General features: G+C 60.7%; 47 protein-coding genes and 7 tRNA genes (2 of these 54 running past the window's edge). 13 read left to right on the top strand and 41 right to left on the bottom strand.

The genetic code is table 11. The features are described from left to right. The 3 genes from AAAX32_RS01305 to AAAX32_RS01295 all read right to left on the bottom strand — a co-directional run. Window positions 1-890 carry the 5' portion of an MFS transporter gene (locus tag AAAX32_RS01305; RefSeq protein WP_349099705.1) on the bottom strand. The gene continues 307 nt to the left of window position 1, outside the view, so the window shows 890 of its 1197 coding nt (coding positions 1-890); its start codon is at window positions 888-890; its stop codon lies beyond the left edge, outside the window. A gap of 121 nt (window positions 891-1011) precedes the next feature. Beyond that, entirely contained in the window at window positions 1012-3372 is a 2361-nt protein-coding gene (feoB, locus tag AAAX32_RS01300; protein ID WP_349099704.1) for a ferrous iron transport protein B, read from the bottom strand. Window positions 3373-3627: 255 nt separating this feature from the next. Next, window positions 3628-4530, bottom strand: a complete 903-nt coding sequence (locus AAAX32_RS01295; RefSeq protein ID WP_349091882.1) for an alpha/beta hydrolase — start codon at window positions 4528-4530, stop codon at window positions 3628-3630. 244 nt (window positions 4531-4774) lie between these two features. On the opposite strand from AAAX32_RS01295, the gene AAAX32_RS01290 reads away from it, so the two are divergent. From AAAX32_RS01290 to AAAX32_RS01245, 10 genes are all read left to right on the top strand, one after another. Further along, window positions 4775-5338: a PTS glucose transporter subunit IIA gene (locus tag AAAX32_RS01290; RefSeq protein ID WP_022093882.1), complete on the top strand. Its 564-nt coding sequence runs from the start codon at window positions 4775-4777 to the stop codon at window positions 5336-5338. Window positions 5339-5519: 181 nt separating this feature from the next. After that, complete coding sequence (gene asnS / locus AAAX32_RS01285) at window positions 5520-6923, top strand: asparagine--tRNA ligase (RefSeq protein ID WP_022093883.1); 1404 nt, start codon at window positions 5520-5522, stop codon at window positions 6921-6923. Window positions 6924-7182: 259 nt separating this feature from the next. Next, window positions 7183-7968, top strand: a complete 786-nt coding sequence (locus AAAX32_RS01280; RefSeq protein ID WP_349099702.1) for a hypothetical protein — start codon at window positions 7183-7185, stop codon at window positions 7966-7968. A 160-nt stretch (window positions 7969-8128) separates the two neighbouring features. Then, window positions 8129-9109 (top strand): ABC transporter substrate-binding protein, encoded by a 981-nt coding sequence (locus AAAX32_RS01275; protein WP_118094667.1) that lies wholly within the window; start codon window positions 8129-8131, stop codon window positions 9107-9109. Between the two features lie 204 nt (window positions 9110-9313). Further along, a complete protein-coding gene (locus AAAX32_RS01270; RefSeq protein WP_099432089.1) occupies window positions 9314-10237 on the top strand; it encodes an ABC transporter permease in 924 nt (307 codons plus the stop codon). Next, window positions 10230-11024, top strand: a complete 795-nt coding sequence (locus tag AAAX32_RS01265; protein WP_055250279.1) for an ATP-binding cassette domain-containing protein — start codon at window positions 10230-10232, stop codon at window positions 11022-11024. The genes AAAX32_RS01270 and AAAX32_RS01265 overlap by 8 nt, the downstream gene beginning before the upstream one ends. Before the next feature lie 157 nt (window positions 11025-11181). Then, on the top strand, window positions 11182-13209 hold the full coding sequence (locus AAAX32_RS01260; RefSeq protein ID WP_349099700.1) for a 5'-nucleotidase C-terminal domain-containing protein: 2028 nt from the start codon (window positions 11182-11184) through the stop codon (window positions 13207-13209). A gap of 128 nt (window positions 13210-13337) precedes the next feature. After that, window positions 13338-14105, top strand: a complete 768-nt coding sequence (locus AAAX32_RS01255) for a mechanosensitive ion channel domain-containing protein (RefSeq protein WP_349099698.1) — start codon at window positions 13338-13340, stop codon at window positions 14103-14105. 93 nt (window positions 14106-14198) lie between these two features. Further along, complete coding sequence (locus AAAX32_RS01250; protein ID WP_349099696.1) at window positions 14199-16115, top strand: BMP family ABC transporter substrate-binding protein; 1917 nt, start codon at window positions 14199-14201, stop codon at window positions 16113-16115. After that, window positions 16112-16822, top strand: coding sequence for a metallophosphoesterase (locus AAAX32_RS01245; RefSeq protein ID WP_349099694.1), 711 nt, complete (start codon window positions 16112-16114; stop codon window positions 16820-16822). The genes AAAX32_RS01250 and AAAX32_RS01245 overlap by 4 nt, the downstream gene beginning before the upstream one ends. Window positions 16823-16947: 125 nt before the next feature. Here the strand turns inward: AAAX32_RS01245 and rplA are convergent, their stop codons facing one another. The 11 genes from rplA to AAAX32_RS01190 all read right to left on the bottom strand — a co-directional run bounded on the left by rplA (window position 16948) and on the right by AAAX32_RS01190 (window position 22139). Next, window positions 16948-17655: a 50S ribosomal protein L1 gene (rplA, locus tag AAAX32_RS01240; protein WP_022093892.1), complete on the bottom strand. Its 708-nt coding sequence runs from the start codon at window positions 17653-17655 to the stop codon at window positions 16948-16950. A gap of 117 nt (window positions 17656-17772) precedes the next feature. Further along, window positions 17773-18201 (bottom strand): 50S ribosomal protein L11, encoded by a 429-nt coding sequence (gene rplK / locus AAAX32_RS01235; protein ID WP_022093893.1) that lies wholly within the window; start codon window positions 18199-18201, stop codon window positions 17773-17775. A gap of 120 nt (window positions 18202-18321) precedes the next feature. Beyond that, window positions 18322-18858: a transcription termination/antitermination protein NusG gene (gene nusG, locus AAAX32_RS01230; protein ID WP_099432095.1), complete on the bottom strand. Its 537-nt coding sequence runs from the start codon at window positions 18856-18858 to the stop codon at window positions 18322-18324. Between the two features lie 3 nt (window positions 18859-18861). Beyond that, the gene (gene secE, locus AAAX32_RS01225; protein ID WP_035137537.1) at window positions 18862-19200 is read right to left on the bottom strand and encodes a preprotein translocase subunit SecE; all 339 of its coding nucleotides are present in this window, start codon (window positions 19198-19200) and stop codon (window positions 18862-18864) included. A gap of 76 nt (window positions 19201-19276) precedes the next feature. Beyond that, a tRNA-Trp gene (locus tag AAAX32_RS01220) sits at window positions 19277-19352 on the bottom strand. A 13-nt stretch (window positions 19353-19365) separates the two neighbouring features. Next, on the bottom strand, window positions 19366-19515 hold the full coding sequence (gene rpmG, locus AAAX32_RS01215; protein WP_022093895.1) for a 50S ribosomal protein L33: 150 nt from the start codon (window positions 19513-19515) through the stop codon (window positions 19366-19368). Between the two features lie 279 nt (window positions 19516-19794). Next, window positions 19795-20985, bottom strand: a complete 1191-nt coding sequence (gene tuf, locus AAAX32_RS01210; RefSeq protein WP_035137538.1) for an elongation factor Tu — start codon at window positions 20983-20985, stop codon at window positions 19795-19797. Between the two features lie 96 nt (window positions 20986-21081). Continuing rightward, a tRNA-Met gene (locus tag AAAX32_RS01205) sits at window positions 21082-21158 on the bottom strand. A 3-nt stretch (window positions 21159-21161) separates the two neighbouring features. Continuing rightward, window positions 21162-21237: transfer RNA gene (locus AAAX32_RS01200), tRNA-Thr, on the bottom strand. Between the two features lie 10 nt (window positions 21238-21247). Continuing rightward, window positions 21248-21329: transfer RNA gene (locus AAAX32_RS01195), tRNA-Tyr, on the bottom strand. 735 nt (window positions 21330-22064) lie between these two features. Then, window positions 22065-22139: transfer RNA gene (locus AAAX32_RS01190), tRNA-Thr, on the bottom strand. Window positions 22140-22301: 162 nt separating this feature from the next. On the opposite strand from AAAX32_RS01190, the gene AAAX32_RS01185 reads away from it, so the two are divergent. Then, window positions 22302-23642 carry a DNA-binding protein gene (locus AAAX32_RS01185; protein ID WP_117848041.1) on the top strand — a complete coding sequence of 447 codons (1341 nt, stop codon included), beginning with the start codon at window positions 22302-22304 and terminating at the stop codon, window positions 23640-23642. A 27-nt stretch (window positions 23643-23669) separates the two neighbouring features. On the opposite strand, the gene AAAX32_RS01180 is transcribed toward AAAX32_RS01185, so the two are convergent. The 6 genes from AAAX32_RS01180 to disA all read right to left on the bottom strand — a co-directional run bounded on the left by AAAX32_RS01180 (window position 23670) and on the right by disA (window position 29158). Continuing rightward, on the bottom strand, window positions 23670-24347 hold the full coding sequence (locus tag AAAX32_RS01180) for an NYN domain-containing protein (RefSeq protein ID WP_006234978.1): 678 nt from the start codon (window positions 24345-24347) through the stop codon (window positions 23670-23672). A gap of 3 nt (window positions 24348-24350) precedes the next feature. Next, window positions 24351-25265, bottom strand: coding sequence for a 23S rRNA (guanosine(2251)-2'-O)-methyltransferase RlmB (gene rlmB, locus AAAX32_RS01175; protein WP_226802647.1), 915 nt, complete (start codon window positions 25263-25265; stop codon window positions 24351-24353). A gap of 143 nt (window positions 25266-25408) precedes the next feature. Next, entirely contained in the window at window positions 25409-26875 is a 1467-nt protein-coding gene (cysS, locus tag AAAX32_RS01170; protein ID WP_349099691.1) for a cysteine--tRNA ligase, read from the bottom strand. A gap of 3 nt (window positions 26876-26878) precedes the next feature. After that, window positions 26879-27373 carry a 2-C-methyl-D-erythritol 2,4-cyclodiphosphate synthase gene (ispF, locus tag AAAX32_RS01165; RefSeq protein WP_006234975.1) on the bottom strand — a complete coding sequence of 165 codons (495 nt, stop codon included), beginning with the start codon at window positions 27371-27373 and terminating at the stop codon, window positions 26879-26881. Then, window positions 27363-28091, bottom strand: coding sequence for a 2-C-methyl-D-erythritol 4-phosphate cytidylyltransferase (ispD, locus tag AAAX32_RS01160; protein ID WP_035137545.1), 729 nt, complete (start codon window positions 28089-28091; stop codon window positions 27363-27365). The genes ispF and ispD overlap by 11 nt, the downstream gene beginning before the upstream one ends. Further along, window positions 28091-29158: a DNA integrity scanning diadenylate cyclase DisA gene (gene disA, locus AAAX32_RS01155; RefSeq protein ID WP_022093923.1), complete on the bottom strand. Its 1068-nt coding sequence runs from the start codon at window positions 29156-29158 to the stop codon at window positions 28091-28093. The genes ispD and disA overlap by 1 nt, the downstream gene beginning before the upstream one ends. A gap of 346 nt (window positions 29159-29504) precedes the next feature. Between disA and AAAX32_RS01150 the strand changes: the two genes are divergently transcribed. Beyond that, window positions 29505-30083 (top strand): manganese efflux pump MntP family protein, encoded by a 579-nt coding sequence (locus tag AAAX32_RS01150; protein ID WP_117745788.1) that lies wholly within the window; start codon window positions 29505-29507, stop codon window positions 30081-30083. A gap of 80 nt (window positions 30084-30163) precedes the next feature. Here the strand turns inward: AAAX32_RS01150 and AAAX32_RS01145 are convergent, their stop codons facing one another. The 19 genes from AAAX32_RS01145 to asnB all read right to left on the bottom strand — a co-directional run bounded on the left by AAAX32_RS01145 (window position 30164) and on the right by asnB (window position 54946). Next, on the bottom strand, window positions 30164-31621 hold the full coding sequence (locus AAAX32_RS01145) for an aminoacyl-histidine dipeptidase (protein WP_226802645.1): 1458 nt from the start codon (window positions 31619-31621) through the stop codon (window positions 30164-30166). A gap of 214 nt (window positions 31622-31835) precedes the next feature. Then, complete coding sequence (locus AAAX32_RS01140) at window positions 31836-34478, bottom strand: ATP-dependent Clp protease ATP-binding subunit (protein WP_349099689.1); 2643 nt, start codon at window positions 34476-34478, stop codon at window positions 31836-31838. A gap of 197 nt (window positions 34479-34675) precedes the next feature. Next, window positions 34676-35365, bottom strand: a complete 690-nt coding sequence (locus tag AAAX32_RS01135) for a TetR/AcrR family transcriptional regulator (protein WP_117848032.1) — start codon at window positions 35363-35365, stop codon at window positions 34676-34678. After that, window positions 35349-39788 (bottom strand): acyl-CoA dehydratase activase, encoded by a 4440-nt coding sequence (locus AAAX32_RS01130; protein ID WP_117876645.1) that lies wholly within the window; start codon window positions 39786-39788, stop codon window positions 35349-35351. Before AAAX32_RS01130 ends, AAAX32_RS01135 begins: the two co-directional genes overlap by 17 nt. Window positions 39789-40069: 281 nt before the next feature. Continuing rightward, the gene (locus AAAX32_RS01125; protein ID WP_349099686.1) at window positions 40070-40618 is read right to left on the bottom strand and encodes a DUF2798 domain-containing protein; all 549 of its coding nucleotides are present in this window, start codon (window positions 40616-40618) and stop codon (window positions 40070-40072) included. A 311-nt stretch (window positions 40619-40929) separates the two neighbouring features. Beyond that, entirely contained in the window at window positions 40930-42498 is a 1569-nt protein-coding gene (locus AAAX32_RS01120) for a threonine/serine exporter family protein (RefSeq protein WP_225093848.1), read from the bottom strand. Window positions 42499-42908: 410 nt separating this feature from the next. Next, on the bottom strand, window positions 42909-44873 hold the full coding sequence (gene lysS, locus AAAX32_RS01115; RefSeq protein WP_225093849.1) for a lysine--tRNA ligase: 1965 nt from the start codon (window positions 44871-44873) through the stop codon (window positions 42909-42911). Window positions 44874-44952: 79 nt separating this feature from the next. Then, window positions 44953-45423 (bottom strand): transcription elongation factor GreA, encoded by a 471-nt coding sequence (gene greA, locus AAAX32_RS01110; protein WP_006234960.1) that lies wholly within the window; start codon window positions 45421-45423, stop codon window positions 44953-44955. A 106-nt stretch (window positions 45424-45529) separates the two neighbouring features. Then, on the bottom strand, window positions 45530-45805 hold the full coding sequence (gene tatA / locus AAAX32_RS01105) for a twin-arginine translocase TatA/TatE family subunit (protein WP_022094895.1): 276 nt from the start codon (window positions 45803-45805) through the stop codon (window positions 45530-45532). Window positions 45806-45917: 112 nt separating this feature from the next. Next, window positions 45918-45994: transfer RNA gene (locus AAAX32_RS01100), tRNA-Pro, on the bottom strand. 49 nt (window positions 45995-46043) lie between these two features. Next, window positions 46044-46940 carry a 4-(cytidine 5'-diphospho)-2-C-methyl-D-erythritol kinase gene (ispE, locus tag AAAX32_RS01095; RefSeq protein WP_249934338.1) on the bottom strand — a complete coding sequence of 299 codons (897 nt, stop codon included), beginning with the start codon at window positions 46938-46940 and terminating at the stop codon, window positions 46044-46046. A 2-nt stretch (window positions 46941-46942) separates the two neighbouring features. Next, window positions 46943-47239: a Veg family protein gene (locus AAAX32_RS01090; RefSeq protein ID WP_006234957.1), complete on the bottom strand. Its 297-nt coding sequence runs from the start codon at window positions 47237-47239 to the stop codon at window positions 46943-46945. 183 nt (window positions 47240-47422) lie between these two features. Next, entirely contained in the window at window positions 47423-47869 is a 447-nt protein-coding gene (gene dtd / locus AAAX32_RS01085; protein ID WP_138339581.1) for a D-aminoacyl-tRNA deacylase, read from the bottom strand. A 3-nt stretch (window positions 47870-47872) separates the two neighbouring features. Continuing rightward, window positions 47873-48514 carry an RdgB/HAM1 family non-canonical purine NTP pyrophosphatase gene (gene rdgB, locus AAAX32_RS01080; protein WP_138339580.1) on the bottom strand — a complete coding sequence of 214 codons (642 nt, stop codon included), beginning with the start codon at window positions 48512-48514 and terminating at the stop codon, window positions 47873-47875. Window positions 48515-48655: 141 nt separating this feature from the next. Continuing rightward, on the bottom strand, window positions 48656-49381 hold the full coding sequence (gene rph, locus AAAX32_RS01075; protein WP_138339579.1) for a ribonuclease PH: 726 nt from the start codon (window positions 49379-49381) through the stop codon (window positions 48656-48658). A gap of 54 nt (window positions 49382-49435) precedes the next feature. After that, the gene (gene murI / locus AAAX32_RS01070) at window positions 49436-50320 is read right to left on the bottom strand and encodes a glutamate racemase (protein WP_117745775.1); all 885 of its coding nucleotides are present in this window, start codon (window positions 50318-50320) and stop codon (window positions 49436-49438) included. 51 nt (window positions 50321-50371) lie between these two features. Further along, window positions 50372-51283: an HAD-IIB family hydrolase gene (locus AAAX32_RS01065; RefSeq protein WP_349099682.1), complete on the bottom strand. Its 912-nt coding sequence runs from the start codon at window positions 51281-51283 to the stop codon at window positions 50372-50374. Between the two features lie 107 nt (window positions 51284-51390). Then, window positions 51391-52953, bottom strand: coding sequence for a UDP-N-acetylmuramoyl-L-alanyl-D-glutamate--2,6-diaminopimelate ligase (locus AAAX32_RS01060; RefSeq protein ID WP_349099680.1), 1563 nt, complete (start codon window positions 52951-52953; stop codon window positions 51391-51393). Window positions 52954-53065: 112 nt separating this feature from the next. Then, complete coding sequence (gene asnB, locus AAAX32_RS01055; protein ID WP_117563808.1) at window positions 53066-54946, bottom strand: asparagine synthase (glutamine-hydrolyzing); 1881 nt, start codon at window positions 54944-54946, stop codon at window positions 53066-53068. A 187-nt stretch (window positions 54947-55133) separates the two neighbouring features. Here asnB and AAAX32_RS01050 point away from each other — a divergent pair. Then, window positions 55134-55209, top strand: a tRNA-Val gene (locus AAAX32_RS01050). A 609-nt stretch (window positions 55210-55818) separates the two neighbouring features. On the opposite strand, the gene AAAX32_RS01045 is transcribed toward AAAX32_RS01050, so the two are convergent. After that, on the bottom strand, window positions 55819-57102 hold the full coding sequence (locus AAAX32_RS01045; RefSeq protein ID WP_343001554.1) for an aminotransferase class III-fold pyridoxal phosphate-dependent enzyme: 1284 nt from the start codon (window positions 57100-57102) through the stop codon (window positions 55819-55821). A 69-nt stretch (window positions 57103-57171) separates the two neighbouring features. After that, window positions 57172-57671, bottom strand: the 3' portion of a protein-coding gene (gene argB, locus AAAX32_RS01040) for an acetylglutamate kinase (RefSeq protein WP_343001555.1). Its footprint extends 481 nt past the window's final position; 500 of the gene's 981 nt are visible here — the last part of the coding sequence; the start codon falls outside the window, past its right edge; the stop codon is at window positions 57172-57174.

Below are 57671 nucleotides of genomic sequence, written 5' to 3'. Positions count from 1 at the left end.
GCGGCCGGACCCATGAGCAGCAGGGCCACCGGCACGCCGGAGAGCGTGATAGCCAAGAACGGGAACCGGTGCCCGTCGAACAGGCGGCCGAACAGCCAGCTTCCGAGCAGACCAGAGCAGCCGAACGCCGTCAGCGTCATGGTAATAGCGCTTGCGTCGACGTGCGCGACCTGTGCCAGGAACGGCTCGATATAGCTGTAACCCGCATAATAGCCGGTTGCCATGAACACCGTGACCGCATAAAGCGCGATGAGGAACGGGTTCTTGAGCAGCTCGGGCAGTTGCTTAAGCGTAAAGCGCTCGCCCGCCGGCATGGCCGGGAACACGGCGGCCTGGTACACCACCGCAGCGGCAGAAAGGGCCCCGACCACGGCAAACGTCATGCGCCAGCCCACGGCCAGGCCAATGGCGCGACCGAGGGGCAGGCCAAAGATCTGCGCGATGGACGAGCCCGTAGCGATCATGCTGATGGCGAGCGCGCCGTGACGAGTGTCGACCAGGCGCGAGGCCATAATCGAGGCGACCGACCAGAACACGGCATGTGCGCAAGCGACCACCAGGCGCGCGCAGACCAGGATGGGATATGTCGGTGCCACAGCGGACAGGAACTGGCCCAGCGAGAACACGGCAAGCACGCCCAGCAGCATCCGCTTGAACTCAAAGCGCGATGCGAACACCATGAGCGGCAGCGACAGCAGCATGACGCCCCAGGCGTAGACCGAAATCATGATGCCTGCCTGGGCCTCGGTGAGCGAGAACGACGCGGCGATGTCGATCAGCAGACCGATGGGCATGAACTCCGACGTGTTGAACACGAACGCGCAGCAGGTGAGCCCGATGAGCGGGAGCCACTGCTTAAGCGTGATGCCGTCTTGCCTTGCCTGACTCATATATAACGTCTCCAATCATTTTGAGCGGAGGCGATTATATAGCAACGGCCCCGCATCCGTCAGTTACAGATGCGGGGCCGCAATCAACTTGATATACAGAGGTTACGCCATCAATAAATAGCTAAGCCAACCCCAGCAATATGCCCGCCGAATGCACGACAAACGCCACGATCCAGGCGACCGTCACCTGAAACGCGAACACGGCAACGGCATAACGTGCGCCCAGCTCGCTCTTGACGGCGCCGATTGCCGCCACACACGGCGGGTACAGCAACGTAAAGACCAGGAACACGTAAGCGGTAAACGGCGAAAACATGGTCGACAGCGCCGCGGGCGACGTTGCGCCCAAAAGCACCGTGAGCGTCGAGATGACGCTCTCCTTGGCAATAAGTCCCGTGACGAGCGCCGTCGAGGCGCGCCAGTCGCCAAAGCCGAGCGGCGCCAGTAGCGGAGCGATAATGCTGCCCAGACCTGCAAGCAGACTCTGCGACTGATCGGCGACCACATTAAAGCGAATGTCGAACGTCTGAAGGAACCAGATGACCACGGTAGCGGCAAAGATAATGGTAAAGGCCTTGGTAATAAAGTCCTTGGCCTTATCCCATGCCAGCATCACCGTCGTCTTGACACTCGGCAGGCGGTAATTGGGAAGCTCCATGATAAACGGCACCGGGTCGCCCTTAAATGCCGTGCGATTGAGCACCAAAGCCGCGATGCAACCGACCGCAATGCCAATCAGATAGAGCGAGACCATGGCGGGAACCGTCGCCTGCGGGAAAAACGCCCCGCACAGCAGACCGTAGACCGGCAACTTGGCCGAACAGCTCATGAACGGCGTGAGCATGACCGTCATCTTGCGGTCGTGCTCGGATGGGAGCGTACGGGTCGACATGATAGCCGGCACGGTGCAGCCAAAACCGACGAGCATAGGCACGAAGCTGCGGCCCGACAGGCCAAAGCGACGCAGCACTTTATCCATGACAAAGGCCACGCGCGCCATGTAGCCGGAGTCTTCCAGAATGGAGAGGAACAAAAAGAGCACGACGATAATCGGCAGGAAGGTCAGCACGCTGCCCACGCCCGTAAGCACGCCGTCGACAGCCAGCGAGCGCACCACGTCGTTGGTGCCGAACGCCTTGAGGCCCGCATCGGCCGAGGCGATGATGGCAGCGATGCCGTCCTCCATAAGTCCCTGCAACGCCGCGCCGATCACGCCGAACGTCAGCCAAAAGACGAGACCCATGATCACCAGGAACGCCGGAATGGCCGTGTAGCGACCCGTCAGGATGCGGTCGATCTTGACGGAACGCACGTGCTCGCGGCTCTCGTGCGGCTTGACGACGCAGCGCCCACACACGTCGCCGATAAAGCCGAAGCGCATGTCAGCCAGTGCAGACAGACGGTCGGTACCGGCCTCACCCTCCATCTGGGTAATGATGTGCTCGATGGCGTCAAGTTCGTTACGGTCCAGATGAAGCGCCTCGGTCACCAGCTCGTCGCCCTCAACCAGCTTGGTCGCCGCAAAACGCACCGGGATATGCGCCGTCGCGGCATGGTCCTCGATAAGGTTGGCGATGCCGTGAATGCAGCGATGCAGCGCGCCGCCGTCTGGACCATCGGGCGCGCAGAAGTCCAGGCGACCGGGGCGCTCGCGGAACCGCGCCACGTGCAAGGCATGATCCACCAACTCGCCAATACCCTCGTTGCGGGCAGCGCTAATGGGAACAACAGGCACGCCCAGCAGGCTCTCGAGCAGGTTGACGTCTACGGCACCACCATTGGCGGTCACCTCGTCCATCATGTTGAGCGCGATGACCATGGGGCGGTCGAGCTCCATGAGCTGCAGCGTCAGGTACAGGTTACGCTCGATGTTGGTGGCGTCAATGATGTCGATGATGGCGTCCGGGCGCTCGTCGAGGATGAACTGACGGCTCACGACCTCTTCGCCTGTGTACGGCGACAGCGAATAAATACCGGGCAGGTCGGTAACGTTCGCCTCGGGGTGGTTGCGGATGGTGCCATCTTTGCGGTCGACCGTCACGCCGGGAAAGTTACCGACGTGCTGGTTGGAGCCCGTAAGCTGGTTGAACAGCGTGGTCTTACCGCAGTTTTGGTTGCCGGCGAGGGCAAAATGCAGCGGCGCGCCCTCGGGCACGGCCGTCTTGGCAGCACGGGGCGAATACGTCCCCTCGCCGAGTGCCGGGTGCTCCGTCGTACCGATTGCGGCGTTAGCGCGCGGACCCATATCGGTATCGTGAATGCCCACAAGCTCAATGCGGGCGGCATCGTCCTTGCGCAACGTCAGCTCGTAGCCACGCAGGCGGATCTCGAGCGGGTCGCCCATGGGGGCGTACTTCATCATGGTGACTTCGGTGCCCGGCGTTAGACCCATGTCCAAAATATGCTGTCGGAGTGCCTGATCGTCCGATGCCACCGATGCGACAACGGCGTCCTTTCCGATCTCGAGTGTATCGAGCTTCACGTCCGTGTTCCTCCCCCGGCGCCCACAGGGCGTTGCATTTTGTTTATCTTGGCTAACCGTTTGCCATGGCTAACCAATTGTAACCATGCATGATAGCGCGAACACACAGCGACGTTCAATCAACAGATCGGTGCAAGGGGGACGGATTACTTTGCGCCAAGCCCTTGAGAGCTAGAGCGATGCCGATGTCTTGGAACCGACAGCGAAAGCCCGCTAGAGCGGCAAGTGGTTACGGCGTTTGGTAAAACGCCGTAACTAAAACCCGTGGCGCTCCAGAAAGCGGAAAGCCAGGCGGATCCAAGGGCGGACTGCCACCTGTTTGTCCTCGTTATCGACCGCGGTGTTGGCGTTACCGAGCGAAAGCCCGTGACCACCTTGGTCAAAGACGTGCATCTCGCAAGCGACGCCCTCCTCGGCCATGCGCTGCGCAAACGGATAGACCTGCGCGATCGGCGCCGTCTTGTCGTCGGACACGCCCCACACAAAGGTCGGTGGCATCTGACGCGAAACATGCGTGGTGGGGCAGATGTCGGCCAGATGCTCGTCAGTTGCCTCACCGCCCGTCACCATCGACAGGTAGTCGTTGAGCAAATCGCGCCCCGTCTTGCCGCCCGTCTTGGGCACGCGCAAGTCAATGCGCGGATCGCGCGTCTGCATGTCGCGCACATAGGCAAAGTCGAGCAATGGATAACCCAGCACCACGGCATCGGGACGAATGTCGTCCGGACGCGCCCCTGCCAGGCCCGCGAAGGGACCAGTCTTCCACTGTGTTGCCAGCGAGGCGCAAATCATGCCACCAGCAGAAAAGCCCACGACGCACACGCGCTTGGGGTCGACATGCCACTCGTCGGCATTCGCGCGCACCGTGGCGACCATCTTGGCAAGATCTGCCTGGGGGTGCGGAAAGCTCACGTCACCCGTAGAACTCGTGACATAGTTGAGCACAAAGGCCTGGTAGCCGCGGTCCAAAAACGCAAACGCCACCGGGTCCTGCTCGTGCGGAGCGATATGCGTAAACCCGCCTCCGCCGCAGATGATCACCGCGGGGCGGCGGCCATTGGGCTTGTCGGGCAGCGGCTCGGCACCCAGATACGTAAAGGTCGCCGGATAATCCTCGGTCGGCTCCTCGCCCCACAGCGCATGGTTCTCGACAATCATATGTGCTCCCTTCGCGCAAATTATGCGCACTCTTTTTTCGCATCTAAGCGTACCCCAGTTGGGTGCAGGACGCAGAAACTCTCCGGCAATAAGTTTCCCTCCAACTGATATATCACATAATCCCAGCTCAGAGGTATCGCTGAGCAGCGTAGAATAGGGGGCGTTGACCAAGCCGCGAAACACATATGAAACGTTTCCGGCAAACCAAACGCGCGATATGCGCCTATTTAAGTTGGAGGCAACTATGGGTCTGCTCGATTCGCTTAAGTCCACCTTCACCTCGACCGGCGAGGCGTCCGTTCCGCCCGCAGCAAGCTTCGCCACCCGCGAAGGCGTCATCTATGCCCCCGTCAACGGCGTGCTCGTCAACCTGGACGAGGTTCCCGACGAAACGATCGCCTCGGGCATGCTTGGCCAGGGCTATGGCATCGAGCCCATTACCGGCACCATCTATGCGCCCGCCAACGGCCGCATCGGCGCCACCACTGTCACCAACCACTCCATCGGCATGATCACCGAGGACGGTCTTCGCGTGTTCATCCATGTTGGCCTGGGCACCGTGGAAATGAACGGCAAGGGTTTTGCCCGCTTTGTCGAGATGGGCGATGTGGTCAAGGCAGGCCAGCCGCTCATCAGCTTCGACCGCGAGGCCATTAAGGCCGCTGGTCACGAGGACATCGTGACCGTCATCGTCTCCGAGCTCGATCGTCTTAAGAGCATCGACCATGTCGGCGAGTCCGGAACGCTTATTGGCGGCAACCCGCTCGTCAAGCTTGGCGACCCGCTGCTGGTAGCCAAGACCAAGTAGCCAGGCCCCGCGCCACACAGCCAAAAGGCACCTCGTCAAGCGCCCGCGACCATTTGGCCGCGGGCGCTTTTCGTTTGAAAAACCATCCCGCCAATGCCTTATCTGTATAGCCCAAATGAGCCGAGCTGCTAGAATATCGAACTGTATGGATAACTATCATTCAACCGTTATGGGAGGATACGTGAACCGCACCAAAATCGCGCAGCTCTATGCCGATGCCGAGTCGCTCGGCGGCCAGACCGTCACCGTCGCCGGCTGGGTCAAGTCCGTCCGCGACATGAAGAACTTTGGCTTTGTTACGCTCAACGACGGCAGCTGCTTCCGCGACCTGCAGGTCGTCATGAACCGCGAGGCGCTCGACAACTACGACGAGATCGCCCATCAAAACGTCTCGGCCGCACTCATTTGCACCGGCACCGTCAAGCTGACCCCCGATGCGCCCCAGCCTTTCGAGCTTTCTGCCACCTCCATCGAGGTCGAGGGCACGAGCGCCCCGGATTACCCGCTGCAGAAGAAGCGCGCAACCGTCGAGTTCCTGCGCACCCAGCAGCACCTGCGCCCGCGCACCAACCTGTTCCGCGCCGTCTTCCGCATCCGCTCTGTCGCGGCTGCCGCCATCCACCGCTTCTTCCAGGAGCAGGGCTTTGTCTACGTCAACACCCCCATCATCACCACGAGTGACTGCGAGGGCGCCGGCGAGATGTTCCGCGTGACCACGCTCGACCCCAAAAATCCGCCCCTCACTGAGTCCGGCGAGGTCGACTGGAGCCAGGACTTCTTTGGCAAGCATGCAAGCCTCACCGTGTCCGGCCAGCTCAATGCCGAGAACTTTGCCATGGCCTTTGGCGACGTGTACACCTTTGGCCCCACCTTCCGCGCCGAAAACTCCAACACCACGCGCCACGCCGCCGAGTTTTGGATGATCGAGCCCGAGATGGCCTTTGCCGACCTGAACGACTACATGGATAACGCCGAGGCCATGCTCAAGTACGTCCTTAAGGACGTCATGGCCACCTGCCCCGACGAGCTCAATATGCTCAACAAGTTTGTGGACAAGGGTCTGCTCGAGCGCCTGGACCATGTCGCCAACTCCGACTTTGCCCGCGTTACCTACACCGAGGCCGTCGAGATCCTAGAGCAGGCAGTCGCTGCTGGCCACCAGTTTGACTACCCCGTCAGTTGGGGCATCGACTTGCAGACCGAGCACGAGCGCTTCCTGACCGAGGAGCACTTTAAGCGCCCGACCTTCGTGACCGACTACCCGGCCGAGATCAAGGCGTTCTACATGCGCATGAACGAGGACGGCAAGACCGTCGCCGCCGCCGACTGCCTGGTTCCCGGTATCGGCGAGATCATCGGTGGCTCCCAGCGCGAGGAGCGCCTGGATCTGCTCGAGGCCCGCATCAAGGACCTGGGCATGAATCCCGAGCAGTACAAGTACTACCTTGACCTGCGCCGCTACGGTTCCTGCAAGCACGCCGGCTACGGTCTGGGCTTCGAGCGCTTGGTCATGTATCTGACCGGCGTGGGCAACATCCGCGACGTCCTGCCGCACCCGCGCACCGTGGGCAACGCCGACTTCTAATCGTCGGACGCTAGCTCGCGTCGCCACACGCCAACGCTCATCGCATAAGCGCTTCTCGACATCGGTCGAGAGGCGCTTTTTTTCAACAGCATCCGTCAAGCTTTTGGCAAGTTTTTGGTCAGTTGAGCAGGGCTGTTGAAAACTCGACCCGCCGTTTGCCGACAACTACCGACCGCCCAGAGCGCCCTGCGCCCCTGAAAAAGCCCCACGTCCTAGGCTCCATACCGTCGCCACCCAAAACGGAAAGGACGTGGGCACGATGACCGAAGCCGCTGTTGAAACCTACGACACCACGACGAGGGGCGCCGCCTCGATGGCAGTCTATCGCGCCGTTCGCATCCTGCAACTATTAAGCGAAAACACCGGCGAGGACAAGGCCATGCTTTCCGATGAGTTGATCCGGCGCCTCGCCCATCCCGACGACCCCGCCCGCATGCCCATCTCGGCGGCGCGGCGCAGCATCTACACCGCCATCTCCGCGCTTCGCCATGCCGGATACGAAATTGAGTACAAACGCGGCGTGGGCTACAAACTTCTTACCCGCCCGCTCACCGATGAAGAGATCATCCGGCTCCACGGTATGGTCATGCGCAACCGCTCCACGCCTATCGCTATCCGCAAGAGCATGGCGCAGCACTTAGTTGCCATGGCGAGCGCCGACGTTCGCGGCTACCTCGATACACCCGAACCCGTTCCAAGCGCAGGCAGCAAGGCCACCAAGGCAACACGCACGCCCATCAAGCGCATCGACACGTGCGAGCTCGTCGAGCAGGCCATCGACCACGGAACCACGGTGAGTTTTGATATTTCGAGCGTCACGACACGTGGCGAAACCGAAGCAGCACGGATGACACTCCGTCCCTTTGCCATCAAGCAACGAGACAGCATCTCGTATTTGCTGGGAACGGTCTACGACGCCCGAGGCGCCGATGACACGTTGCGTACTGTAGAGATTGGCCGAATGAGAAACGTCACTACACGTCTCCTCGACGGCAAGAAGCTCTTCGCCGCCCTGGACGAGGACGACGCCTCCTCCGCCGCATAAGGCCCTCCGCCGCCCATTCGACTACCCGTACCGCCCATCCGATTCTGTATTAAAAAACCCGCCAGGCTGTTGTAAAAATGGACATCAGCGCTACTATAGTTCCACTTGCACTTTGTCCCAGTGCAGTGTTTCCAGCCATTTTTATACTGGGGGTAATGATATGAAGGACATCACCATCAGCCGCAGGAGCCTTCTGGTCTCCGCCGGCCTGCTCGCGCTCGCCCCGCTCGCCGGATGCGGCGGCAACTCTGGTTCCGGCTCTGCTGCCGCCGGTTCCGACTACACCATCGGCGTTCTGCAGCTCACCGAGCACTCCGCACTCGATGCCGCCAACGACGGCTTTGTCAAGGCCATCAAGGAGAGCGGCCTTAAGGTCAAGATCGACCAGAAGAACGCCCAGAACGACCAGTCCACGTGTAAGTCCATCGCCGACAAGTTCGTGGGCGATGGCGTCGACCTGATCTACGCCATCGCCACGCCCGCCGCACAGGCTGCTGCCGGTGCCACGGCGGATATCCCCATCGTGGGCTGCGCCATCACCGACTACGCCGCCTCCGGCCTGGTCCAGGACAACGACAAGCCGGGTACCAACGTCACAGGCGCTTCCGACCTCACCCCGGTCGCCGAGCAACTCGAGATGATGCAGAAGGTCCTGCCCGACGTAAAGAAGGTCGGCCTGCTCTACTGCACCGCCGAGTCCAACTCCGACGTCCAGATCAAGGCCGCCAAGAAGGAGCTCGACAAGTTGGGCCTCGAGTACACCGATTTCACCGTCTCGAGCTCCAACGAGATTCAGTCCGTCGTCGAGTCTGCCGTGGGCAAGGTCGATGCGCTGTACTCCCCCACCGACAACACCATCGCCGCGGGTGCCTCGCAGGTCGGCCAGATCTGCAAGGAGAACAAGCTTCCCTTTGTGACCGGCGAGGAGGGTATGTGCATGGCCGGCGGCCTGTTCACCCTCTCCATCAACTATAAGGACCTGGGCTACGCCGCGGGCGAGATGGCCGTTAAGATCCTGAAGGGCGAGGCCAAGCCCGAGGATATGCCGATCAAGCACCTCTCGAGCAAGGACCTGGTCGTCGTCAAGAACGACGAGATGGCCGAGGCCCTAGGCATCGACCTTTCCGCTCTGGACGAGTAGCGCCATGCGCGGTAACGCGTCTAGGGCCCGCACGCGCGCCACAGCCGCGTTATTCAATATCTGAGTCCTTGGGGCGAACGCTAAAGACCGGCGTTCGCCCTGCTTGTTTCAGGTAAAACAAAACATCTGTCCACCGCTCTTTTATGCATTGGTACCGCTATTATGGAAAATCACGTGTCCACCCTATCCTAGGAGGTATGAAGCATGCTCATTGCATTGCAGGGCGCCGTTTCGCAGGGCGTCCTCTGGGGCATCATGGTGCTTGGCGTGTTTATCACGTTCCGCCTGCTCGACATCCCCGATATGACCTGCGACGGCAGCTTTGCCCTCGGCGGCTGTGTCTGCGCCGTGCTCATCGTCAACAATAACGTCGACCCCTTGCTCGCCGTGCTGGCCGGCATGTGCGCCGGCGCCATCGCGGGCGCCGTCACGGGCATCTTGACCACCGTCTTTGAGATTCCCGCAATCCTCGCCGGAATCCTTACGCAGATCAGTCTGTGGTCCATCAACCTGCGCATCATGGGCAAGTCCAACACGCCCATCCTTGCCAAGGGCACTATCTTCTCATCCGTCAGCAACATGACGGGCCTGCCGCAGTCCACTGTTGCCATTATCCTAGGCATTGTGCTGGCCGTGGCCATCGTCGCCATCCTGTACTGGTTCTTTGGCACCGAGATCGGCTCGGCGCTGCGTGCCACCGGCAACAACGAGTACATGATCCGCGCCCTGGGCGTTAACACCAACACCACCAAAATGATCGCCCTCGTGCTCTCCAACGCCCTCATTGGCCTTTCGGGTGCGCTCATCTGCCAGAGCCAGAAGTATGCCGACATCGGCATGGGCACCGGCGCCATCGTTATCGGTCTTGCCGCCATCGTCATCGGCGAGGTGCTCGGTCGCCTGCTGCCCGGCGGCCTCACGCAGTTTAGCGTCCGTCTTGCCTCCGCCGTCTTTGGCTCCGTGGTGTACTTCCTTATCCGCGCCATCGTGCTGCAGCTGGGCATGGACGCCAACGACATGAAGCTACTCTCCGCCGTGATCGTCGCCGTGGCCCTGTGCGTGCCCGTGGTTTGGGAGCGCTATAAGCTCCGCAGCTCCTACACGAAGGGAGATGAGGCAGATGCTTAAGCTCTCGCACGTCAAGAAGACCTTTAACAAGGGCACCGTCACCGAGAAGCGCGCGCTCACCGGCGTCGACCTCACCCTGAATGACGGCGACTTTGTAACCGTGATTGGCGGCAACGGCGCCGGCAAGTCCACGCTGCTCAACATGATCGCCGGCGTGTATCCGCTCGATTCGGGCGTTATCGAGCTCGACGGCACCGACATCTCGCGTCTGAGCGAGTCGCAGCGCGCCAAGTACCTGGGCCGCGTGTTTCAGGACCCCATGCGCGGTACCGCTGCTGACATGCAGATCGCCGAGAACCTGGCCCTCGCCAAGCGTCGCGGCCAGCGTCGCGGCCTTTCGTGGGGCGTCACCAAGGCCGAGAAGGACGAGTACGTTGAGCTGCTCAAGCGCCTGGACCTTGGTCTGGACACACGCCTCAACGCCAAGGTCGGCCTGCTCTCGGGCGGCCAGCGCCAGGCACTCACCCTGTTGATGGCCACGCTCACCAGGCCGCGCCTGCTGCTGCTCGACGAGCACACGGCGGCCCTCGACCCCAAGACGGCATCGAAGGTGCTCAACCTGACCGAGGAGATCGTCGACGAGAACCACCTGACCACGCTCATGGTCACGCACAACATGAACGACGCCATCCGTCTGGGCAACCGTCTGATCATGATGCACGAAGGCCACGTGATCTACGACGTGGCGGGCGATGAGAAGAAGTCGCTCACCGTAGCCGACCTGCTGCAGAAGTTCGAGGAGGTCTCGGGCGGCGAGCTCGCCAACGACCGCATGCTGCTGAGCTAAACCTACCAAAAAGGGACAGGTTTATTTTGGCAGGTTTTATCTGCGCAAACGTCAAAACCGCCGCAAAGGAACAGACGCCCTTGCGGCGGTTTTCGCATATTATGTCGATAATCCGATATTCAACCAGACTTTCTGGCTAAGGACTAAGGAAACTGCCATGAAAAGACTCCCCCGCCTTGCGTTAGCCGCCGCATTGTTTGCCGGCTCGCTCGCAGGCATCCCAAGCCTCGCTTTCGCGGGGAACCTGCCCGCCGCTATTGACGGCTCCGTGGCCGTCATGCACACCAACGACATCCACGGCAGCTACAAGTACAGCTACAACGAAAGCAAGGGCACCGGCACTGTGGGCTTTGACGGACTGGCGGTTCTCTATAGCGCCCAAAGCAGCGCCCCCGATCTTTTGCTCGATGCGGGCGATACCTTCCACGGGCAGTCCTTTGCCACCATGAGCGAGGGCAAGAGCATCGCCGAGCTCATGGACACCTTCTACGCCGACGGCTACGATGCGACCACACCGGGCAACCACGACTGGAGCTATGGCGCAGACAAGCTCCGCACCATGACCGGCTACAGCACCACCGGCACGCCCTTCGCCATGCTCTGCGCGAACGCGAAGTCTACGAGCGGCGTATGGAGCTCGAGCATCACCAAGACGCTCAACCGCACTTGGAAGGACGACGAGGGCAGTTCCACGTTTGATTACAAGATTAAGGTCGGTGTCGTCGGAGCCATGGATGAGTCGCTGGGCTCCTCGCTGCGCGCGGACCTGATCGAGGGCACGTCGTTCTCGGGTGCGGTGGACGCCATCAATGCCGAGGCCAAGCGACTGCGCGAGGACGAGGGCTGCAACGTTATCGTCTGCATTGCGCACACGCTCAACGCTAAGCCCTTTGCCGCACGGCTCGCCGGCGTCGATGCCCTGGTCGCAGGCCACGAACACATCAACCTTAACGAGAAGGTGACGGGAGCCGACGGCAAGACAATCCACGTTGTCGAGGCGGGCAGCGCCTTTGCCGAAGTGGGACTGCTTTCCGTCCCCTACGAGTACGACACGAATGGCACCGAGACGACCAACGATGACACGGTCACGGTCCCTGCAGACGGCAGCGACGAGAGGCTCTACACCGCCAAGAACGTCAACGACCTTTTGGCAGACCCCGACAAGGGCTCCGACTACCAAAGCCACCTTGAAGACGTCCGCAACAAGATCAAGCCGCTCGACGAGGCCTTTGAAAACGAATCGAACAAGGTGCTCGGCACATCCGCCACCAACTATTTCTACGGCGAGGACGCCGCAGGCACGCATGGTTGGGAAATGGTGCGCACCACCGATTTCCGCCCCAGCAAGGAGGGCGACACCACCAAGGCCCAGACCATCGGCCACGTGATTTGCGGCTCCCATCTTGCCCTGACGGGCGCGGACCTCGCTATCGAAAACGCTGGCGGCATCCGCGGCGGCATCGCGGCGGGCAACGTGACCGCCGGCAACGTCATCGCCATCTCGCCCTACGGCAACACCGTGGAAACCTGGACCATGACCGGCGCGGACTTCCTCGCAGCACTCGAGCACTCGCTGCAAATCAGCGACGAGTGCAATCACAGCTACGAGCTTCAGCAAGCCTACGTGGCAGCCGGCCATACCGAGCAGGAGGCGCAAGACAAGTACAAGTGGCGCGATGACTCTGGCAGCGTTCTCTCCTTTGGCGGCATCAACGTGACGATTGATTGGACGCAGCCCGAAGGCAAGCGCATTGTGAGTGCCACACTCACCAAGGACGGCAGTACGCTCGACCCCGCCAAGACCTATACCGTCGCCACCAACAACTACATCATTACCAACACGACCGACTTTCCCACCTTTGCACACGCCACCAAGTACACCGAGTGGGGCACGTGCGAGGCGGCGCTGAGGACGCTGATCGGGCAGAACGGCTGGGAGAGCAAGATGGCCTCACTCGCGGGCACCATCAGCTTTGGCTCCGCTGCCGTGGACCCCACGCCCTCACCGGCCCCGACGCCTAAGCCCTCGTCTAAGACGGACACGGCGACCACGAAGGTCATCACCAAGAAGACGACCGGTAAGCTTGCCGCAACGGGAGACCGCACGCTAGCAGTAGTTGGCGCGTGCCTTATCGGCGGCATCATCGTCATCATGCTCGGCATTATCTGGAAGCGTCGACGCTAAGCTACACCGCCGGGCCTTACAGCCCCGCCGCGTAAACCTTATATCGAGCACAGAAGCCCGTCCGAATTTGATCGGACGGGCTTCTTGGTGGGTATCATGGTTGGACGATCATTAGGAGGTTTCCCTACATGGAATTGTTTGAGCCGATTCTTCATTTCTTTGAGCAACGGTGGGTCCACAACATCATCTGGGCCGTCATCTTGGCGATAGGCACCGCCGTCGCCGCCAAGGTCGTATCCAAGACCCTGAGCCATCTGCTCAACCGAGACGATAACCCGCTTCCGGCATCGAGTATCTTCATCAACATCGCGCGCGCCGTCATCTGGATGATTGGCGGCAGCTTTATCCTCGACAACTGTTTTGGCATTAACGCAAACGCCCTCGTCGCCGCTCTTGGCGTCGGCGGCATCGCCATCTCTCTGGGTTTCCAGGACACGCTCTCAAACCTTATCGGCGGCATGCAGGTGACGTTTATGGGCATCATCAAGCCCGGCGACAATATCGAGGTCGGCGGCGTGTCGGGCGTGGTCCAGGACATCACCTGGCGTCATACGACCATCGAGGACGCCTGCGGGCAAACCATCATCGTCCCCAACTCAAATATCTCCAAGAACACGCTCGTGCACCTCATGCCCTTTGGGCGTGTGGCTGTGCCCGTTGCCGTAAAGGACACGTCTAAGTGGGCTTCCCTTGACGTGCTGGCAGACGAGCTGACCAGCGCCACCAAGGCCGCCGTGCTTCCCATCTCGGGCTTTGACAAGGAGCCCTACGTACTCTTTAGCGAAATCGGCGACTTTGGCATCAAAGGAAAGATCATCTTTATCGTCAGCGACGACAGCACTACTTTCACGGCAGCCGACGCCTGCATCCGCGCCATCGCCCCCATCATCGCCTAAACCACCGCAAAGGGGACAGGCATCTTTGTAGTGGTTTTCATTCGTGGTACCATGGTTCATATCGTTGTTTAAACGACTAAGGGAGTAGACACCATGGAAGAGGCCTATCGTCAAGCACGCAAGCGCGGCGAGCAGGGACGCCGTCGCGCCATTAGCCAAAGCGAGCATCCATACCTTACGGACCTCGATAGCTTGGTTGCTCAGCTCCCCTTAGGTCAGCGAGTGAGCGTCGGCCTGCGGGATATTCCGCTCGAAATGGTCGTCGGCACGGTCACCAAAGGCCGTCAGTCCGCCTTTTCATGCAACTTTATGCCCCTGTTGCCGTTTAACACCGAGTTCGCCCGCAAGTGGTCCAACCTCTACGACATCCAGGTAACCGAGGGCTATCGCGACCCCGTCATCGTCACCGAGTTCATGCATCGGTTCTATGTCCAGGAAGGCAACAAACGCGTCAGTGTCCTCAAATTCCTAGACGCTCCGACGGTTTCGGCCAAGGTCACCCGTCTCTACCCCGGCACATGGGATTCCGTCGAAAGCCGCCTGTACGGCGAGTTCTGCGCGTTTTGGCGCGTCTGTCCCCTATACGAGATCGAGTTCTCGCGTGAGGGAAGCTACGAAACGCTCGCCAAGATGCTCGGTCAGAACCTTATCGAAAAATGGCCGCAGAAAAAGGTCGACTACCTGCGCCACACCTTCCTGCTCTTTAAGCGCGCCTACCTTCGCGCAGGCGGCGACCACCTGGACATTACGCCTGCCGACGCCATGCTCGTCTACCTCAACGTGTACAACCAGGACCGCCTGCTGGATACGCCGACGGATATCGTCGTAAACCGCCTGTGCAAGATCTGGCGCGAGCTGGTCATCGCCGGGAAAAGCGACGAGGACAAGGTCGATCTTGTCGAAGCACCGAGCATCGACGAGGAGGAGACGCCCGCCAAGTCCACCTCCGGCGTGCTCAACTTCTTTATGGGCAAGACCGTCTATTCGGCGGCCAACCCCCTGCGCATCGCCTTTATCCATGAGTTCCCCTGTGCGGCGTCGAGCTGGGACAGTCTGCACGACCAAGGACGTCAGTATCTCGATGAGCACTTTGACGGTATCGTGCGCACCGAGGCGTTCGAGGACTGTCACGATCCGGACGTGTTCTACGCCGCCGTGGAAACGGCTGTCAAACATGGAGACAACGTCATCTTCTCGACCTCGCACCGCCTGATGGAATACACGCTCAGAGCTGCCGTTGAGTATCCCCAGGTTCGGTTCCTTAACTGCTCTATCGGCCTTCCCCACCAAAGCGTCCGTTCGTACTTTGGCAAGATGTACGAGGCCAAGTTTCTCCTGGGCGCCCTTGCCGCCAGCATGGCGGACAACCATCGCATCGGCTACCACGCGTCGGTCTTCGCATCCGGCGCGCTCAGCGAGATCAATGCCTTTGCCATCGGTGCCTCGCTGCTCGACCCCCGCGCGCAAATTATCCTCACCTGGGGCGATGTGCCCGCCGGCGGTCTTGCCGAGGCCATGTGCCGCGAAGGCGTGAGCGTCATGACCGGCGCTGACATGTCAAAGTCGCTCGAAGACCCTACGGCCTACGGACTCCACCGCCTGGTCGATGGCAAGGTTTCCGGCATCGCCATGCCGGTATGGAACTGGGGCCGTTACTACGAGCTCATCGTTCGCAGCCTTCTGCACGGCACGTGGGACGAGACCAGCGATGACAACCAAGTGCGCGCCGTCAACTACTGGTACGGCATGAGTTCCGGCGTTATCGACATCCGTTACGCTCCGGGCCTACCCTACCAGACGCGCAAACTCGTGCAGTTGCTCCGCAACGGCATTGTCGAGGGATCCATCAACCCCTTTGGCGGCGAGCTCCACAGCCAGAACGGCGTGGTACAGATCGAAGGCTTCCCTCCGCTGCCGAGCACGCAGATTGTCGAGATTAATTGGCTGGCGGATAACGTGGTAGGCACCATTCCGCAGCTCGACGATGAGCCGGGAGTTACCGCCCTATGAAGATCCTTGCCATAGCCGATACCGAGGAACGATGCCTTTGGGAGTGCTTTCGCAAGGAACGCTTTGAGGGAGTCGACCTGATTTTGTCCGCCGGCGATCTGGACCCGGACTATCTTGAGTTTTTAGTTACGGTCATCAACAAGCCGCTCATCTACGTGCGCGGCAATCACGATGATCGCTACGCACGTCATGCACCGGGCGGATGTATCTGCGTGGAAGACAGCGTGTACACGTACCGAGGGATTCGCATTGCGGGCCTTGGCGGATCCATGCGTTATCGCGACGGCGCCAACATGTACACCGAGCGCGAGATGGCCAAGCGCATGCGCAAGCTGTCCCGCAAAGTGAGGATGGTCGGCGGCTGCGACATTCTGCTTACTCATGCACCCGCCGCCGGTATGGGTGATCTGGACGATCTGCCGCATCGAGGGTTTGAGTGCTTTAACACGGCGCTTGAGTCCTGGGGGGCCGACTACATGGTGCATGGGCATGTACACCAAAGCTATGGTCGCGACTTTCAACGCGAGCGGCAGCATGTGTGTGGAACGACGATCATCAACGCCTGCGGCTATACGCAGTTTGAGCTCGACCAGACGCGCTACCCCATCCGTAGCTGGCAGGCAGCCTGGCTCAATTCGCAAACCATGCGCCGCGAGCTCAAGCGCCACGATGCCATCGAGTCCTCAACAGCCAGAACACCCTGGTAACCACCATAAAGGGGACTGTCTACTTCGTGTTGGTTTTAACCCGAGATAGCAAGAAACCCGGTCCTGCGCAGGGCAGAACCGGGTTTCTTTAGCAATGCTTGCTTTGCTCAGGCAGTAACTAGCAGTTACTCAGCCAGGAAGTCACGCTGGACAGCGGGATCGACCTTGACGCCAGGGCCCATGGTGGAAGACACGGAGATGGACTTGACGTACTTGCCCTTAGCAGAAGAGGGCTTGACGCGCAGGATCTCGGTGTACAGGGCAGCGTAGTTCTCAACGAGCTGCTGCTCAGAGAAGGACTTCTTGCCCAAGGGCACGTGGCAGATGCCGTAGCGGTCGGCGCGGTACTCAACGCGGCCAGCCTTGAGCTCGGAGACCATCTTCGCGACGTCCATGGTCACGGTGCCGAGCTTGGGGTTCGGCATAAGGCCACGGGGACCAAGGATCTTACCGATGCGGCCAACCTTGGCCATCATGTTCGGCGTAGCAATAGCGGCGTCGAAGTTGATCTCGCCCTTCTGGATCTGGGCGACGAGCTCGTCGGAACCGATGATGTCGGCGCCGGCAGCCTCGGCCTCGCGGGCCTTCTCACCCTCGGCGAAGACGGCAACACGAACGGTCTTGCCGGTGCCGTGAGGCAGGGAGATGGAACCACGGATGTTCTGGTCAGCCTTACGAGTATCGATGCCCAGACGGAAGTGGGCCTCGACGGTCTCGTCGAACTTGGCGGTGTCGAGCTCCTTGATGAGCTTGGCAGCCTGAAGGGGGGTGTAGAGCGTGGCGCGGTCGATCTTCTCGGCAGCGGCGTTATAGCTCTTACCATGCTTAGCCATGTGCATTACCTCCTGTGGTTAAACGGGCGTGAGCCCTCCCACATCGTATCGTGTGCCCTATTGCACACATTTAACGGGCGCCCCGGTCGGAGCACCCGTCGTTACCATAAGAAATCGCTACTCAGCGATGGTGACGCCCATGGAACGGGCGGTACCGGCGATGATCTTCTTGGCGGCGTCAATGTCGTTGGCATTGAGGTCCGGCATCTTGATCTCGGCGATCTTGGTGAGCTGCTCCTGGGAGAGCTGACCAACCTTGTCGGCCTGGGGCTTAGCGGAACCAGACTTGAGGTTCAGCTCCTTCTTGATGAGGTGAGCCGCCGGCGGGGTCTTGGTGATGAAGGAGAAGGACTTATCCTCGTAGACAGAAATCTCAACGGGGATGATGTCGCCCTTCTTGTCCTGCGTCTCGGCGTTAAAGGCCTGGCAGAACTGCATGATGTTCACGCCAGCAGCGCCCAGGGCGGGGCCGACGGGAGGAGCGGGGTTAGCTGCACCAGCAGGAATCTGGAGCTTAATGACGTTGGCAACCTTCTTCTCAGCCATGGTCATTCCTTTCGAATCACGAGTGTGAAGTACTTGCTATATCGTAAGCACGCACGTGTTAGAAGCACTCCTGAGATGAGCAGTCACAGAAGAAGCACGCTCGCGCGAACGGACGAAAACTTAAGCGATGACAGCGACCTGGTTAAAGTCGAGCTCGACAGGCGTCTCGCGGCCAAAGATCATCAGCGTGACCTTGAGCTTGCCAGCCTCGGTGTTAACCTCGGAGACCTTGCCATCAAAGTCGGTAAGCGGGCCATCGGTGACGCGGACGGACGTACCGACCTCAATATCAACCGAGGTGCGCTTGGGCGAATCGCCCTTACCGGGACGACGAGTCATCTTGTTGTACTCGTCGCGGGAAAGCGGAGCGGGCTTGCCGTTGCCGCCTAGGAAACCGGTGACGCCAGGCGTGTTACGAACACACGTCCAAGCATCGTCATCCATCTCCATGCGGACCAGGACATAACCCGGGAAGATCTTGGAATCCTTGGTCTCACGCTTGCCACCCTCTTTAATCTCGGTGACGCGCTCCATAGGAATCTCGATATCAAAGATACGGTCCTGCATGCCCATAGTCTCGATGCGATGCTCGAGATCGGACTTAACGCGGTTCTCGTATCCAGAGTAAGTGTGAACGACGTACCAACGCTTAGACATGGTTTAGCCCCTCAATCCAGAGAACAGAGCAAGAGCCTCGCCAAAGCCAGCATCGAGCAGAGCGATGACGACGCCGACGACGATCAGAGAAGCGCAAACAACAACCGAGTAGTTCACGAGCTCCTTCTTATCGGGCCACGTGACACGCTTCATCTCGGACTTGACCGAAGCGAAATACTTCTTGGTGCGGGCGAAGAAACCAGGCTTCTCGTTCTTCTTGGACTTCGCAGCCTTCTCGTTCTTCTTGGCAACGGCCTTCTTGGCCTCAACCTTGGAGTTGGCGGCAGCTTTGTTGGCAGGTGCCGGCTGCTGAGCCTTCTTCTTGTTCTTCTTGTTGGCCATTTGGGTTACCTCCGCGCAATGCGCTTATACATGAGTAAACCGTAAGCCCCCAAGTGGGAGCTTACGGAATAATGACTGGCACGCCAGGAAGGACTCGAACCCTCAACACTCGGTTTTGGAGACCGATGCTCTACCAATTGAACTACTGGCGTATGTGACTAGAGACTAGCGAGTCTCTTTGTGCAGCGTGTGGTGACGGCACCAGGGGCAATACTTCTTGATCTCCATACGATCAGGCATGGTCGACTTGTTCTTGGTGGTCGTATAGTTGCGGCGCTTGCACTCAGTGCACGCAAGAGTAACTAGAGTACGCATGTATCCTGAACCTTTCATTTCCGCCCCGTACGGGCACGAGTTGTTACTTTATCAGCTCCACGTAAGTGCTGTCAATGAAAACCTCGAGTCAATTGGTTCTCGGTGGATCCATTCATATTTGGAACACATCAATGAAGCCATCGAGAGCTAATCGACGGTGCATCCAGGACCATTATCGATCCTCTCGACACCAGCAACGGCTCAATATCCATTGCAGAAAAGAACCCGGCACCCATATAAGTGCCGGGTTCTCTAAGTCAGCTATATCAAAGAGCTAATTTACTCAATGATCGTGGAGACGATGCCCGAACCGACGGTGTGGCCACCCTCGCGGATAGCGAAGCGCAGGCCCTCCTCCATGGCGATCGGGTGGATGAGGTCGCCCTCGATGGTGATGTGGTCACCAGGCATAGCCATCTCGGTGCCCTCGGGGAGCTTGACCGTACCGGTAACGTCGGTGGTACGGAAGTAGAACTGAGGACGATAACCATCGAAGAACGGGGTGTGACGGCCGCCCTCCTCCTTGGTCAGAACGTAGATCTCGCCGGTGAACTTGGTGTGCGGGGTAACCGAACCGGGCTTGCAGAGAACCTGGCCGCGCTCGATGTCCTCACGCTTGATGCCGCGGAGCAGCAGACCGACGTTGTCGCCAGCCTCGCAGAAGTCCATGGACTTACGGAACATCTCGATACCGGTAACGACGGTGTTCTGGGTATCCTTGATGCCGACGATCTCGACGGGCTCGTTGAGCTTGAGCTCACCGCGCTCGACACGGCCAGTAGCAACGGTACCACGGCCGGAGATGGTCATAACGTCCTCAACGGCCATCAGGAACGGGAGGTCGTTGTTACGAGCAGGCGTCGGGATGTACTCGTCGACGGCCTTCATGAGCTCGCGAATGGCGTCCATCCACTTGGCGTCGCCCTCGAGAGCGCCCAGAGCGGAGCCACGGATGACGGGGATGTCGTCGCCGGGGAAATCGTACTCGGAGAGGAGCTCACGGGTCTCCATCTCGACGAGGTCGATGAGCTCGTCATCGTCGACCATGTCGCACTTGTTCAGGAAGACGACGATGTAGGGAACGCCGACCTGACGGGCGAGCAGGATGTGCTCGCGGGTCTGAGCCATGGGGCCGTCGGTAGCAGCGATGACCAGGATAGCGCCGTCCATCTGAGCAGCGCCGGAGATCATGTTCTTGACGTAGTCAGCGTGGCCCGGGCAGTCAACGTGAGCGTAGTGACGGGCAGCGGTCTCGTACTCAACGTGGGAGACGGAGATCGTAATGCCGCGCTCGCGCTCCTCGGGAGCCTTGTCGATGTTCTCGAACGCAGTGAAGTCAGCCTTGCAGCCCTCGGTCTCGGAGAGAACCTTGGTGATGGCAGCGGTCAGCGTGGTCTTGCCGTGGTCGACGTGACCAATGGTGCCGATGTTAACATGCGGCTTAGTGCGCTCAAACTTCTCTTTGGCCATAAAGCCCTCCTCTAAACAGGTCGTCCCCGGACGGGACTTTGCCTTTATACCATAGTGGCCTCTCAACATACTATTGAGAAGCCACCGTGTTACCTATGGTAGCGGTGACTGGATTCGAACCAGTGACGCCACGGGTATGAACCGTGTGCTCTAACCAACTGAGCTACACCGCCGGATGGAGCCTGCAACCAGACTTGAACTGGTGACCTCTTCGTTACCAACGAAGTGCTCTACCGACTGAGCTATACAGGCACTTGACGGGTGGGAGCTATAGGATTCGAACCTATGTAGGCAGAGCCAACGGGTTTACAGCCCGTCCCCATTAACCACTCGGGCAAACTCCCAATCGTTCAAGTATCCGCAGGTCCTTTGGTCTTTTGGACCGCCGCCCCCGCGAACGAAAAAGATAATACGATGCAACCTTGGGGGCTGTCAACGAAAACCTCTAGATACACGGTGCCGGGCGTATCTATATAGCTGTGACCTGCGGTTTTGTTGAGTTTGGATATGAAGGACGGTGGTTTTGAATACTGAGGTGACGTTTCCCGAGGTAACACTTTGGTGTAGTGGAGTACACCTTCAGGATCGAACTTCGATAATGGCTTATTTGCACCTATATATAGGTCGAGATCGGGGCTTCCCAGACAGAATCGAGCGTGGATAATCTCCCACTTTTGGCGTGGCTTCGAGTCCAAAGTGGGAGATTATCCACCCTCGTATGTCCGGAAATCCTCACTCGACCAGGATGACTGGGACCGGTCCGGCCTTTGTCTCGATCTGTAACAGTAAGAGGGTTATTCCTCCCCCATCTGTTACAGATCGAGATATTACGCAGAGACACCAGCTTACGTCTCATTCTGTAACAGTAAGAACGGTTTCAGCCTCTTCGTGTTACAGATCGAGATATTATCGGCCAACCCTTGGCATTGTCTCAATCTGTAACTATAAGGAGGGTTTTCAGCCCACCCGTGTTACAGATCGAGACAAACCTGAAGCTTGGTGGGAGTCAAACCCGCTTACATGTCGACATAAATAGAAACGGGCCCTGTCCCAATTGGAGACAGAGCCCGAAACTCTCATGGAGCCAGTGACAGGAATCGAACCTGCAACCCACTGATTACAAATCAGTTGCGCTACCGTTGCGCCACACTGGCACACTTGGCGCTTTCACGCGAAGCCAGTTAAGAATAAAGGAATTGCCGACGAGGCGCAACAGGCCCTTCACCCGACCACATCTCAAAACCATTCGTCAGAACGAATAGTTTTAATTACAATTGCTATATATAAAACTATTCGTTCTGACGAAGGGTTTCGCGATGCTTACTACCAAGGAAGCAGCCGAACTGCTCGGCATCACTCCGCGCAGGGTGCAGGAGCTCATAAAAAACGGAGCACTTGAGGCCCGCAAGGCTTCTGGTGTATGGCTCATCGACAAAGACAGCGTCGACACGCGACTCCGCTCCGTGACCAAAACGGGGGGACGTCCCCGCCGCGGCCACGGTAAGAGCGAGATCGCGTTCACCCTCATGAATCGCACGCACGAAGTCGCTCAGCTGGTCTACAGCACATCTCGAAAAGACTTTACCCACATCGGCGCCGACATCGATTACGCCCACGCCCCTATTGGAGTATTTGGCCCTAATAGCCCCATATCGCTCGACTCCTTCCGCATCTGGTGGCGCGGCCGCGGTATCCCGCTCGCACGCATTGGGCTAGCCTCCCTGCTTGCAGAAGCCGCAGTCGATGTTCCCGATGAACTCGTCCAGCGAAATCTTGGCCTCTCCCTATCCGACCAGTATTGGATTAGACCCCAAGATTCCGGTCTCGCCTGGGAGGATATCAACTTCTTCAATAACGCCTTTGATGACGTCTCGCTGTCCATTGCGCCCTTTGCCCCAGAGGGAAAAGCGGCTGCCGCAAAGCCCGATAACACCTCGGACGGCAATCTTCAAAAGTACTGGACGTGCGAGGGCGGGCGTCGAATTCTGCATAAGGCAGGAGCGCACCTGAACCAGGAACCTTATAACGAGCTGGTGGCGACCGCGCTCCACCGTCGCATCCTAAACGCCTGCGATTACGTGCCTTACTCGCTCGAGGGCACGGGCACTTCCGCCCTGAGCATATGCGATGTCTTCTTAACTGATGAAGAAGAGTATGTCCCTGCGTTCTATGTAAACCAGCACGCAAACGCAGATGAACGGCTAACCGACTACGAGCGATATGTAGCAAATTGCGAGGAGCTCGGGGTGGCAGGCGTTAAGGATGCCCTTGACCGCATGATCGTATGCGACGACATCATCGCCAACTACGATCGTCATTGGCGCAACTTCGGCCTCGTGCGAAACGTCAACTCACTGGCCTGCAGACCAGCCCCCATCTTCGATTCGGGCTCATCGCTCTGGTGCAACATATCTCTAGAGGAGCTTAGGGCAGGAGAGCACAGTTTTGCCAGCGCGCAGTTCCATTCAAGTCCCGCGAAACAAATGTTGCTTGTTGAGGATATGAGCTGGTTTGACGGGGGCAAACTCGAAGGTTTTGTCGACGAGGCAATCGAGATTCTGTCTAAAAACGATGCCCTAGCAGCGAGACTGCCTTATCTAAAAGAGGCGCTAACGTGGCGCCTCGAAAGAATGATCGACATCGCTGAATGGAGTTAGCAAGGCAGCATTGCCCCGCCAACTCCCCTACCGTCCGCGCAGGGCCTTGAGCTTGGCCAGGGCATCGGGACTCAGGCGGCTGCCCAGAGTCATCTTAATCTGCGGAGCTTCCTCTGCCTCGTGAACGTCGTTATCGATCTGTTTGATCTCGTCCACCAGCATACGGCTCGAGATGCGCGTGACGCCCTTGCCCATGACAACGGCCTGGATCGTGCCGTCGCTCGATACCACGGAGCACGCGCGGCCTTCCTCACGTGCCTCGATGCAGAGCTTCTGCACCACGGTATCGGCCGAAACACCCGTCGGCGAAAACTCAATGCGCACACCGCGGGCCGGTAGGTTGGGGCGCTCGCTGGAGATATTGCCCGCGCCGTCAAATACGATCACAGCCTCGTAGCGGCCCTGGGCAAACGCAGCTACGTCATTAATGAGCGCCGTGCGCGCCATATCGTGAACGTCGCTGGAATACGGATCGTCAGAATGGTCGTACACGAGCTTTTCGTAGCGCGGCGTACAGTGGATCACGTTGTAGCCGTCGACCACCAGCAGCTCGGGCTTGTTGGAGTGCACCGTCGAGACCGGATCGGCGATGGCCTGCGCAAACGCATTGCCGCCCACGCCATAGGTCGCGGCCGAAACAATCGGCTTGGCCGAGCCCTCGCCAAAGCGCTTGGCCTTGGACTTGGCGCGGTTCTTTTTGGACATGCGCTACTCCTCCCCCATGAGCTCGCCGGCGTTGCGGCGCAGCCACTCAAAGCACAGCGCCGTGGTCGCCTGGGCAACATTGAGGCTCTCGGTCATGCCGCGCTGGGGAAGCTTGGCCAAAAAGTCGCATTTCTCGAGCACCAGGCGCGAGATGCCGTCGCCCTCGGAGCCCATGACGAGCGCCACGCGGCCCTCGAAGGGAGCATCCCAGCAACTGCCTTCGGCGTGCTCGGAGGCACCGCCCACCCAAAAGCCAGCGTCCTTAAGATCGCCGAGTGCGCGGGCGATGTTGGGCACCTGCGCGATAGGCAGATGCATGACGGCGCCGGCTGAAGTCTTGTAGCTGCCCACGGTCACGCCGGCGGCGCGCTTGTTGGCGATGATGACGCCGGCCGCGCCCACAACCTCGGCGGAACGCACGATGGCACCAAAGTTGCCGTCGTCAGTCACATGGTCGAGCACGACGACGAGCGCCGGTCCGTCACCCGCGCGGTCGAGGATGTCGGCGACATCGGCGTAAGGGAAGTTACCAACCTCGAGCGCGATACCCTGGTGAGCGCCATGGCTCGACAGTGCGTCGAGCTGCGCGCGCGGCACATACTTGATGCGGACGCCCGCAGCGTTGAGGTCGTCGACCAGGCGCGACAAGGCGGCATCGCGCTCCCCGCCCTCGGCAATGAGCGCGCACTTGATGGGAAAACCGGTGCGCAGCGCCTCGGCAGCAGCACGGCGACCCTCGATGAACTCACCCTTGGGAGCCTGGGCAGCGTCGCGGTTGCGATCGCGCTGCGGACGTGCGGCCTGGGTGCGATCGCGCTGGCCCTTGGGAGCGGCAGCGCGGTCATTGTGGCGAATCGGACGCGAGCCAGAAGCGGCCTGTTTGCCTCCACGCGGTACACGCTTGCGATTGTCGGCCATAAAACGGCCTCCTTAAATAGATAACGAACAAGAATCGACCGTCCGAGCCACGGCACCTTGCCTTTCAATCGTCGGGCATGACCACCAGGTCTATGCCTTCCCCTTTCAAGGCAATCTGCCACACCTCGAACGGTCGACAAATACTAGAGGGTCTTAATACGAGTACCCGCGGCCGTATCTTCAATGGTGAGGCCCAGGTCCTTGAGCTGGTCGCGGATGGCGTCTGCCAGGTCCCAGTTCTTGGCGGCACGGGCCTCGGCGCGGGCCTCGAGAATCTTGGCAGCGGCCTCGTCCACGTCGTCGCCCGTGTAGGCGACCAGGCCGGCGGCAACGCCCAGCAGACCCAGCGGCAGCTCGACCTTGGGCTCGGGAAGCTCGACGCCAAACGTATCGAGCAGCTCGGCCAGCGTGTCGGCGGCGGCAAGCGCGGCGGTCTTGTCGGCAGCGTCGCCCGCCTGCTCCAGGTACTGGTTGCACTCGGTGACAAAGCCAAAGACGGCACCCATGGCACCAGCGGTGTTAAAGTCGTCGTCCATGCACTCCTTAAAGGTGGCACGGGTCTCGGCGGCCTTGGCGGCAAACGCCTCGGCAGCCGCTTCGTCGGCATCGGCCGTCGCGTGGTTCGCGGCCCAACGCAGGTTCTCGACCGTACCGGCGATACGCGTGAGCGAGTTCTCGGCACCCTCCAGGCGCTCCCAAGAAAAGTCGAGCGACGAGCGATAGCTCGTCTGCAGCATCAGCAGGCGCAGGGCGGCAGCGGAGTGCTGCTCGAGGACCTCGGCCAGCGTAAAGAAGTTGCCGAGCGACTTGGACATCTTCTCGCCGTCTACCAGCAGCATGCCCGTGTGCATCCAGGTGTTGGAGAAGCCCTGGTGCCAGGCGCAGGTGGCCTGGGCGCACTCGTTCTCGTGATGCGGGAAGGCAAGGTCGGAGCCGCCGCCGTGGATGTCGATCGGAGTGCCCAGGTAGCGATGCACCATGGCGGCGCACTCGGTGTGCCAACCGGGACGGCCCTCGCCCCAGGGGCTCGGCCAGCTGGGCTCGCCGGGCTTGGCGGCCTTCCACAGGGCAAAGTCGAGCGGGTCGTTCTTGTCCTCGTTCTCCTCGATGCGCGCGCCAACCATAAGGTCGTCGATGTTGCGGCCCGAGACCTGACCATAGTTGGGATCGCTGCGCACGGCAAAGTACACGTCGCCGTTATCGGCTGCGTAAGCGTGGCCCTGCTCGATAAGCGTCTTGATCATGGCGATCATGGGGCCGATCTCCTTGGTGGCGCGGGGGCGCACATCGGGATCGAGCACGTTGGCGGCGCGCATGACGCCGATGAACTTGTCGGAGAACTCCGTCGCGACCTCGGCGGCCGTACGGCCCTGCTCGTTGGCGCGCTTGATGATCTTGTCGTCGACATCGGTGAGGTTCTGGGCGAACGTGACCTCGTAACCGCTCGCGATGAGCCAGCGGCGAATCACGTCAAAGCTGATGAACGTACGGGCGTTGCCGATGTGGATGTTGTCGTAGACCGTGGGGCCGCACACGTACATGCGGACCTTGCCGGACTCGATGGGCTGGAACTCTTCCTTTTTATGGGTAGCGCTGTTGTAGATACGCATTCGTTACTCCTTAACGGTTTTCTGTAGCAGGCAGACGGCCCAGGCGCCGATTCCCTCGCCCTGGCCTTCCCAACCGAGCTTTTCGGTCGTAGTGGCGGCGACGCCCACGTTTTCGACGTCAACGCCCAGGGCATGGGCAAGGTTGGCGCGCATGGCATCGCGATGCGGGGTGATCTTAGGCTGCTGGCAGGCAATGGTGCAATCGGCATCGACAAACTCAAAGCCCAGCTCACGCGCATAGTCCATCACGCGGGCAAGCAGCACCATCGAATCGGCACCCTCGTAGGCGGGATCGGTGTCGGGGAATAGCTTGCCGATGTCTCCCCCACGGCAGGCGCCCAGAATGGCGTCGGCCAAGGCGTGCGCGAGCACATCGGCATCCGAGTGGCCCAGCAGGCCGCGCTCGTAGGGAATGTCGACACCGCCGATGATACATCGACGCCCCTCCACCAGACGGTGAACGTCGTAGCCATGGCCAATGCGCAGGTTACTGAACATGGGGAAGGTCCTCTCCCTCGGCCATGCGGCCAAGCAGAATCGCGGTTACGGGACGCAGGTCCTCGGGCACCGTCACCTTAAGGTTATCGCGTGGGCTCTGGACGCAGCGGACGCGCCCACCCATGCGCTCGACCAGCGACGAATCATCGGTACCGATAAAGCCCTCGGCAATGGCTGCAGCGTGGGCGCGCTTCATAGCATCGACGCTAAAGATCTGCGGCGTCTGCGCTGCCCAGTAGAGTTCACGCGGCGGCGTCTCGACGATATTATCGCCGTCAACGATCTTGAGCGTGTCGATCGCGGGCTGACCGCACACGACACCGTCGAGGGCACGGTCGCTCACGAGCACGTCGATAGCGTGGTCGATGGCCTCGGTCGTAATGAGCGGACGAGCGCCGTCGTGGATGGCGACATATTCGAAACCCGCCGGAACCGCATGCACGCCGGCACGGGTGGAATCCTGACGGGTATCGCCGGCATCGGCAAAGCTGATGGGCGTGTCATAGTCAAACGGGTCAATGGCCAGGCGGCGCATCTCGGCACGGCGCTCGGCAGGGCAAACCACGACGATATGGCCGACCTTATCGCTACGATCGAACGCGCGGATGGACCAGCTCATGAGCGGACGGCCCGCCACATTAACGAGCTGCTTGCCGCCGGGATTTCCAAAGCGCTGGCCGCTGCCGCCGGCAACGACCACGGCGCATACGGGCGCCATTATGCGTTCCCCTGTTTGGTGCCCTTCATGCGGTACAGCGAGTCCGCAAGAATGGCAGGGTTGTTGACGCCAAAGTCGCCCAAGCGCTCCGGATCCTCGCTGATGTCGTCCATGAGCTCCTGCAGCGAGCCGTACTCGTCGACGATCTTCTCGGCCACGCCGTCGCGCACGACGGACACGCGCGAAAGCGTGCGCAGGCCCAGCGGCGTCATGACGGAGTCCTCGTCCAAGTCGTCATAGCCCAGAACTGCCGCCACGTGCTGCGGGTCGGACAGGTCCTTAGGCGTCATACGGCTCAGCTCGGCGCGAATCTTCTCGGCGTTGGCCTCAGAGGAATCGCTCGCGTAGTCGCGGATCATCAAGTCGTATTCGGTATCCATGCTGGAGCCCGCGAGCTGCTCGAGCTGCATCTGCACGAGCTTACCCTGGTTGCCCAGCTTGACAATGCAATCCTTAAGCTCGGTCTTTGCCTGCTGCATGATCTCGAAGCTCGAGAAAATACCGGTAATGTCGGCGAGTGTGACGTAGTCGTCGAGCTCGAGGGCCGTCAGGCGCAGCAGGGAGCGATCGAGCGACTGACGGGTAGTCTGGAGCGTGGCGACGAGCTGGTTGACCGAGCTCATGATGGTGGTGACGGGCTGGATCTCGTAGCTCTTGCCGTGGACGTACACGTTGACGACGGCGCGACGAGCCGAAACCGAGATCACGATGGCATCGGTGAGCACCGACATGCGAGCGGCAGTACGGTGACGCATGCCCGTCTCACTCGTGGCGAGCGAGGGATCGGGATTGAGGTGGAAGTTGGCGCGCAGGATCTGGGTGAGGTCGCCATCGATAACGATGGCGCCGTCCATCTTGGAAAGCTCGAACAGGCGGTTCGAGGTAAACGAAATGTTGAGCGGGAAGCCGTCGTTACCGGCAGCGAGCACGTTTTCGGTGTCGCCGACGCAGATAAGGGCGCCCAGGTGACCGGCGATGATCATGTCGAGGGCGGTGCGGATCGGCTGACCAGGTGCCGTCAGGCGGATGGCCTGTTCCATACGCTTTTGCAGCTCGTTCTTATCCAAGGCATCGCTCCCATCGTATACGCTCCATAAACGCTAAATAGTTTCTCACGGTTTGTCCCTGCGGCGCTTGCGAAATCCGATGCTTACAGAATGAGCGAACACAGCTGAGAGCCCAACCCAAATCAGCTGTTCATGTGGTAGCATCGGGATTCGCATAAATGAGGGAGTAGTCGCGTGATCGGGTTCGCCTCCGGTGGCGCGGCAAGTCAACACACTGGCCGATGCGGCCTGGCTTGCCTTAATGAACGAGACTCGTGGCTGTGCGCGCAACGCGTACGCCACGGGTCTTTTTTGTTACTCCCCCAAGAGGTACACGCGGGCCCGCCCGCAGAGAGGGAGCCAGACTATGGGACTCGCAGAGCTTGTGTTGCTCGCTATCGGCCTTTCTATGGACGCTTTTGCCGTATCCATCTGCAAGGGCCTTGGCATGAAAAGGATCAACCTTAAGGTCGCCGTGATACTCGGCCTGTTCTTTGGCGGTTTCCAGGCCGGCATGCCCGTAATTGGGTGGGCCCTTGGTAGCCAGTTCATGGGCATCATCAGCCCCATCGACCACTGGATCGCCTTTATCCTGCTCGCCTTTATCGGCGGCAAGATGCTGTGGGAAGCCTTTACTGAGGACGAGAACGAAGGCGACGGCAAGGATGCCGAAAAGATCGACCTGGGCGAATATCTAATCCTTGCCATCGCCACCTCGATTGACGCGCTTGCCGTGGGCATCTCGTTTGCCGCGCTCTCGGTCGATATCGTTCCCGCCGTGTCGCTCATTGGCATCACGACCTTTGTCTTCTCCGTTGCCGGCGTAGCGATCGGCCACACCTTTGGCGCGCGCTACGAAAAGCCCGCCACCATCGTGGGTGGCGTCGTGCTCGTCCTCATCGGGCTTAAGATCTTGCTTGAGCATCTGGGGATTCTCGCACTGTAACGAATAACGGCCGCCCGGCATTACGCCAAGCGGTCGTTTTCATAGCCAGCCGTTTTAGAGCGGCTTAACTAAGGCGACCTTTACGCAGCGAGGCGCTTGAGGACATCGATGAGCAGCTCGTAGAAGCGCTCGGCAGAAGCGAGCTCCATGCTCTCGTCCGGGGTGTGAACATCGGAGAGCGTCGGACCCACGGCGATGGCGTCCAGGCCGTGCAGGGCCTCGGCAAACAGGCCGCACTCAAGGCCGGCGTGAATGGACTCGATGCGCAGCTCGGAACCAAAGAGCTCGCGATAGCTCTCGACGAAGACGTCGCGGACCGGCGAATGCTCGGCATAGCTCCAGCCGGGATACTCGAACTCGAACTTGGCGTCGAAGCCCAGGACATCGGCCAGCGTCTGCAGACGGTCCTTGAACTCGTTCTGCAGCGAGGTGATCGAGGAGCGCGGGGACAGCATGATCTTGACCTCGTCGTCAGAGGTGGCAACCACACCGATGTTGGAGGAAACCTCGACGGAGCCGTCGGTGGCGACGTTGCGGCGGATCACACCGTTGGGGGCAAGACGCAGGGCGCGGATGAGGGCAAGCGCGGACTTCTGGTCCATGGCCTCGACCTCGGCGTCGTCGGCAATCTCGACGGTGCAGGTAAAGCCGGGGTCGAAGACCTCAAGCTCGGCGGTGACGTCGGCGATGATGCCCCTTGCGATCTGGGCCGCGGCCTCGGCGGCAGCGTGGTCGACGTAGACCAGAACAGCCTTGCACTCACGGTTGATGGCGTTGTCCTTGGTGCCGCCGTTAAAGCTAACGATGGCGGGCTCGCCGGCGACCATCAGGCGGTCGATGATGCGGGCCATGATGAGGTTACCATTGCCGCGCTCCAGGTGGATATCGCTGCCGGAGTGACCGCCCAGCAGGCCGGAGATGTCGAGCGTGAGGGTGCTACCGGTCTTGTGCTCGCGCACGATCGGGCAGGTGTAGGTAACGACGACGCCGCCGGCACAGCTGACGGTGGCAACGCCCTCTTCCTCGGAGTCGAGGTTAATCATGGTGCGGGCGCTAATCTGGGACTTGTCGAGCGTCTCGGCGCCGACCAGGCCAGTCTCCTCGTCGGTGGTGAACACGCACTCGAGGGCGGGGTGAATGATCGAATCGTCATCGAGAACAGCGAGCATCAGAGCGACGGCAATACCGTTGTCGGCGCCCAGAGTGGTGCCGTTAGCGGTGAGGACGCCGTCCTTGACGACCAGGTCGATACCATCAGTCGTAAAGTCGTGCTCAACGGAGCCCAACTTGTCGCACACCATATCGATGTGGCCCTGCAGCATCACGGTCGGGGCATTCTCGGCACCGGCAGATGCGGGCTTGCGAATGATGACGTTGTAGACCTCGTCCTGGTACACATCGAGGCCGCGCTCCTTGGCAAACGCGACCAGAAAATCGCTGATGCCCTTCTCGTTGCCAGACCCGCGGGGGATCGCGCTGACCTCCTCAAAGAAATGGAACAGCTGGGCGGGCTCGTAGCCGGTAATCTTGTAGTCCATGGTGCCTCCTTGGCGCAACTGGTTAGACAGTAAGACATGCGACTTGTATATTCCCAGACTTTGCGTGCATAAACCAGTCGAAAACGCCGAGCGCCCTCGCATCATCGGCTAACGGTGGACCGCATAGCGTAACGGTCACAGTTACCGCAGCTCTACAAATCGAGGCGCCCTTTCCGGAGCGCCTCGATTGCGCGTATCAAATTGTCGCCACGCCCTACAGCGCGCCGGAACCGGCTTGCATCATGCCGCCGGGGCCCGAGCTCACGCCACTGCTCACAGGCGCGGCGTTTCCGGTGTGCGGCGCCGCCGGAGCGGTATCGCCCCCGAGTGCACCCGCCGGACGCGGCGCCGGAATCTCACCCGTGCCGTGGCTAAAGACAAACTTGCCGTCGACCACGTCGCACAGGACGGTATCGCCCTCGCCCCACTCACCGGCCAGCAGCTCCTCGGACAGCGGATCCTCGATGAGCTTTTGGATGGCACGACGCAGAGGACGCGCGCCGTTGGTGAGGTCGGTACCCTCCGCCACAATCTTGTCGTAGGCCGCATCGGTAAGCTTGATGTTCATGCCGTTTGCGATCAGGCGCTGGCGCAGATCGTCCACCAGCAGGTGCGCAATCTTGGTCAGGTTCTCGCCCGAGAGCTTCTGGAACACCACAATATCGTCGATACGGTTGAGCAGCTCGGGGCGGAACAGGCGCTTGAGCTCGCCCATCGCACGGCCCTTGATCTCGCTCGACGTGAGACTCTGCTCGCCGGTGGTGCCAAAGCCAACGCTCGCATCCTGCGCGATCTCGCGGGCGCCCACGTTTGACGTCATGATGATCACCGTATTGCGGAAGTCGACCGTCTTGCCCTGGCTATCGGTCAGACGGCCCTCCTCCAACACCTGCAGCAGGATATTGAAGATGTCGGGGTGCGCCTTCTCGATCTCGTCGAACAGCACGACCGAGTACGGGTGACGGCGAACAGCCTTGGTGAGCTGGCCGCCCTCGTCGTGGCCCACATAGCCCGGGGGGCTACCGATGAGCTTGGAGACCTCGAACTCACTGCCAAACTCCGACATATCGAAGCTGATGAGCGCGTCCTTGCTGCCAAAGAGATACTCGGCGAGCGTCTTGGCGAGCTCGGTTTTGCCCGTGCCGGTGGGGCCCAGGAAGATAAAGCTGCCGCCGGGGCGACGCGGGTCCTTGAGCGGCGAGCGGCTGCGGCGCACGGCCTTGGCAACGGCCTCGACGGCCTCGTCCTGACCGATGATGCGCGTCTTGAGCACGCTTTCGGCCTGCAGCAGGCGGCGGCTCTCGCTCTCGGTGAGCGAGGACACCGGCACGCCCGAGGTCACGGACACGATGTCGGCAATCTGGGAGAAATCGATGGTGAGCGGGCTGGCGTCGAGCTCGGCCGTCCAGGCAGCCTTGGCCTCGGCGAGCTCAATCTCGGCAGCCTTTTGCTGCTCGGTGATCTCGGCGGCCTTGTTCATGTCGTCGCTCTCGGTGGCCTCCTGCGCGGCGGCCTTAAGCTCCTCCACGCGATGCTCGGCCTCGCGCACCGGCTCGGGCGCGCGGTTGGCGGCGATGCGGGCGCGGGCGCCGGCCTCGTCAATGAGGTCGATGGCCTTATCGGGCAGGAAGCGATCCTGGATGTAGCGGTCGGAGAGGTTCGCGGCGGCCTCGATAGCACCCTGCGTATAGCGCACATGGTGGTGCTCCTCGTAGCGCGGCTTGAGCGCGGTCAGGATCTTGACCGTGTCCTCGACGCTCGGCTCCTCGACATCGATGGTCTGGAAGCGACGCTCGAAGGCCGGGTCCTTGGTGAGGTACTTGCGGAACTCCTCGGCCGTGGTGGCACCGATGATCTGGAAAGCACCGCGTGCGAGAACGGGCTTGAGCATGGAGCTCGCGTCGATGGAGCCCTCGGCAGAGCCGGCACCGATGATGGTGTGCATCTCGTCAATAAACAGGATGACGTCGTCAGCTTCGGTGGCCTCCTGGATCACGTTCTTGAGGCGCTCCTCAAACTCGCCGCGATACTTGGCGCCCGCCACGAGGCCCGGCAGGTCGAGCGTCCAGATATTCTGGTTCATGAGGTTCTCGGGCACGTTGCCGGCTGCAATCTGCTGAGCCAGGCCCTCGACGATGGCCGTCTTGCCCACGCCGGGGTCGCCCAGAATGAGCGGGTTGTTCTTGGTGCGGCGCGAAAGAATTTCCATCATACGCTGGACTTCCTTTTCGCGACCAATTACAGGGTCGAGCTCGCCGTCGCGCGCCTTCTGCGTGAGGTTGGTCGCGAACTGCTTAAGCGTATCGGTGCCACCCCCCCTTTGCTGAGAGGTATCCGAGCCGCTAAAGAACGGCAGGCCCGCACCGGGACGACCAGCACCGGCGCCGGCGAGCGGACGCTTCTTGTCCTGGTCCTTGGCGGTGAGTTTCTCGATAGCCTTTTTGATGGAGGCGGACGACACACCCAGGCGCATGAGGATGTCCATGGCCATGCCGTTGCCCTCTTCGACGATGCCGATCAGCAAGTGCTCGGTCGACACGTAGGTCTGGTTGTTCTCGCGCGCCACGCGGAATGAACGCTCCATCACGCTAATGACGAGCGGCGTAAAGGCGAGCTTGGCCGCCTCGGTCTCCTCACTGGGCTCGGGAACCGTGGTCTGGACCTCTTTGAGAGTATCCATGATGTCATCATAGGAGATGTCGAGCGAACGCAGCGCCTCGGCGGCAATGCCCTCGTCCTCCTTGGCAAGCGCGAGCAGCAGGTGCTCGGTGCCCACCTTATTTGAATGAAGATCGAGCGCTTCTTGCTTGGCCATGGACATGACCTTACGCGCACGATCGGTAAAACGGTCTAACATGCTAGTTCCTCTTAGACGAGCTAGTTTTTTCAAACGCAAAGCGCCGCCCCGCGGCAGCGCTTTGGTCTCTTTACCCATATGGAGTATATGTTAACAGCTGGAGGAATATCTATAAACCCGGCTCACATGAATGCAGGTTATGACCGCATCGCGGGACTCACCGCGCGATGCGCGACGGGCGCCCCGCAAGAGAAACCCTAGACGTCTTTCACCACGTCGGGACTCGTCGCGCGCGATGCGCGATAGGCATCGGCCTCCTTGGAGACGCGTTCGAGCAGCTCGGATGTATCGACGCCCTCGACTTGCGCGACCGTTTCAACCGTCTGCATGGCGACCGCCCTCAGGTACGCGCACGCGCTGTCCCCCAGCTGCTCGAGGTCTATCTCCTCGCCGCCCTCCCGGGCAAAGCCGACCGCCATCACAAAGCCCATGATGCCCGAGACCAGAAAGCCCACCGCAAAGCTCGAATCTGCCTTGAGCTCTTCTCCGTCGGGGTGGACGATCTCTCTCACGCGGTCGATGATGATCGTATGGATGCCCTGCTCGACCTGCTCGGCGGCACCCGCCCTCATGGTGATGACGATGCGCCGCAGCAGGCAGCGGACGTCGCGCCGGTCGAACGCCGAAAGGTCGCCCTCGCTCGAAAAATGCCAGAGGGCATCGGTGATGAGCTCGTTATCCTGCAGCAGCTGGGCTATGGCGATGGCGACGAGTTCATCGAAATCGTGAAAATAGTAGTAAAACGTTCCGCGATTGCACTGGGCGGCGCGGGTCACCTCGCCAACCGACAGCTCGAAGATGCTGTTGTTCTCGATGAGCTCCCAAAACGCCTCGATGATACGGGTGCGTGCATCGGGCGCATCGGCGTCCTTACGCGGTCTCGCCATGCGCCTCACCGCACCCCTGCGCCTTGGCGTTCATGATGAGCATCTGAAGACGGTTCTCCACGTTGGCGAAGCTCACGTCGGGATCGTAGTCGAGCGGCAGGAACTGCGCCGTGGGATACTGCTCCTTGAGCGCATGGATGAGCCCGCGCCCCACGACATGGTTGGGCAGACACCCGAACGGCTGCAGGATCACGAAGTTGCGGCAGCCGCGCTTGGCGTGCTCGAGGATCTCCGCCGGAATCAGCACGCCCTCGCCCGCATCGAACGTATGGTGCAGGATCTTATCGCTCGCGCGCACGAGCTCGGGCATGCGCGTCGGCGGCTCGTAGAGCGGGCTCGCCGCGCCCAGGCGGTCGCAACGGTCGTGCGCGAGCTCGAACAGGTTGTCCGCCGTGGCGTACCAGGCCTTTTCGGGCAGCGACAGGTCGACGTGGAACTCGCGCGACTGCGCATGCTTGTAGAAATAGGTCTTGCGGATCACGTCGGTCATGCGCGCCTCGATGACCTCGAGCCCGTTGTCCTCGAGGTAGCGCTCGATCTCGTGGTTGGCGCCGAGATGGAAATTGAGCAGGTACTCGCCCACGATGAGAACGGTCGGATGCGGGTTCGAGCGGTCGTACGGAACGGCGTCCATGATCGCAAGCGCGCGTTTGAAGCCCGTCGCCTGGCCTCTCAGCCCCGAGCGCTCCATGCCCTCGATAACCTCATCGAGCGCGCGGTCGAACGCAGCGTCCGCCGCGCCCTTCTCGAGCTCATAGGGACGGATGCGCCTAAGCATGGCCTCGAGGGCATCGATCATGGGAAGACCGTAGGCGATCTGGATGCTCGGGCCAAGGCCGAGCTTGAAGCCCGGATGCGCATTGTGGGCATCGACGTCGTCGTTGGTGAGCACCGGGACATAGTCGTATCCCGCGTCGTCGAGCGCGCGGCGCAGCAGGGGCATGTAGTGCGTCAGGCGGCAGTCGCCGATATACTTGCCAGTCACCACGGCGACGTCGTGCGGGTCGTACTTACCGCTCTTGAGTGCCGCGAGCGCCTCGCCGATCACGATTTGCGCGGGGAAGCAGATGTCGTTGTGCACATAGCGTTTGCCCAGGCGGATGGCATCCTCGCGCCCGATATCAAGGGCCTCGGCGCGCACGCCCTGATTGCGCATCGCCGCGGTCATGAGCCTGCAGAACGCATGGGAGGTGTTGGGGACCAGCGCGATCTTGTCGTGCCGGTCGCGCTTGGTGTACTTGACCTTATACGGGTCGTCGAGCGGATGGACCGCGTGCACCCGGGCGCCCTCGGCACGCTCCTCCGCGCGACGACGGTTGACCGACTCGATAAACGAACGCACGCGAATGCCCATGGGACCGGCGACGTCGCTCTCATCGAGCTTGATCATCATCGGAACCTTGGAGCCCATCTCGCCCATCATGCGCGCGATCTCGTCGGTGAGATACGCATCGTGGCCGCAGCCGAAGCTGCCCATCTGCACGAGCTCGAGCTCGGGCGTCGATGCGACGATGACCGCGCACGACAGCATGCGCGCATGGTAGTTGTTCACGATGTCGATGCGGCTGTTGGAAAGATCGACGTTGCAGACCCCCGGCACCGCATCGGGCGTCAGCACGGGGATGCCGCGCTCAGAGAAGAGCTTGGGCAGCCCGTGGTTGACCAGCGGGTCGTTGTGGTACGGGCGCGAAGCGATCACCACCGCGTAGCCGCCGTCCTCGCGCACGTTCTCGAGCACCTGCCTGCCGCGCAGCTGCAGCTGGTTCTCAAACGTCTCCTGCGCGCGGTCCGCCTGCTCGGTCGCCTTGGCAACCAGGTCGGCATCGATATCGAAGGTCTCCTTGCACCACGCCTTGAGCTGGCGGTTTCGGTCGCCCTCGTCGTACCAGTGGAACAGCGGCGTATCGAACGGAACGCCGAAACGCTCCTCCGGGTTATCGGAATTGCGCATCACGTAGGGGTATCCCTTTACGACGGCGCACATCCACTCGCTGGTAGAGGCGGTGTTTTCGGTGGGCACCGTCGTGATGATGGGCATGAAGATGCGGTCGACGCCGGCGTCGACGAGATTGCGGATGTGCCCGTGGACGAGCTTGGCCGGGAAGCACACGGTGTCGGATGTGACGTGCGCCAGACCGCGCTCGTACATCGCCTTGGTGCTGCGTCCCGAGACGCGCACCTTAAAGCCGAGCGTGCTGAAGAACGTCGACCAGAACGGCATGGTGTCCCAGAACTCGAGCACACGGGGAATGCCGATCGTGACATCGCGCCCCCCGCAGACGGGAACCGTGGGGTACGACTCGAACAGCAGCTTCTCGCGGTCGACAAAGAGATTGGGGGCAGCCGCGGTCCGGTCGCGCCCCGTGCCGGGTGCCTGTGCCTCGCAAGCACCCTGCGGACGCAGCTCCTCCGCCGCGGGAACCTCGCGCACGAGCTCATCCCATGAGATGGCGCCGCCGCGCGGGCAGCGATTGCCCGTGACGTAAAGCGAGCCGTCGCCAAATGCCACGACCGCGCGCTGGCAGCGGTTGTTGCACCGACGGCAGGTAACGCCGCCGAACTCGCGATGCTCGAAGCGCTCCACGGCATCGAGCCCGATAAACGACGTGCCGGCGTCGCCCTTGCGGCATTCCTCGCGCGCGAGCAGGGCGATACCGATAGCGCCCATCAGCCCCGGGTGGGGCGCACGCGTGACGGGTTTGCCCAGATACTGCTCGAATGCGCGCAGCACCGCGTCGTTTCGGAACGTGCCGCCCTGGACGACGACTTTGTCGCCCAGACGGTTGAGATTTGAAACGCGAATGACCTTGGTGAACACGTTCTCGATAATCGAACGGCAGAGACCGGCCATGATGTCGCCCGGACCCTTACCGCGCCGCTGCTCGGAAACGACGCTGCTGTTCATGAACACCGTGCAGCGGCTGCCGAGAACGGCGGGGGCTTTGGACGAAAATGCCTCGGTCGCGATATCCTCAACGGCTATTCCGAGGTTTTTGGCAAAACCCTCGAGGAACGAGCCGCAGCCCGCAGAGCACGCCTCGTTGACGACGATATCGGTCAGCACGCCGTGGTTGAGCCAGATGGCCTTCATATCCTGTCCGCCGATGTCGAGCACGAAGGTCGCATCGGGAACGCATGCGCACGCGGCGCGGGCGTGCGCGACCGTCTCGACCGTATGGTAGTCGGCGTGGAACGCGCGCGCGAAAAGCTCCTCGCCGTATCCCGTGGTGCCCACGGCATCGATCGCAAGCGTGACTCCCGCTGTCTCCCAGCGGTTCTTCAAGCTGACAAGACCCTGTTGGGCGACGTCGAGCGGTCTGCCGTTATTAGACGCGTAGAACGAATCGACAAGCTCACCCGCCTCATCGACCAGGGCGAACTTGGTCGTCGTGCTCCCCGAATCGATACCGAGCGCCACACGCACCGTCTCTCCGGGCGCATACGCATCCGGACCCTTTGCCGGCGTCTCTTTGCCATGGCGTGCCGTAAAATCCGCCTGCTCGGCAGGTGTGGCAAAAAAGGGCTGGGCAAGACGTCCCTCCCCGCTTGCGGGCGCGACCGTCTCGAGCTTATCCAGCCGGACAAAAGCGTCGGGAAGGTCGATCGGTTGGGACGATGCGAACATGTCGGTCAGCGACAGGGCGGCACCGCGCGCGACCATGATCTGCGGATCGCGCGGGACGATAACCTGATCGTCCGATAGATTCAGTTGCTCCCGGAACACGCGGACCAGTGTGGGGTTGTAGGCGAGCGTACCGCCCTCGAAGATTACCGGCGGCTCGATGTCGATACCCTGGGCCAGACCGCCGATCGTTTGGCGGGCGACCGCGTGAAGCGCCGAAAGCGCCAGGTCGGTGGCAGGAATGCCCTCGTTGAGCAGCGGCTGGATATCGGTCTTTGCGTACACGCCGCAGCGGCCCGAGACCTCGTGGACGGTCGTTCCCCGGCTTGCGAGCTGCTCGAACTCGCCCGATTCGGTGCCGACCCCCATGAGCTTTGCCATCTCGTCGATAAATGCACCGGTACCGCCTGCGCACGAGCCGTTCATGCGCATGTCGGCAACCTCGATGTCTCCCTTATCGTTGGTGCGGAAGAAGATCATCTTGGCGTCTTGGCCGCCCAGCTCGATGGCGCAGCGCGTCTGCGGATAGAACCTGCTGATCGCGAGCGCGTTGGCGACCACCTCCTGAACGTACGAGGCGCCCAGCGCGGTCGCGATATCGCGCGCACCCGAGCCGGTCACCGCAACGCGCAGCGACTCATGGGGAAAGCGCTCGGCGAGCTCGCCGAGCATGGCACGCACGCTCGCTGTCTGACACGCCCCGTGGCGGCGATATCCCCACCACGCCTCGGTCATATCCTCGTGCATCGCGTAAACTTTGGTCGTCGTCGACCCTACGTCCAGTCCTACTAGCAACGCCATAATGCTCCGTCTCTCGCATTTTTCCCGCTAGAGATATACCACTCTACGTAATACAACAGACTGTTGTATTTAAACTCCGTATAAAAAGCGGCTGCCGAAACGCTTCAGCAGCCGCCGAATGCACCAACAGATTGTTCTGCGCGCTAGCACGTCGGGCAACGGAGCAGCACGGGCCCTCCGGTCATGCGCACCGCTCACGCCCGCGATGTCGCCGAGAGAGCTATCCACGCTTAGGGCTCCAACCAAGCAAGTCGCCCGCGCTCAGCAGATCCCTAAGCGAGCTACTCGCACTCAGGAGCCATAACCTGCTCCAAGAGCTCGGCATGCTCCTCCTCGAAAACCGTCCCCACAGGGAAGGCGCGACGGAAGACGAAGCGGGAAATCGGACCGGCTACCAAAAGGTTCCACGGCAGCGCCATCACAAAATTATGCGGGATGTTGATCATCCAGATCGCGGGCACGGAATACAGGTTCGCAAGGATGCCGCCGGGCATGTGCGTCAGACCCTCACAGGCACCGTACAGCGACATGATGATGACCATGGGAACGACCATGCAGGAGCTGACGGCGAGCGTCATGGCAAGTGGCGAGCTCTTGCCCGGCGTGACCAAGTACTTAAAGGCGAAACCCTTGGCGAGCGGGCTGGCGACGAACCAGTCGCAGCACATGGCAAAAATGTAGGCAACGGGGAAGCCGAGCCACGCAGTGGCAACGACCTCGCCGTTGATGGCCCCGTGCTGCAGGGCAACGTTGTAGATGCTCATCCAGAGCACCATGCAAAAGCACATGATAAAGGTGAACAGCAGGCTCTCTCGTTTGTTGATAGGCATAAAGGGCAGATTCCTCTCTGTGTTGTACCGCGGCGCCACGCAACAAAAACGGGCGGGCAAGATGGAGCTGTTGGGACTTCATCTCGCCCGCCCGTGTTACGCGCGTCTGCGACTACTTATGTGGTGGAACTACCCTAACACGAACGGCGCGCGCTTCGTAAGCGTTGAGTTTGTGGAGATGCAGGGCACCAAAACCCCCGACCCCATAAGTTGCGGTGGAATACGGACTGTTTTGACCCTTTAAGCAACAATTCAGTCCCTATTTCACCGCAACTCATTTGGTGCAAAGTAACCTGTCCCCCTTGTACCAATTAGCTGGTGTGGCGCCAGCGAGGGTCGGTGAGCGTACGCGCCACACCCAGTCCAACGGGCAGAAACGCTACGATGAGCACTGCGCGCACAAACCAGCCGAGCATATTGACCGTGTCGAAGGTGCACATGTAATACATCGAGCGATACAGATACAAGCCCGGCACCATAATGACAATCGAAGGCACCGTGAGGGCGATGCGCGGGTAGGTGAGCTTGACTTCAGCCAAGCTTGCGAGCAGCCCCGATACCAGCGCGCCGATAAACGCTGCTGCCTCGGGAGGCATTCCCGTGCTGAGGCCCAGGAAGGGAATCATCGTCGGCGCATCGACAAGGGTCAGACGCAGGGTATTGGACACGGCGCCGATCAACCCAGCTGCCGCGGCCATCTTTACCGGGCTGTTGAACATCACCGAGAAGCCGAATACGCCAACGAAGCTCATCACCACGCGCAGGAGCGTAAGGGCAAGCGGCGAAAGGCCCAGTGGGGCAAAGTCGTCCGGCGCCAGGCCAACACACTCGGCAACCATCCAACCTACGAGGGTCGCCATCACAATAATCGATACGGCATATGAAAGGCGCTCGATACCGCTTCGCATGTCGAGCTTAGCGATGTCGAGGCCTGCCGTAATGAGTGGAAAGCCGGGAATCACAAAGAGCATGGCGCCGATATAGCCTTCTTGGTGCGACATTGCCCCCGGTATGACCTGGCCAAGGCCGAGCAATGCCAGCAGATACGAAACGCAAGCGAGCGCAACGCCGGTCGTCAGCGCGCTGAACTGACCAAGGCCTTGCTTGAGAATATGGGAGCGGGCAAAGTTGCCGACACCCGCGCCCACGAACGCGCAGGCCATCTCGATAGGGCCGCCGCCGAGCAAAAAGACGAAGGCGCCGCAAGCACAGGCTGCCGCAAGGCCCTGTTGCCAGGGAGAGTAATCAGGCTTTGAGCTCTCAACGGTCCTGAGCATCTCGTGATACTCGTGTACCGTGAAGCGACGACCATAGGTCTCGATTTCCTTGAGGAAACTCTCCATCATCCAAATGCGATGGGTATTGACTCCCGTTGTGGGCAGGCTGACAACCTCGTTAAAGCAGTGGCCATCTTCGATGCAAGTGCACTCAAACGACAGAAGACTCAGGTCGACGTGAATCGTGACGCCGAGTACGGCAGCAACACGATTCATGGTATCGCGCACGCGCCAGGCACCTGTTCCGCTTGCCAGCATAAGCATGCCGGTGCGGCAGATGATGGATGACTTATCGGTGAGTGGCGCATCGACGGCAAGCTCATCGCCTGCCGTCACGATCTGGTGCCAGTCAGTTTTCATATGGAGCGCGCCGGCACGAACGCCGTGGTGCATGGGGGCTCTCGAAAGCAGCGAGTCAAGGCGCGAAGGCTGTGGGGGCTCCGCTGATCCGACCTCGTCCTCGTCGGGCTCTTCATCAATAAGGTCGAAAGTATCGAGCGCCGCCGGCTCGCGACGGTCGATCAATTCCTCGTCCTCATCATCAAAGTAGTTGAACTGATCGAGCATGTCCTCTTCGATTGCACGCTCGCTCGCGTCGTCCATCCCGGTGCTCCCTTCCTGTCGACTAACCCCCATCCTAGGCAGCAACGGCTAAAGGAAACATAAAAGAGACGACTGTCATGCGAGCCATGTGCGCAATAGCCGTTGGGTAGTCGTTTAAGAACGTCCCCAATGACTACATCGATGTTTTGGCAACACCAGCGAGCGGGCCGCATTCCAACCAAGGCAACGCCGCAGGTAGAGGACGGACAGCGAGCCGCGTCCAGCCTGACGGCCAAGGCAACGCCAATGTTTTGGCAACGACAGCGAAAGCCCGCCAGAGTGAGCAAGGTGCCTTGAAACGAGGCGGCATTGACCTTCTGGTCATGCCGCCGAAGTTGAAAGGCAGATTGCCGCTCTGGCGGGCTTGCAGCGTCAACTGGTTACGCGGGTTGGTAAACCCGCGTAACCCCCTAGTACATCTTTGCGCCGGCGGGGATGGAGGCGTCGAGCTGGATCAGGTTGAGGCGCTCCTCGCCCTCCTCCTCGTGGACAGCGCTGATCAGCATGCCGCAGCTGGGAATACCCATCATCTTGCGCGGAGGCAGGTTGGTGATGGCGAGCAAGGTCTTGCCGACCAGGTCCTCGGGCTCGTAATAAGCGTGAATACCGGAGAGGATGGTGCGGTCGGTACCGGTACCGTCGTCGAGCGTAAAGTTCAGCAGCTTCTTGGACTTCTTGACGGCCTCGCATGCCTTGACCTTCACAGCGCGGAAATCGCTCTTGGAGAAGGTATCGAAGTCGACGAACTCCTCGAACAGCGGCTCAACGGCGATCTTGGAGTAATCGAGCGTGGGCTTAAGCGACTCAACGAACGGGCTCGCGGCGTTGCCGGCCTCGGCAGCCTTGGCGGCAGCGGCACCGGACTGGAAACCCTTCTCGGGCTTCATGTGCGGGAACAGCAGCACGTCGCGGATGGAAGCCTGGTTGGTGAGCAGCATGACCACGCGGTCGATGCCGATGCCAATGCCGCCCGCGGGAGGCATACCGTACTCGAGGGCGCGCACGTAGTCCTCGTCATACTCCATGGCCTCATCGTCGCCGCCGGCCTTCTCGGCCATCTGGGCGGCAAAGCGCTCGGCCTGGTCGACCGGGTCGTTGAGCTCAGAGAATGCGTTGGCGTACTCGTGGCCGGCGATGACCAGCTCAAAGCGGTGGGTCAAACGCGGGTCGTCCTCAAAACGCTTGGCAAGCGGGCTGACCTCGATGGGGTAATCGCACACGAACGTGGGGTTGACGATGGTGTCCTCGCCCAGCTCATCGTAAATCTCGGCGATAATCTTGCCGGCGGTCCACTCGGGCTTAATCTCCAGGCCCTTCTCGCGCGCGGCGGCAGCAAGCTCCTCGACCGGCGTGTCAATGGTGACCTGCTTGCCGAGCACGTCGGAGACGATGTCGGTCATGGGACGGCTGGCCCACTCACCAGAAAGGTCGATGGTCTGGCCCTGGTACTCGATGACCTCGGGGTTGCCGATGGCTTTGTTAGCCGCCTTAATGACACCCTGGGCGAGCGCCTTCATGCCCTCGAGGTCGGAGAAGGCACGGTAGGCCTCCATCGTGGTGAACTCGGGGTTGTGGGTAAGGTCCATGCCCTCGTTACGGAAGATGCGGCCGATCTCGAACACGCGCTCAAAACCACCGACGATGCAGCGCTTGAGGTGCAGCTCGGTGGCAATACGCAGGTAGCACTCCTGATCGAGCGCATTGAAGTGCGTGATGAACGGCTTAGCAGTAGCGCCGCCCTGGATGGTCTGCAAGATGGGGGTCTCGACCTCCATGTAGCCGTCGGACTCCATAAAGCGACGGAAGGTGGAGAGAATCTGCGAACGCTTACGGAAGGTCTCGCGAACGTCGTCGTTGGCGATCAGGTCGACATAGCGCTGGCGATAGCGGGTCTCCTTGTCGGAAAGACCGTGGAACTTCTCGGGCAGCGGACGAACGGCCTTGGCAAGCAGGGTCGCGCTCTTAGGGGCAACGGAAAGCTGGCCGCGCTGGGTGCGCACGACCACGCCGGTCACGCCCAGGATGTCGCCCAGGTCGAGAGCCTCGAGCGTATTCCAGGCAGCCTCGTCCATGTCGTTGATGCGGCAGAACAGCTGAATCTCGGCAGTCGCATCGCGCACGACGATGAACATGATCTTGCCCTGACCGCGCTTGGCGACCACACGGCCGGCGATCTTCACGACGTCCTCGGTGTCCTCGCCATCGGCAAGCTCGGCGTACTTAGCCTCGATATCGGCGACGTAGTCCTCAAGCTCAGAGTGCTCGGGATAGGGGTTCTGGCCCGCCTCGAACAGGGCGGCGCGCTTGGCCAGGCGGGTGGCGCGCTCGTCGTTGAGCGTCGATGCCTGTTCGGCGGCGTTCTGGTTCTCTGCCATAAGTTAGCTCCTCAAACTAAAACGCTCCCCAGGATTCGGTCCCAGGGAGCGAAAACATACCTTTACGCGGGACCGTGGTCTAGCGTGCGATCTTGGCGATGGTGTAGACGCGAGTCTTGCCGGAAGGCGTAACGACCTCGACGGAGTCGCCCTCGCCGTGACCGATGATGGCGTGACCGACCGGAGACTCGTTGGAAATCTTGTGCTCGAGCGAGTTGGTCTCGGTGGTACCGACGAGCGTGACTTCCATGACCTCACCGTTGGGATCAATCAGAGAAACGGTGGAACCGATGGAGACGGTCAGATCGCCCGTGGTGGCAGCAACCTGAGCGTTGGCGAGGATGGCCTGGATCTCGGCAATACGAGCGGCGTTCTGGGCCTGCTTGTCCTTAGCGGCATCGTACTCGGAGTTCTCCGAAAGGTCGCCGAACGCGCGGGCTTCCTTGATGTCCTCGACGATCTCCTTGGCGTAATCGCCCTCACGCCAAGCGAGCTCCTCGACGAGCTTCTGGCGGCCCTCAGCGGTCAGTACGATCTGGCTTGCGTCCATACGGATATCTCCCCAACTCTGATCAAACAATCAACTGTCAACAAAACGAAAAAGACCGGCTAGCCTGCGGGCAAGCCGGTCAGGTGCTCACCCCAAAGGGATGGGACTACTCTGCGTCCGCGTCGCTGTCCTCTGCCTGCTTCTTCTTGGCAGCAGCGAGCTTAGCCTCGAGCTCAGCGATCTCCTTGTCCTCCTCGGACTGCTCGACCACGACCTCCTCGGCCTGCTTGGTCTCGGCCTTATCGTCGCCCTCCATACCCTCGCGGATATTCTTGACGGTAGAGCCGAGGGACTTGCCGAGCTTCGGCAGGTTCTTGGGCCCGAAGATAATCAGGACAACGACGAGAATAATGATGAGCTCAGGAGCCCTCAGTCCAAACATGTAGACCTCCACAATACAGCGAGACAAGCTCGAATGAGTATACCGCGGCTATCGCGGTATCACAACAATAGCTAAAAAAAGGGACCGCAAGAAGCGGTCCCTCCTCATGCTCTGGTCGGGTTGACTGGATTTGAACCAGCGACCCCTGCGTCCCGAACGCAGTGCTCTACCAAACTGAGCCACAACCCGTTAGCTCGACTATAGTAACAAAGATTTCCGTCGTGTGCTAGAGAAATTTTTACTTCTTTGGCACTTCGACGCGAACCGTGTTGGGAATGAGCTCCGTCGCGCAGGACCACCAGCCGTTTTGCTGGGCAGCGTCGGCAAGCCTTTCGGCCATGTCGGCGGTGTCGCAAATGGCAAACGAGCAGGCACCCGATCCGCACACATCTACAGCAACGGTGCCGTCCTGTTTACGCAGCCAATCGAGAACCGTTTGAATCTGCGGCTCCATCTGTGCGGAAATGACACCCAAGTTGTTATGGATGAGCGCATATGCCGTCTCTGCATCACCAGCACGCAAGGCAGAAGCCATCGCGCCGGGCTTGTCCGCAGGCACCGGGGCCTCGTCAAAACGTCGATAAGCCTCAATTGTCGAAACGCTCGCCTCGCGCGGCTTAACCAGCACGACGGGCGTCGCGGGCAGCGCTGGGTACTCAGTTGCCAGCACGTCTCCCCCACCTACGTAGAACGCAGGGCTCGCGTGCAAAAAGAACGGGACGTCAGCACCAATGCCGCGCGCGATGTCGTCGAGTGCTGGGTCGGTGCGATCAATGCCCCAGAGCTCCGCCAAGGCGACAATGACCGCGGCCGCATCCGTCGAGGGGCCGCCCAAGCCGGCGCACAATGGAATACGCTTCTCAATCGTCACGCAGATGTTTGCCTCGCGACCATAATGCTCGGCCATAGCAACCGCAGCCCGATACGCCGTATTCTTTTGCATGGGAAAATCTGATGCCGGAACCGTCTGAACGGCCAGCGCCTGCGCCGGCGTGACCGTCACGGTATCGGAAAGACCGACGGCTGCCATCAGGGAATCGACCCTGTGGTAGCCGCGGTCATCGCGCTCGGTATGAACCCCCAGGTAGAGGTTAATCTTTGCCGGCGCGGAAAGAGTCAGGGACCGATCGGTCACCGTTAATGCTCCTCGAGCTGATTGCCGAGCGGGGTAAAGATGTGCTCGCCGCTCTCGGGGTCGAACAGCTCGACCTGACCGGTGAGGACATCGATATACTGGTAGGACTGACGCGACTTACGGCCACGGCGCTCGTCGACCTCGACAATGAAGACGGCGGGGTGGACGCTCTTGATGGTGCCCATGCGCTCGACAACGCGGGTGCGGCCCATGTTGGCCTTAACCTTGACGCGATCGCCCACCATATCGGTCAGCTTCTCGTGGATGTCGTCGACGTGATTGACTTCCATCTCTTCCATGAACAGGGCCTCCAGAAGGTGCAATTCAAAAAGGGGATAATACCCCTAAGATAGACAAAACTCTAATACTATAGCACCCTGCTGTTGCCATACGCAAGTAGCTAAATAAGCCCCGTCCCAAATACGTACCAGACGACAACCTCGCATGACCAGTTGTTACGCGGTTTGGTAAAACCGCGTAACCTAAAGGTTGTCGGTGTCCAAGACGATGGTGAATGGGCCGTCGTTGACCAGGTCGACCTTCATGTCGGCGCCAAAGATGCCGTGCGCCACGTGCTCAACGTCCTCGCGCACAAGCGTCAAGAAGTACTCGTAGAGCTCGTTGGCGACATCGGGGGCGCCGGCATCCGTAAACGATGGGCGGCGGCCGTGGCGGCAGTCGGCAAATAGCGTGAACTGCGACACCACGAGTACCTCGCCGTCGACATCGGCCAGTGCCAAGTTGGTCTTGCCGTTCTCGTCCTCGTTGATGCGCAAGCCCCGGAGCTTGCCCCACAGCTTATCAGCCTCGGCGCGCGTGTCGCCGTGGCCCACGCCCAGCAGCACTAGATAGCCGCGCCCAATTTTGCCCACGCACTCGCCGTCGACCGTCACGCCGGCGTTGAGTACGCGCTGCACCACCGCGCGCACGGCCTACTCCTCGCCCGTCAGTTTGGCGGACAGATGCTCGAGCGCGTGGAAACGATGGCTGATGGCGTTCTTCTCGTCCGCCGTCAGCTCGGCCATGGTCTTGCCCGGCGTGTCGACCGGCAGGAACAGCGGGTCGTAGCCAAAGCCGTGATCGCCGCGGCCCTCGTGTGCGATAGCGCCCTCGCAGGCGCCCTCACCATAGGTGACCAAACCGTCCGTGTCGATGAGCGCAACGACGCTTATAAAACGCGCGGTGCGATCCTCGTCTGCCACGCCTTCCAGGTTAACGAGCAGCTTGGCGTTGTTGGCGGCATCGTCGCCATGCACGCCCGCATAGCGCGCGCTATACACGCCCGGCTCGCCGTCCAGGGCATCAACGACCAAGCCCGAATCGTCGGCAATGGCCATGAGCCCCGTCTCTTCGACGGCAGCCTGCGCCTTGATGATCGCGTTCTCCAAAAACGTTGTGCCGTTTTCCTCGGGGTCCTCAAAATCGCCCAGCTGACCGAGCGCCACAAAGCGTACCTCGGGCATGACCTTGCCCAAAATGGCCTCAATCTCGGTGAGCTTATGGGCGTTGCCGGTTGCCACGACGATAGTTGCAGCCGGGTCGAGAGTGTCGATGTCGATCTTCTCAAGTGCCATAACTGGCCTCCTTGTCTCTATAGCAAGCTGCGTGAGGGGCGTTCGGGCACTTGGCCTCTCCCCTCTCAGGCAATCAGACCTTTCAACGCAGCATTTCCGCAGATAAAACCTACCAAAATAAACCTGTCCCTATTTGGCAGGTTAGGCGATGGCTTGGCGCTGAAGCTCGATGAGCTCGGCGATACCCTTGTCGCCCAGGTCGAGCAGGGCGTTGAGGCGTTTGCGGTCGAAGGGCGCCTGCTCGCCGGTGCCCTGGAGCTCGATCATCTCACCGGTTTCGGTGGCGACGAGGTTCATGTCGACCTCGGCATGGCTGTCCTCGGAATAATCGAGGTCAAGCAGCGTATTGCCGTCGACAACGCCCATGGAGATGGCAGCCACCTGGCCGATAAGCGGGATGCGTTCGATCTTGCCCGCCTCGACCCACATGGCGAGGGCGTCGTGCAGCGCCACCCAGGCGCCGGTGATGCTCGCTGTACGCGTGCCGCCATCGGCCTGAATCACATCGCAGTCGACGGTGACGGTGTACTCGCCGAGCGCCTTCATGTTGACGACGGTACGCAGGCTGCGGCCAATGAGGCGCTCGATCTCCATGGAGCGACCCTTGCGGTTGGCATGCTCGCGCTTGCAGCGCTTGCCGGTCGACGTCGGCAGCATGGCGTATTCCGCGGTCACCCAGCCGGCCTTAGCTCCCTTTCGCCAGCCCGGCACGCCCTCCTCGATAGTGGCGGCGCACAGCACGCGCGTGTCGCCGAACTCGGCCAAACACGAGCCGTGGGCGTGCTTCATGACGCCACGGGTGAGCTTAACGGGGCGCAACTCGTTGGCGGCGCGACCGTTGGCGCGGTTGACCTGCATGTACTCCATAGAAATATCCTTTCGGCAAAAGATGTGGCGAAGGCTTTGGCGGCTGCCTTACATCTATTTCAGCTCATCGATATCGATATGTTCGATGCTCTTGAGCGGCTGACCAAAGATAAAGCTGCCCGCCACCGCAAACTCGGCAATGTTATCGGCCGTCGTGGCAAAACGATGCTGCGGCTCGGCGGCGTCGCCCGCCAGCTGCTCGCGGCGCGTGAGGATATCGGTCAGCTCGCGTGTGGTCTCCTCGGCGGAACTCACGACGCGCACCCCAGGCCCCAGCGCATGGCGGATAGGTCCCACCAACAGCGGAAAATGCGTACAGCCGAGCACCACGGTATCGATACCGTGGTCGCGCAGCGGCTCAACCGTGGCACCCACCAGCGCACGCACGGCAGGCGTATCGAAGATGTCCTCGTTCTCAAGCCACTGTTCCTGCAGATGCGCACCCGAGGCGAGCTCGTGTTCGACAACCTCGACAAAGCTCGAGGCAGGACAGCCGTATACATCGACGCCGGCATCTAGATCCTGAATGGCGCGCGTGTAGGCGCCCGAGCGAATGGTGAGGTTGGTGGCGAGCACGCCCACGCGACGCGAGCGGGTGCTGTTGATTGCCGCACGGGCACCCGGCGCGATCACACCGATCACGGGAACGTCGAGCACCTGCTGGGCCAGACGCAAGGCCGCAGCGGTCGCCGTGTTGCAGGCGATGACCATAATCTTGACGTCGTGCTTCGAAAGCCAACGACCCGCCTGCAACGCAAACGAGCGCACCTCATCCTCGGTGCGCGTGCCGTAAGGGCAGCGCTTGGTGTCGCCAAAGTAGTAGACGGACTCGTGCGGCAGCGCCGTCGCAATCGCGCGCGCAACCGTCAGACCGCCCAAACCAGAATCGAACACGCCAATCGGGCGCGTGTCGCCTGCCGGATTCTCGATATCGGACATTACCTCACCAGTCTCTCTCGAAAAGACATGTCCAAGTGCGGCGACGCCGCGCTACGAACGCGCCGCGACCAGCAGCTCTGCCGTCGCCGCCCAACCGTCGACAATTTTGCCGCGCGTAACGAAAGCGTTCTCGCAAGCAGCCAGGAACTCGGGCGCGCCGGCGCTCGTCAGGCCATTCTCGACCAGGCAGAACGTGCCCACGTGATCGGCCATGTAGAAGTCGGACTCGGAGTCGCCGAGCGCGAGCGTCTCCTCGCGCTCGATCCCTAGGTGCTCGCAGAAGCGCGCGATGGCAACGCCCTTGTTGAGACCCGCGGGGTTGATGTTGAATGCGCGACCGTCCTCGACGCGATCGAGCTCGAGCGTCGTCGGCTTGGACAGGTGAGTCAGATGACCGTTGCAAGCCCAGATCAGACCGCAGCCGGCCTCGTCCAGGATGGCCTGGACCTCATCGTCGGGCACATCGCCGCGCATGCCGACGGTGACCTCACGGTATTTGTAGCCGGTCGACATGTCGTTGTGGTACTCGATCTTGTGCGGCCAGCGGGCAAGGATCTTCTCGCACACGCCGGTCTGCTCGATCACCTGGTGCGGAGTAAGGCCGCAGACGGGGTCGTAAGGCATGTCACCGGTCAGATACTCCCAATCGTTGGCTTTGAGGTCGTACATAACCAGACCGCCCATCTCACCAATGTAGGAGTTGAGGCCGAGCACGCGCGCGTCCTCGTGGATCATGGTACGGTTGCGGCCCGAGGTGGGAACCACCTGAATACCAGCGCGAGCGAGCGCCACGACGGCCTCGACGAGTTTGGTCGAAGGGTTGCCGTCGTTGTCGCGCAGCACGCACGAGCCGGGTGCGAGCATCGTGGCATCCAGGTCGGTAAAGACGTACTTGACCTTGGCCAAGCGCTCGCGCATCTCGCCCGAAAGCTCGGCAACGGTCGGCAGGGTGTTGTGGGACATGGTTACTCCGTTTACGTAGAAGGGTTTGGACTTGGACGGCATGTTTTGATTGAGGGAACACGCTTATGGCGACAGCGCACTCAGGGCGCCGCCGCCATCATGGTTCATTAGTCAAACTGGGTAACATCAATCAGGCGATTGGCCAACGAAAGGTCGCTCTCGATGGGCACAAACTCGTCGCCCACGTGCATGAGCTCCTCGTCACCCTTTGCCAGCAGCAAGACAATGGTGGGGGCATCGGGGTTGACGTACTCCTCGCGCGCCGCCTTGAACGCCGCATGCACAGCGGCTTCGCGATCGAGGATGATCTTGTTCGGCGTATCGTCGGGAACATGTTCGGCAAGCTCGCGACAGACCTTCATCGGGTCCTCGTGAGCCGGGTCCTCGTTGGCAAAGATCATCAGGTCGGAATATGGTGCGGCCTCGCGCGGAAGCTGCTCGCGGCGCTCCTGCGCCTTGCCGCCGGCAGCGCCAAACACCGCAATGACTGGACTAGCGGGAAACGCGCGCTTGACCGACGAGAAAAGCGAACGGAACGAAAGCTGGTTATGCGCATAGTCAACGACGCAGATCACGCGGCCGTCCTTCGACTCCACGACCTCCATACGGCCCGGCACACGCAGTTTGGAGAGGCCCTTCTTGATGGCATCGATACCGATGCCGATCTCGCGCGCAGCGGCGATAGCGACCAGCGCGTTCTCCACGTTAAAGTCGCCCGCGATACCCAGCAGGATCTTCTCCCCCGCCTCGGATTCGTCGGCACACAGGCCATGCAAGTTGAACTCGATGCTAAAGCCGACCATGCGTACGTCGCTCGCCCACAGGCTTGCCTCGGGATGCTCGACGCCAACGGTCACCAAGCGCTCGGCCGTCGACGCTGCTTCCAGCACACGGTCAACCTCTTCGGTGCCCAGATTCACCACGGCGGTCTTTGCCTGGTCAAAGATCCTGAGCTTGCTCTCAAAATAATCCTCGAAGGTCGGGTGCTCGATCGGCGAGATGTGGTCGCGGCCGATGTTGAGGAAGCACGCCACGTCAAACGGCAGATTCTCGACGCGTTGGTACTTGAGCGCCTGGCTCGAGACCTCCATGACCATGGACTGGCGACCGGACATGCGGCAGTTGGCGATATGGCGCCAGACCTCGGGGGCCTCGGGCGTAGTATTGGTGCTCTCGTAACACTCGATGCCATCGTCGGTACTCACCGAGCCGATCATGCCGCAGGACTCGCCCGCCGCCTTGATGATGGACTGGAGCATAAAAGCGGCCGTGGTTTTTCCCTTGGTGCCGGTGATGCCCACGATCTTGACGTCGTGGTCGGGACGGTCGTAGACCTCCGGCGGCAACAGGGCCATGGCCGTGCGAACGCTGTCCACGACCAGCATCGCAGCACCGCTCTCCTGCGCCAGCGGCTCCAGAGACTCGACCAGCGACTCCTCGCACACAAATGCGACGGCGCCCGCATCGAGCGCCATGCGCAAAAACGCGGGCTTAAAGGCAGCACCTTTGCAGAAGAACACGTCACCTGCCGAGACCGCGCGCGAATCAAACGAGCAGCCGGTCACGGCACGCTCGTCAACCTGCTCCGATGCGCGCAGCTCGCCGCACACATCGAGAAGCTTGGCAAGCGCATCGACCGTGGTCACGATCGCGGAATCCGAATGGTGCATCTTTCACCTTTCTCAGCCATTTGGCAGGGACGGTTTTTATAGTAACTGAAACGCACCCACGCAAAAACGGCTCCCGGAGGAGCCGTTACGCGCAGGCGTTCGTAAGCCGAGGCTAGGCAGCCTGAACAGCGGGCTGGTCCTCGTCGATAAAGAAGCGCTTGTACCACACCAGGAACACGAGCGGCGTATAGATCTTGCGCTGGAAATCGCCCTTGCCCGCAAAGTGCAGATCGAGCAGGTGCATGAGCTCGTCGGTATCGAAGAACTCGCTTGCCCACGGCGCGGTGAAGTACTCCTTGACATAGTCGTACCACTTTTGCTCGCGCAGCCAGTAGACAATCGGCACCGGGAAGCCCACCTTGGGACGGGTGGCCCACTCATCGGGCAGCGACTTGTTGGCAGCGTGGCGGAGTACCTGTTTGTTGCCGTTCTCGTTGATGCGGTAACGGTCGGGAATGTGTTCGGCGAACTCCATGACTTTGCGGTCCAGGAAGGGCACGCGCAGCTCCAGCGAGTGCGCCATGCACATCTTGTCGGCCTTGAGCAGAATGTCGCCCGGGAGCCACATGTTCATGTCCAGGTACTGTTTCTTGACCAGCTCGGGCTGACCCTTCACGCGCGCATAGATGGGAGCGGCAAGCTCGAAGGCGCCGTCGCCGGTGTTGTACTCGGGCTTGAGCACGCCGTCGACCTCGCGCTCCGGCCATACCAGAGCCTGTCCCAGGAACGACTTCTCGGGGATCTCGGCACCCTTGACCAGGAAGTTATGTCCCTTGAAGTACGGCATATGCAGCGCCAGGTTACCGAGCGCGCGACGGATGGGCAGCGGAACCATCTTTTTGTACTTACGCACCGGGACCGTATCCTCGTAGTAGGCGTAGCCGCCAAAGAGTTCGTCGGCGCCTTCGCCCGAAAGCACGACGGTAACGTCCTTGCGGGCCATCTCGGCCAAGAACCACAGCGGCACGGAAGACAGGTTGGACTGCGGCTCGTCCATGTGATACTGGATGTCCTCGAGCGCACCGAAGAACTCGTCGGCGGTGATCATCTTGCGAACGTTCTCGACGCCGAGCTTATCGGAAAGCTCCTTGGCGTAGTTGGTCTCGTTGAAATTCTTGTAGTCAAAGCCCACCGAGAAGGTCTTGTCGGGCATAAGGCAAGCGGCGATGTAGCTGGAGTCGACGCCACCGGAGAGGAACGACGCGACCTTGACATCGGCGATGCGATGGGCCTCGACGCTCTCGTGCACGACCTCGTCCAGCTCGTCGACATACTCTTCGAACGGCTTCTCGACGGCAGAGTAATCGCAATCCCAGTAGCGCTCGATGTTCATCTTGCCGGTCGGGATATCGACGGTAAAGTAGTGCGCCGGCGGCAGCTTGTAGACACCCTCGAAGAAGGTCTCCTCAGTCGCCGAATACTGCAGCGTCATGTACGGACGCAGAGCCTTTTTGTTGACCGCCTTGTGGAAGTGCGGGTAGTCCAGGAAGCTCTTGATCTCGGAACCAAAGAGCACGCCCGGAGCGCCGTCGCCCGCATCGGCCATGGGATAGTAGTAAAGCGGCTTGATGCCAAAGATGTCGCGGGCGCCAAAAAGCTTGTTCTTCTTTTTGTCCCAGATGACGAAGGCGTACATACCGCGCAGGCGATCGAGGACGGCCTCGCCCCACTCCTCGTAGCCGTGCAGGAGGCTCTCGGTGTCGGCGCCGCAGTGGAACTTGTAGCCCTTGGCCTCGAGCTCGGAACGGAGTTCTTGGAAGTTGTAGATCTCGCCGTTGAAGACAATGACGACGCTGCCGTCCTCGTTGGCCATGGGTTGAGCGCCGGCCTCGGTCAGGTCGAGGATCGACAGGCGGCGGAAGCCCAGGGCAACGCGGCCGTCGATAAACTGACCGCCCATGTCGGGACCGCGATGGACGATGCGGTCCATCATCTTGGTGAGCACCTCGGATTGGTTATCCGTCCCACCGACAAAACCAACAAAACCGCACATATACTATCCCCTCTGCTGTTGCTGGGCATCAAATCGAATCAGTAGCTTTTGAGTATACCCGAGGGCGTAAAGAGGGGCGGAATGTTCAGGCAATCTCAACTGAATCAGCTCCGCGCCGACACGCGCCAGTTACCTTTAATGGATATGAGATGAATGAGGCGATTGTTTTGCTATACTCTCTCCGCACGGGCGATTGGCGCAACGGTTAGCGCAGGTGCTTTACACGCACAAGGCTGGGGGTTCGAATCCCTCATCGCCCACCACCGAATTGGAAACGGTCCTCGCAAGGGGACCGTTTTTGTTTGGGCCCGGTGCATGGGATTCGGACCCGCCAGGGTGCGGAGCTGAGGAAACGCGAAGCGTTTTCCAGCGCAGCACGCGAGGGCCGTAGGCCCGAAGCGAAAGCGGGCGGCGTCAGCCGCACGCGACACCCCTCATCGCCCACCATTGAGTTGGAAACGGTCCTCGAAAGGGGACCGTTTTTGTTTGGGCCCATTTCATGGGATTCGAACCCGCCAGCACGTCTGTCACAAAGGCCGTGGCCAAATAATGGCAAAAATGAGTACTGCTACTTTGCTTGCAACATATAAAAAGATAGCGTTTGCGTAAGTTACGCAACATATGTCCATTATAAGGACTAACAGTTAGATCACAATCGTGCATTCATCGCCATTTCGACTTGCTATCTGGCCTTATTAGTCCAAAATTGCTGCTACCAAATCGGTAGCAGTACTCATATTTAATGTTTTTTGACCAGCGGGTCTCCCTGCCTTAGCAAATCTAAGGCAAAACGGGCTCCAGACCGCTGAATCATGCCACATAGGGCACGCTCGCAGTCCGGAACCCGGTCCAAATTGAGTTATTGCGCCGCGTTAGACCAAGACACCCGACAGGATCTCGATCAGACTGTCCACGTCGGCTTCCTCGCAGACGAGCGGCGGCAAGAAACGCAGCGTATGAGCACCCGTAGCGTTAATCACGGCACCGGCGGCCAGCGCGCGGGCAACAATATCATGCGCGTCGCCCGCGGCATCATCCAAATCGCAGCCGAGCATCAGGCCACGGCCACGCACCTCTACCACATGCGGAAGTTTAGCCAGCGCCTGCTCCATATAGGCACCCACCTTGGCAGCATGGTCGGCATAATCGCCGCGCACGAGCGCGGAGAGCGTCGCGGCACACGCCGTGATGGCCAGGCAGCTACCGCCAAAGGTCGAGCCGTGGTCGCCCGGCTTAAACACGTCGGCAATCCCCTTCTTTGCCACGACGGCACCCATGGGCACGCCGTCGGCAATGCCCTTGGCAAGGCTCATGATGTCGGGCTCCACGCCATAGGTTTGGAACGCAAATGGCTTACCCGTGCGGAAGATACCGCACTGGACCTCGTCGGCGATAAGCACGGCGCCCACTTCGTGTGCCAGGTCGCGCGCTGCCGCCATAAACTCCTCGGTCATGGGGTGCACGCCACTCTCACCCTGGATCGGCTCGAGCATCACGGCACAAATCTCGCTCCCCAGCTGCTTAAAGATCGCACGCAGTTCATCGACATCGTTGGGCGTGCAGGCCACAAAGCCACCCGGCAGCGGGCGGAAGCTATCCTGCAGCCAATCCTGCATGGTGGCGGCAATGGTCTCGAGCGTACGGCCGTGGAAGCCGCCGCGCATGCACACGATGGTGTTGCCGCCATTACCGGCACGCTTGGCGTACAGGCGCGCGAGCTTCATCGAGCCCTCGTTGGCCTCGGCGCCAGAGTTGGCAAAGAAGGTCTCCCAAACCTGCTCATCCGCAGCCGGGGCACCAAGAGCAGCTGCCGTGGTCTCATCGCCGGCGACAATGGCATCGGCAAGCACGCGCGCACCATCTACGTCGTCGTTAGCAAGCTTGGACAGCAGCGCCGCGACCTGTCCGCGCTGCTCAATGTAGAAGTAATTGGAGACATGCATGAGCTTTTTGGTCTGTGCCTCGAGCGCCGAGAGCACAGCCGGGTCGCCATGACCTAGGCTGCACACGCCGATACCGGCAAGAAAGTCGAGGTACTCACGGCCATCGTCGCCGGTGAGCTTCATGCCGTGACCCTCGACAAACTCGACCGGAGAGCGGCCAAAGGTATGCATAACGTAATGGGATTCAAGCGATTGCTGAGCTGCAAGTGACATGGGATGCCTTTCGTTGGGCGCCAGACGGCGCGGGGCTATGGGTGCAGGAATGGGGCGGCTGCGGGTCAGCTAGACCGTCTGAAGCTTCTCGACCTCGTCAAGGTTCTCGGTCAGACGCGCAGCAAACGTCGAAAGCGGATGCGGATGCGTATCGAACTCGTAAGCCGTCTCGGTGGAATGGATCACGGTGCCGACGCCGGCATCGGTCAGCAGCTCCAGGAGCAGCGAATGCGGCGTAGTACCGTTAATGATGTGGGCACGAAATACGCCGCCGGTAAGCGCATCGACGGCCGCACGCAGCTTGGGAATCATGCCCTTATCGACCTCGCCGCCGTAGAGCATTTCGTTAACCTCGTCGAGCGTTAGGTTGGAGATAAGCGAGTCCTTGTCGCTAAAGTCCTTGTACAGGCCATCGACATCGGTCAAAAAGATCGCCTTATGCGCGTGGAGCGCCGCGGCAACGGCACCGGCGGCGGTATCGGCGTTGATGTTGAAGAAACCGCCGTCCTCCCCCGCCGCGACGGTAGCGATGACGGGAATGTACTCGCTATCGAGTAAGCGCTCGATAT

The organism is Collinsella sp. CLA-ER-H3, from assembly GCF_040092425.1.
Classification (GTDB): Bacteria; Actinomycetota; Coriobacteriia; order Coriobacteriales; family Coriobacteriaceae; genus Collinsella.
This window is presented reverse-complemented; position numbering and strand designations above follow the sequence as displayed.

Bases quoted from the DNA above. Each gene is read 5' to 3' on its own strand.
- AAAX32_RS01295 (WP_349091882.1), bottom strand. From the start codon at position 4,530: ATGATTGTCGAGAACCATGCGCTGTGGGGCGAGGAGCCGACCGAGGAT.
- AAAX32_RS01290 (WP_022093882.1), top strand. From the start codon at position 4,775: ATGGGTCTGCTCGATTCGCTTAAGTCCACCTTCACCTCGACCGGCGAG.
- AAAX32_RS01280 (WP_349099702.1), top strand. From the start codon at position 7,183: ATGACCGAAGCCGCTGTTGAAACCTACGACACCACGACGAGGGGCGCC.
- AAAX32_RS01275 (WP_118094667.1), top strand. From the start codon at position 8,129: ATGAAGGACATCACCATCAGCCGCAGGAGCCTTCTGGTCTCCGCCGGC.
- AAAX32_RS01270 (WP_099432089.1), top strand. From the start codon at position 9,314: ATGCTCATTGCATTGCAGGGCGCCGTTTCGCAGGGCGTCCTCTGGGGC.
- AAAX32_RS01265 (WP_055250279.1), top strand. From the start codon at position 10,230: ATGCTTAAGCTCTCGCACGTCAAGAAGACCTTTAACAAGGGCACCGTC.
- AAAX32_RS01260 (WP_349099700.1), top strand. From the start codon at position 11,182: ATGAAAAGACTCCCCCGCCTTGCGTTAGCCGCCGCATTGTTTGCCGGC.
- AAAX32_RS01255 (WP_349099698.1), top strand. From the start codon at position 13,338: ATGGAATTGTTTGAGCCGATTCTTCATTTCTTTGAGCAACGGTGGGTC.
- AAAX32_RS01250 (WP_349099696.1), top strand. From the start codon at position 14,199: ATGGAAGAGGCCTATCGTCAAGCACGCAAGCGCGGCGAGCAGGGACGC.
- AAAX32_RS01245 (WP_349099694.1), top strand. From the start codon at position 16,112: ATGAAGATCCTTGCCATAGCCGATACCGAGGAACGATGCCTTTGGGAG.
- rplA (WP_022093892.1), bottom strand. From the start codon at position 17,655: ATGGCTAAGCATGGTAAGAGCTATAACGCCGCTGCCGAGAAGATCGAC.
- rplK (WP_022093893.1), bottom strand. From the start codon at position 18,201: ATGGCTGAGAAGAAGGTTGCCAACGTCATTAAGCTCCAGATTCCTGCT.
- nusG (WP_099432095.1), bottom strand. From the start codon at position 18,858: ATGTCTAAGCGTTGGTACGTCGTTCACACTTACTCTGGATACGAGAAC.
- secE (WP_035137537.1), bottom strand. From the start codon at position 19,200: ATGGCCAACAAGAAGAACAAGAAGAAGGCTCAGCAGCCGGCACCTGCC.
- rpmG (WP_022093895.1), bottom strand. From the start codon at position 19,515: ATGCGTACTCTAGTTACTCTTGCGTGCACTGAGTGCAAGCGCCGCAAC.
- tuf (WP_035137538.1), bottom strand. From the start codon at position 20,985: ATGGCCAAAGAGAAGTTTGAGCGCACTAAGCCGCATGTTAACATCGGC.
- AAAX32_RS01185 (WP_117848041.1), top strand. From the start codon at position 22,302: ATGCTTACTACCAAGGAAGCAGCCGAACTGCTCGGCATCACTCCGCGC.
- AAAX32_RS01180 (WP_006234978.1), bottom strand. From the start codon at position 24,347: ATGTCCAAAAAGAACCGCGCCAAGTCCAAGGCCAAGCGCTTTGGCGAG.
- rlmB (WP_226802647.1), bottom strand. From the start codon at position 25,265: ATGGCCGACAATCGCAAGCGTGTACCGCGTGGAGGCAAACAGGCCGCT.
- cysS (WP_349099691.1), bottom strand. From the start codon at position 26,875: ATGCGTATCTACAACAGCGCTACCCATAAAAAGGAAGAGTTCCAGCCC.
- ispF (WP_006234975.1), bottom strand. From the start codon at position 27,373: ATGTTCAGTAACCTGCGCATTGGCCATGGCTACGACGTTCACCGTCTG.
- ispD (WP_035137545.1), bottom strand. From the start codon at position 28,091: ATGGCGCCCGTATGCGCCGTGGTCGTTGCCGGCGGCAGCGGCCAGCGC.
- AAAX32_RS01150 (WP_117745788.1), top strand. From the start codon at position 29,505: ATGGGACTCGCAGAGCTTGTGTTGCTCGCTATCGGCCTTTCTATGGAC.
- AAAX32_RS01145 (WP_226802645.1), bottom strand. From the start codon at position 31,621: ATGGACTACAAGATTACCGGCTACGAGCCCGCCCAGCTGTTCCATTTC.
- AAAX32_RS01140 (WP_349099689.1), bottom strand. From the start codon at position 34,478: ATGTTAGACCGTTTTACCGATCGTGCGCGTAAGGTCATGTCCATGGCC.
- AAAX32_RS01135 (WP_117848032.1), bottom strand. From the start codon at position 35,365: ATGGCGAGACCGCGTAAGGACGCCGATGCGCCCGATGCACGCACCCGT.
- AAAX32_RS01130 (WP_117876645.1), bottom strand. From the start codon at position 39,788: ATGGCGTTGCTAGTAGGACTGGACGTAGGGTCGACGACGACCAAAGTT.
- AAAX32_RS01125 (WP_349099686.1), bottom strand. From the start codon at position 40,618: ATGCCTATCAACAAACGAGAGAGCCTGCTGTTCACCTTTATCATGTGC.
- AAAX32_RS01120 (WP_225093848.1), bottom strand. From the start codon at position 42,498: ATGGACGACGCGAGCGAGCGTGCAATCGAAGAGGACATGCTCGATCAG.
- lysS (WP_225093849.1), bottom strand. From the start codon at position 44,873: ATGGCAGAGAACCAGAACGCCGCCGAACAGGCATCGACGCTCAACGAC.
- greA (WP_006234960.1), bottom strand. From the start codon at position 45,423: ATGGACGCAAGCCAGATCGTACTGACCGCTGAGGGCCGCCAGAAGCTC.
- tatA (WP_022094895.1), bottom strand. From the start codon at position 45,805: ATGTTTGGACTGAGGGCTCCTGAGCTCATCATTATTCTCGTCGTTGTC.
- AAAX32_RS01090 (WP_006234957.1), bottom strand. From the start codon at position 47,239: ATGGAAGAGATGGAAGTCAATCACGTCGACGACATCCACGAGAAGCTG.
- rdgB (WP_138339580.1), bottom strand. From the start codon at position 48,514: ATGGCACTTGAGAAGATCGACATCGACACTCTCGACCCGGCTGCAACT.
- rph (WP_138339579.1), bottom strand. From the start codon at position 49,381: ATGGAGTACATGCAGGTCAACCGCGCCAACGGTCGCGCCGCCAACGAG.
- murI (WP_117745775.1), bottom strand. From the start codon at position 50,320: ATGTCCGATATCGAGAATCCGGCAGGCGACACGCGCCCGATTGGCGTG.
- AAAX32_RS01065 (WP_349099682.1), bottom strand. From the start codon at position 51,283: ATGTCCCACAACACCCTGCCGACCGTTGCCGAGCTTTCGGGCGAGATG.
- AAAX32_RS01060 (WP_349099680.1), bottom strand. From the start codon at position 52,953: ATGCACCATTCGGATTCCGCGATCGTGACCACGGTCGATGCGCTTGCC.
- asnB (WP_117563808.1), bottom strand. From the start codon at position 54,946: ATGTGCGGTTTTGTTGGTTTTGTCGGTGGGACGGATAACCAATCCGAG.
- AAAX32_RS01045 (WP_343001554.1), bottom strand. From the start codon at position 57,102: ATGTCACTTGCAGCTCAGCAATCGCTTGAATCCCATTACGTTATGCAT.